At 45.1% G+C, this 52675-nt stretch carries 73 protein-coding genes (1 of these 73 cut by a window edge); 32 read left to right on the top strand and 41 right to left on the bottom strand.

Annotated elements, in window-relative coordinates:
• The 4 genes from QUB52_RS11075 to QUB52_RS11060 form a co-directional block, all read left to right on the top strand.
• A protein-coding gene (locus QUB52_RS11075; protein ID WP_332973156.1) for a sulfate/molybdate ABC transporter ATP-binding protein crosses the window boundary here: on the top strand, window positions 1–272 show its end. Its footprint begins 760 nt before the window's first position; the window shows 272 of its 1032 coding nt (coding positions 761–1032); its start codon lies beyond the left edge, outside the window; it ends in the stop codon at window positions 270–272.
• Between the two features lie 184 nt (window positions 273–456).
• Complete coding sequence (locus tag QUB52_RS11070; protein WP_332973158.1) at window positions 457–2400, top strand: ATP-binding protein; 1944 nt, start codon at window positions 457–459, stop codon at window positions 2398–2400.
• A gap of 155 nt (window positions 2401–2555) precedes the next feature.
• Complete coding sequence (gene cysE, locus QUB52_RS11065; RefSeq protein ID WP_332973211.1) at window positions 2556–3287, top strand: serine O-acetyltransferase; 732 nt, start codon at window positions 2556–2558, stop codon at window positions 3285–3287.
• 97 nt (window positions 3288–3384) lie between these two features.
• Window positions 3385–3969 (top strand): Crp/Fnr family transcriptional regulator, encoded by a 585-nt coding sequence (locus QUB52_RS11060; protein WP_332973159.1) that lies wholly within the window; start codon window positions 3385–3387, stop codon window positions 3967–3969.
• 282 nt (window positions 3970–4251) lie between these two features.
• Here QUB52_RS11060 and QUB52_RS11055 read toward each other — a convergent pair whose 3' ends face one another.
• A complete protein-coding gene (locus tag QUB52_RS11055; RefSeq protein WP_332973161.1) occupies window positions 4252–4488 on the bottom strand; it encodes a hypothetical protein in 237 nt (78 codons plus the stop codon).
• Between the two features lie 101 nt (window positions 4489–4589).
• Between QUB52_RS11055 and QUB52_RS11050 the strand changes: the two genes are divergently transcribed.
• Both QUB52_RS11050 and cysK read left to right on the top strand, forming a co-directional pair.
• The gene (locus QUB52_RS11050) at window positions 4590–5036 is read left to right on the top strand and encodes an RrF2 family transcriptional regulator (protein ID WP_332973162.1); all 447 of its coding nucleotides are present in this window, start codon (window positions 4590–4592) and stop codon (window positions 5034–5036) included.
• A gap of 18 nt (window positions 5037–5054) precedes the next feature.
• Entirely contained in the window at window positions 5055–6026 is a 972-nt protein-coding gene (gene cysK, locus QUB52_RS11045) for a cysteine synthase A (protein WP_332973164.1), read from the top strand.
• A 231-nt stretch (window positions 6027–6257) separates the two neighbouring features.
• Here cysK and QUB52_RS11040 read toward each other — a convergent pair whose 3' ends face one another.
• The 3 genes from QUB52_RS11040 to QUB52_RS11030 form a co-directional block, all read right to left on the bottom strand.
• A complete protein-coding gene (locus QUB52_RS11040; RefSeq protein ID WP_332973165.1) occupies window positions 6258–6659 on the bottom strand; it encodes a YidH family protein in 402 nt (133 codons plus the stop codon).
• 64 nt (window positions 6660–6723) lie between these two features.
• Window positions 6724–7146, bottom strand: a complete 423-nt coding sequence (locus QUB52_RS11035; protein ID WP_332973166.1) for a YidH family protein — start codon at window positions 7144–7146, stop codon at window positions 6724–6726.
• Window positions 7147–8111: 965 nt separating this feature from the next.
• The gene (locus tag QUB52_RS11030; RefSeq protein WP_332973167.1) at window positions 8112–9317 is read right to left on the bottom strand and encodes an EAL domain-containing response regulator; all 1206 of its coding nucleotides are present in this window, start codon (window positions 9315–9317) and stop codon (window positions 8112–8114) included.
• Between the two features lie 458 nt (window positions 9318–9775).
• Here QUB52_RS11030 and QUB52_RS11025 point away from each other — a divergent pair, with 458 nt between their 5' ends.
• Window positions 9776–10291: a heme-binding protein gene (locus tag QUB52_RS11025; protein WP_332973168.1), complete on the top strand. Its 516-nt coding sequence runs from the start codon at window positions 9776–9778 to the stop codon at window positions 10289–10291.
• On the opposite strand, the gene QUB52_RS11020 is transcribed toward QUB52_RS11025, so the two are convergent.
• From QUB52_RS11020 to QUB52_RS11005, 4 genes are all read right to left on the bottom strand, one after another.
• Entirely contained in the window at window positions 10278–10694 is a 417-nt protein-coding gene (locus QUB52_RS11020; RefSeq protein WP_332973171.1) for a secondary thiamine-phosphate synthase enzyme YjbQ, read from the bottom strand. The two genes, QUB52_RS11025 and QUB52_RS11020, sit on opposite strands and share 14 nt — an antisense overlap.
• 173 nt (window positions 10695–10867) lie before the next feature.
• Window positions 10868–11977 carry a glycosyl transferase gene (locus tag QUB52_RS11015; protein ID WP_332973212.1) on the bottom strand — a complete coding sequence of 370 codons (1110 nt, stop codon included), beginning with the start codon at window positions 11975–11977 and terminating at the stop codon, window positions 10868–10870.
• A gap of 133 nt (window positions 11978–12110) precedes the next feature.
• A complete protein-coding gene (locus QUB52_RS11010; protein ID WP_332973172.1) occupies window positions 12111–12626 on the bottom strand; it encodes a CheB methylesterase domain-containing protein in 516 nt (171 codons plus the stop codon).
• A gap of 384 nt (window positions 12627–13010) precedes the next feature.
• The gene (locus QUB52_RS11005) at window positions 13011–14387 is read right to left on the bottom strand and encodes an NACHT domain-containing protein (protein ID WP_332973174.1); all 1377 of its coding nucleotides are present in this window, start codon (window positions 14385–14387) and stop codon (window positions 13011–13013) included.
• Window positions 14388–14927: 540 nt separating this feature from the next.
• Here QUB52_RS11005 and QUB52_RS11000 point away from each other — a divergent pair.
• Together QUB52_RS11000 and QUB52_RS10995 are read left to right on the top strand one after the other, a co-directional pair.
• Complete coding sequence (locus tag QUB52_RS11000) at window positions 14928–15161, top strand: hypothetical protein (protein WP_332970539.1); 234 nt, start codon at window positions 14928–14930, stop codon at window positions 15159–15161.
• Window positions 15162–15435: 274 nt separating this feature from the next.
• Complete coding sequence (locus QUB52_RS10995; RefSeq protein WP_332970540.1) at window positions 15436–16257, top strand: YqaE/Pmp3 family membrane protein; 822 nt, start codon at window positions 15436–15438, stop codon at window positions 16255–16257.
• A gap of 67 nt (window positions 16258–16324) precedes the next feature.
• On the opposite strand, the gene QUB52_RS10990 is transcribed toward QUB52_RS10995, so the two are convergent.
• The 5 genes from QUB52_RS10990 to QUB52_RS10970 all read right to left on the bottom strand — a co-directional run bounded on the left by QUB52_RS10990 (window position 16325) and on the right by QUB52_RS10970 (window position 17892).
• On the bottom strand, window positions 16325–16768 hold the full coding sequence (locus QUB52_RS10990; protein ID WP_265236865.1) for a type II toxin-antitoxin system VapC family toxin: 444 nt from the start codon (window positions 16766–16768) through the stop codon (window positions 16325–16327).
• Window positions 16756–16971: a hypothetical protein gene (locus QUB52_RS10985; RefSeq protein WP_332970542.1), complete on the bottom strand. Its 216-nt coding sequence runs from the start codon at window positions 16969–16971 to the stop codon at window positions 16756–16758. The genes QUB52_RS10990 and QUB52_RS10985 overlap by 13 nt, the downstream gene beginning before the upstream one ends.
• A 136-nt stretch (window positions 16972–17107) precedes the next feature.
• Window positions 17108–17458 carry a type II toxin-antitoxin system PemK/MazF family toxin gene (locus QUB52_RS10980; protein WP_332970543.1) on the bottom strand — a complete coding sequence of 117 codons (351 nt, stop codon included), beginning with the start codon at window positions 17456–17458 and terminating at the stop codon, window positions 17108–17110.
• Window positions 17455–17709: a hypothetical protein gene (locus QUB52_RS10975; protein ID WP_332970544.1), complete on the bottom strand. Its 255-nt coding sequence runs from the start codon at window positions 17707–17709 to the stop codon at window positions 17455–17457. Before QUB52_RS10975 ends, QUB52_RS10980 begins: the two co-directional genes overlap by 4 nt.
• Window positions 17710–17760: 51 nt before the next feature.
• Window positions 17761–17892 (bottom strand): hypothetical protein, encoded by a 132-nt coding sequence (locus QUB52_RS10970; RefSeq protein ID WP_332970545.1) that lies wholly within the window; start codon window positions 17890–17892, stop codon window positions 17761–17763.
• A gap of 39 nt (window positions 17893–17931) precedes the next feature.
• Here QUB52_RS10970 and QUB52_RS10965 point away from each other — a divergent pair, with 39 nt between their 5' ends.
• Window positions 17932–18507 carry a Uma2 family endonuclease gene (locus tag QUB52_RS10965; protein ID WP_265236859.1) on the top strand — a complete coding sequence of 192 codons (576 nt, stop codon included), beginning with the start codon at window positions 17932–17934 and terminating at the stop codon, window positions 18505–18507.
• Window positions 18508–18540: 33 nt separating this feature from the next.
• On the opposite strand, the gene QUB52_RS10960 is transcribed toward QUB52_RS10965, so the two are convergent.
• The 4 genes from QUB52_RS10960 to QUB52_RS10945 all read right to left on the bottom strand — a co-directional run bounded on the left by QUB52_RS10960 (window position 18541) and on the right by QUB52_RS10945 (window position 19649).
• Window positions 18541–18837: a type II toxin-antitoxin system RelE family toxin gene (locus tag QUB52_RS10960; protein ID WP_332973177.1), complete on the bottom strand. Its 297-nt coding sequence runs from the start codon at window positions 18835–18837 to the stop codon at window positions 18541–18543.
• Window positions 18812–19042 carry a hypothetical protein gene (locus QUB52_RS10955; protein WP_332973178.1) on the bottom strand — a complete coding sequence of 77 codons (231 nt, stop codon included), beginning with the start codon at window positions 19040–19042 and terminating at the stop codon, window positions 18812–18814. Before QUB52_RS10955 ends, QUB52_RS10960 begins: the two co-directional genes overlap by 26 nt.
• Before the next feature lie 131 nt (window positions 19043–19173).
• On the bottom strand, window positions 19174–19434 hold the full coding sequence (locus tag QUB52_RS10950) for a type II toxin-antitoxin system RelE family toxin (protein WP_332973180.1): 261 nt from the start codon (window positions 19432–19434) through the stop codon (window positions 19174–19176).
• Window positions 19434–19649, bottom strand: a complete 216-nt coding sequence (locus QUB52_RS10945; RefSeq protein ID WP_332970548.1) for a hypothetical protein — start codon at window positions 19647–19649, stop codon at window positions 19434–19436. The genes QUB52_RS10950 and QUB52_RS10945 overlap by 1 nt, the downstream gene beginning before the upstream one ends.
• Window positions 19650–19786: 137 nt before the next feature.
• Here QUB52_RS10945 and QUB52_RS10940 point away from each other — a divergent pair, with 137 nt between their 5' ends.
• Entirely contained in the window at window positions 19787–20050 is a 264-nt protein-coding gene (locus QUB52_RS10940) for a BrnT family toxin (RefSeq protein WP_265236848.1), read from the top strand.
• On the top strand, window positions 20047–20304 hold the full coding sequence (locus tag QUB52_RS10935) for a BrnA antitoxin family protein (protein ID WP_265236846.1): 258 nt from the start codon (window positions 20047–20049) through the stop codon (window positions 20302–20304). Before QUB52_RS10940 ends, QUB52_RS10935 begins: the two co-directional genes overlap by 4 nt.
• Before the next feature lie 74 nt (window positions 20305–20378).
• Here the strand turns inward: QUB52_RS10935 and QUB52_RS10930 are convergent, their stop codons facing one another.
• The 4 genes from QUB52_RS10930 to QUB52_RS10915 all read right to left on the bottom strand — a co-directional run bounded on the left by QUB52_RS10930 (window position 20379) and on the right by QUB52_RS10915 (window position 21563).
• The gene (locus QUB52_RS10930; RefSeq protein WP_265236844.1) at window positions 20379–20600 is read right to left on the bottom strand and encodes a hypothetical protein; all 222 of its coding nucleotides are present in this window, start codon (window positions 20598–20600) and stop codon (window positions 20379–20381) included.
• A 94-nt stretch (window positions 20601–20694) separates the two neighbouring features.
• Window positions 20695–21075: a type II toxin-antitoxin system VapC family toxin gene (locus tag QUB52_RS10925; RefSeq protein WP_265236842.1), complete on the bottom strand. Its 381-nt coding sequence runs from the start codon at window positions 21073–21075 to the stop codon at window positions 20695–20697.
• Entirely contained in the window at window positions 21072–21335 is a 264-nt protein-coding gene (locus tag QUB52_RS10920) for a hypothetical protein (protein ID WP_332970550.1), read from the bottom strand. Before QUB52_RS10920 ends, QUB52_RS10925 begins: the two co-directional genes overlap by 4 nt.
• Window positions 21336–21398: 63 nt before the next feature.
• Complete coding sequence (locus QUB52_RS10915) at window positions 21399–21563, bottom strand: hypothetical protein (protein WP_265236838.1); 165 nt, start codon at window positions 21561–21563, stop codon at window positions 21399–21401.
• A gap of 111 nt (window positions 21564–21674) precedes the next feature.
• On the opposite strand from QUB52_RS10915, the gene QUB52_RS10910 reads away from it, so the two are divergent.
• The 3 genes from QUB52_RS10910 to QUB52_RS10900 all read left to right on the top strand — a co-directional run bounded on the left by QUB52_RS10910 (window position 21675) and on the right by QUB52_RS10900 (window position 23910).
• Window positions 21675–22274, top strand: coding sequence for a sulfite oxidase-like oxidoreductase (locus tag QUB52_RS10910; protein ID WP_265236836.1), 600 nt, complete (start codon window positions 21675–21677; stop codon window positions 22272–22274).
• A gap of 628 nt (window positions 22275–22902) precedes the next feature.
• On the top strand, window positions 22903–23604 hold the full coding sequence (locus QUB52_RS10905; RefSeq protein WP_265236834.1) for a PEP-CTERM sorting domain-containing protein: 702 nt from the start codon (window positions 22903–22905) through the stop codon (window positions 23602–23604).
• Window positions 23605–23637: 33 nt separating this feature from the next.
• Complete coding sequence (locus QUB52_RS10900) at window positions 23638–23910, top strand: hypothetical protein (protein ID WP_265236832.1); 273 nt, start codon at window positions 23638–23640, stop codon at window positions 23908–23910.
• On the opposite strand, the gene QUB52_RS10895 is transcribed toward QUB52_RS10900, so the two are convergent.
• Entirely contained in the window at window positions 23897–24064 is a 168-nt protein-coding gene (locus tag QUB52_RS10895) for a hypothetical protein (protein ID WP_265236830.1), read from the bottom strand. The genes QUB52_RS10900 and QUB52_RS10895 overlap by 14 nt on opposite strands.
• Before the next feature lie 196 nt (window positions 24065–24260).
• Between QUB52_RS10895 and QUB52_RS10890 the strand changes: the two genes are divergently transcribed.
• A complete protein-coding gene (locus QUB52_RS10890) occupies window positions 24261–24863 on the top strand; it encodes a DedA family protein (RefSeq protein ID WP_332970553.1) in 603 nt (200 codons plus the stop codon).
• Window positions 24864–24972: 109 nt separating this feature from the next.
• Here the strand turns inward: QUB52_RS10890 and QUB52_RS10885 are convergent, their stop codons facing one another.
• Complete coding sequence (locus QUB52_RS10885; protein WP_332973182.1) at window positions 24973–25272, bottom strand: hypothetical protein; 300 nt, start codon at window positions 25270–25272, stop codon at window positions 24973–24975.
• Between QUB52_RS10885 and ahcY the strand changes: the two genes are divergently transcribed.
• Window positions 25271–26548 carry an adenosylhomocysteinase gene (gene ahcY / locus QUB52_RS10880; RefSeq protein ID WP_332973183.1) on the top strand — a complete coding sequence of 426 codons (1278 nt, stop codon included), beginning with the start codon at window positions 25271–25273 and terminating at the stop codon, window positions 26546–26548. The genes QUB52_RS10885 and ahcY overlap by 2 nt on opposite strands.
• 24 nt (window positions 26549–26572) lie before the next feature.
• On the opposite strand, the gene QUB52_RS10875 is transcribed toward ahcY, so the two are convergent.
• Window positions 26573–26734 (bottom strand): hypothetical protein, encoded by a 162-nt coding sequence (locus QUB52_RS10875; protein WP_332973185.1) that lies wholly within the window; start codon window positions 26732–26734, stop codon window positions 26573–26575.
• Between the two features lie 13 nt (window positions 26735–26747).
• Here QUB52_RS10875 and QUB52_RS10870 point away from each other — a divergent pair, with 13 nt between their 5' ends.
• Window positions 26748–27362, top strand: coding sequence for a DedA family protein (locus tag QUB52_RS10870; protein ID WP_332973187.1), 615 nt, complete (start codon window positions 26748–26750; stop codon window positions 27360–27362).
• 34 nt (window positions 27363–27396) lie between these two features.
• Here the strand turns inward: QUB52_RS10870 and QUB52_RS10865 are convergent, their stop codons facing one another.
• On the bottom strand, window positions 27397–27711 hold the full coding sequence (locus QUB52_RS10865; RefSeq protein WP_332976175.1) for a hypothetical protein: 315 nt from the start codon (window positions 27709–27711) through the stop codon (window positions 27397–27399).
• A gap of 21 nt (window positions 27712–27732) precedes the next feature.
• On the opposite strand from QUB52_RS10865, the gene QUB52_RS10860 reads away from it, so the two are divergent.
• Window positions 27733–29157 (top strand): NADP-dependent isocitrate dehydrogenase, encoded by a 1425-nt coding sequence (locus QUB52_RS10860; RefSeq protein WP_265236815.1) that lies wholly within the window; start codon window positions 27733–27735, stop codon window positions 29155–29157.
• A 135-nt stretch (window positions 29158–29292) separates the two neighbouring features.
• Here QUB52_RS10860 and QUB52_RS10855 read toward each other — a convergent pair whose 3' ends face one another.
• The gene (locus QUB52_RS10855; RefSeq protein WP_265236814.1) at window positions 29293–29907 is read right to left on the bottom strand and encodes a glutathione S-transferase N-terminal domain-containing protein; all 615 of its coding nucleotides are present in this window, start codon (window positions 29905–29907) and stop codon (window positions 29293–29295) included.
• A 165-nt stretch (window positions 29908–30072) separates the two neighbouring features.
• Between QUB52_RS10855 and QUB52_RS10850 the strand changes: the two genes are divergently transcribed.
• The 4 genes from QUB52_RS10850 to QUB52_RS10835 all read left to right on the top strand — a co-directional run bounded on the left by QUB52_RS10850 (window position 30073) and on the right by QUB52_RS10835 (window position 32517).
• A complete protein-coding gene (locus QUB52_RS10850) occupies window positions 30073–30459 on the top strand; it encodes a DUF2358 domain-containing protein (protein ID WP_332973189.1) in 387 nt (128 codons plus the stop codon).
• A 274-nt stretch (window positions 30460–30733) separates the two neighbouring features.
• Entirely contained in the window at window positions 30734–31915 is a 1182-nt protein-coding gene (locus QUB52_RS10845; protein ID WP_332973190.1) for an RtcB family protein, read from the top strand.
• Window positions 31916–32026: 111 nt separating this feature from the next.
• Window positions 32027–32242: a hypothetical protein gene (locus tag QUB52_RS10840; RefSeq protein WP_332973191.1), complete on the top strand. Its 216-nt coding sequence runs from the start codon at window positions 32027–32029 to the stop codon at window positions 32240–32242.
• Between the two features lie 5 nt (window positions 32243–32247).
• Complete coding sequence (locus QUB52_RS10835; protein ID WP_265236806.1) at window positions 32248–32517, top strand: type II toxin-antitoxin system RelE family toxin; 270 nt, start codon at window positions 32248–32250, stop codon at window positions 32515–32517.
• 18 nt (window positions 32518–32535) lie between these two features.
• Here QUB52_RS10835 and QUB52_RS10830 read toward each other — a convergent pair whose 3' ends face one another.
• From QUB52_RS10830 to QUB52_RS10810, 6 genes are all read right to left on the bottom strand, one after another.
• Window positions 32536–32745: a hypothetical protein gene (locus QUB52_RS10830; protein WP_332973192.1), complete on the bottom strand. Its 210-nt coding sequence runs from the start codon at window positions 32743–32745 to the stop codon at window positions 32536–32538.
• A gap of 46 nt (window positions 32746–32791) precedes the next feature.
• Window positions 32792–32953: an NACHT C-terminal alpha/beta 1 domain-containing protein gene (locus QUB52_RS29250; protein ID WP_442923370.1), complete on the bottom strand. Its 162-nt coding sequence runs from the start codon at window positions 32951–32953 to the stop codon at window positions 32792–32794.
• A 45-nt stretch (window positions 32954–32998) separates the two neighbouring features.
• Window positions 32999–33190 carry a hypothetical protein gene (locus QUB52_RS10825; protein ID WP_332973193.1) on the bottom strand — a complete coding sequence of 64 codons (192 nt, stop codon included), beginning with the start codon at window positions 33188–33190 and terminating at the stop codon, window positions 32999–33001.
• A 148-nt stretch (window positions 33191–33338) separates the two neighbouring features.
• Window positions 33339–33656, bottom strand: a complete 318-nt coding sequence (locus QUB52_RS10820) for a DUF433 domain-containing protein (RefSeq protein ID WP_332973194.1) — start codon at window positions 33654–33656, stop codon at window positions 33339–33341.
• A gap of 265 nt (window positions 33657–33921) precedes the next feature.
• Window positions 33922–34293, bottom strand: a complete 372-nt coding sequence (locus tag QUB52_RS10815; RefSeq protein ID WP_332970175.1) for a DUF4278 domain-containing protein — start codon at window positions 34291–34293, stop codon at window positions 33922–33924.
• Between the two features lie 235 nt (window positions 34294–34528).
• Window positions 34529–34873, bottom strand: a complete 345-nt coding sequence (locus QUB52_RS10810; protein ID WP_265236791.1) for a BON domain-containing protein — start codon at window positions 34871–34873, stop codon at window positions 34529–34531.
• Between the two features lie 139 nt (window positions 34874–35012).
• Between QUB52_RS10810 and QUB52_RS10805 the strand changes: the two genes are divergently transcribed.
• A complete protein-coding gene (locus QUB52_RS10805) occupies window positions 35013–35183 on the top strand; it encodes a chemotaxis protein CheW (protein WP_332973195.1) in 171 nt (56 codons plus the stop codon).
• Between the two features lie 53 nt (window positions 35184–35236).
• Here QUB52_RS10805 and QUB52_RS10800 read toward each other — a convergent pair whose 3' ends face one another.
• The 5 genes from QUB52_RS10800 to fabZ form a co-directional block, all read right to left on the bottom strand.
• Entirely contained in the window at window positions 35237–36502 is a 1266-nt protein-coding gene (locus QUB52_RS10800) for a DNA cytosine methyltransferase (protein WP_332973196.1), read from the bottom strand.
• Window positions 36503–36525: 23 nt separating this feature from the next.
• Window positions 36526–37698: a lipid-A-disaccharide synthase gene (lpxB, locus tag QUB52_RS10795; RefSeq protein WP_332973198.1), complete on the bottom strand. Its 1173-nt coding sequence runs from the start codon at window positions 37696–37698 to the stop codon at window positions 36526–36528.
• A 22-nt stretch (window positions 37699–37720) separates the two neighbouring features.
• Entirely contained in the window at window positions 37721–38323 is a 603-nt protein-coding gene (locus QUB52_RS10790; protein ID WP_265236784.1) for a Uma2 family endonuclease, read from the bottom strand.
• Window positions 38324–38542: 219 nt separating this feature from the next.
• Window positions 38543–39337, bottom strand: coding sequence for an acyl-ACP--UDP-N-acetylglucosamine O-acyltransferase (gene lpxA / locus QUB52_RS10785; protein WP_265236782.1), 795 nt, complete (start codon window positions 39335–39337; stop codon window positions 38543–38545).
• Between the two features lie 333 nt (window positions 39338–39670).
• Entirely contained in the window at window positions 39671–40192 is a 522-nt protein-coding gene (gene fabZ / locus QUB52_RS10780) for a 3-hydroxyacyl-ACP dehydratase FabZ (protein WP_332973200.1), read from the bottom strand.
• 17 nt (window positions 40193–40209) lie between these two features.
• On the opposite strand from fabZ, the gene QUB52_RS10775 reads away from it, so the two are divergent.
• Window positions 40210–40359 carry a hypothetical protein gene (locus tag QUB52_RS10775; protein WP_332973201.1) on the top strand — a complete coding sequence of 50 codons (150 nt, stop codon included), beginning with the start codon at window positions 40210–40212 and terminating at the stop codon, window positions 40357–40359.
• Window positions 40360–40465: 106 nt separating this feature from the next.
• On the opposite strand, the gene lpxC is transcribed toward QUB52_RS10775, so the two are convergent.
• Window positions 40466–41323, bottom strand: coding sequence for a UDP-3-O-acyl-N-acetylglucosamine deacetylase (gene lpxC, locus QUB52_RS10770; protein ID WP_265236775.1), 858 nt, complete (start codon window positions 41321–41323; stop codon window positions 40466–40468).
• On the opposite strand from lpxC, the gene QUB52_RS10765 reads away from it, so the two are divergent.
• Window positions 41322–41474, top strand: coding sequence for a hypothetical protein (locus tag QUB52_RS10765; protein ID WP_332976173.1), 153 nt, complete (start codon window positions 41322–41324; stop codon window positions 41472–41474). The two genes, lpxC and QUB52_RS10765, sit on opposite strands and share 2 nt — an antisense overlap.
• Window positions 41475–41616: 142 nt before the next feature.
• Here the strand turns inward: QUB52_RS10765 and QUB52_RS10760 are convergent, their stop codons facing one another.
• From QUB52_RS10760 to QUB52_RS10750, 3 genes are all read right to left on the bottom strand, one after another.
• Window positions 41617–44052, bottom strand: coding sequence for a BamA/TamA family outer membrane protein (locus QUB52_RS10760; protein ID WP_332973203.1), 2436 nt, complete (start codon window positions 44050–44052; stop codon window positions 41617–41619).
• Window positions 44053–44246: 194 nt separating this feature from the next.
• On the bottom strand, window positions 44247–44975 hold the full coding sequence (purC, locus tag QUB52_RS10755) for a phosphoribosylaminoimidazolesuccinocarboxamide synthase (RefSeq protein ID WP_265236768.1): 729 nt from the start codon (window positions 44973–44975) through the stop codon (window positions 44247–44249).
• A 31-nt stretch (window positions 44976–45006) separates the two neighbouring features.
• Window positions 45007–45213, bottom strand: coding sequence for a hypothetical protein (locus QUB52_RS10750; RefSeq protein ID WP_265236766.1), 207 nt, complete (start codon window positions 45211–45213; stop codon window positions 45007–45009).
• An 18-nt stretch (window positions 45214–45231) separates the two neighbouring features.
• Between QUB52_RS10750 and QUB52_RS10745 the strand changes: the two genes are divergently transcribed.
• The 6 genes from QUB52_RS10745 to QUB52_RS10720 all read left to right on the top strand — a co-directional run bounded on the left by QUB52_RS10745 (window position 45232) and on the right by QUB52_RS10720 (window position 52606).
• Window positions 45232–45663, top strand: a complete 432-nt coding sequence (locus QUB52_RS10745) for a response regulator (protein WP_265236764.1) — start codon at window positions 45232–45234, stop codon at window positions 45661–45663.
• 233 nt (window positions 45664–45896) lie between these two features.
• A complete protein-coding gene (locus tag QUB52_RS10740) occupies window positions 45897–49310 on the top strand; it encodes a response regulator (RefSeq protein ID WP_265236762.1) in 3414 nt (1137 codons plus the stop codon).
• A 141-nt stretch (window positions 49311–49451) separates the two neighbouring features.
• Window positions 49452–51785 (top strand): DNA phosphorothioation-associated putative methyltransferase, encoded by a 2334-nt coding sequence (locus QUB52_RS10735; protein WP_332973204.1) that lies wholly within the window; start codon window positions 49452–49454, stop codon window positions 51783–51785.
• 122 nt (window positions 51786–51907) lie between these two features.
• Window positions 51908–52195, top strand: coding sequence for a BrnT family toxin (locus QUB52_RS10730; protein WP_332973205.1), 288 nt, complete (start codon window positions 51908–51910; stop codon window positions 52193–52195).
• On the top strand, window positions 52149–52442 hold the full coding sequence (locus QUB52_RS10725; RefSeq protein WP_332973206.1) for a BrnA antitoxin family protein: 294 nt from the start codon (window positions 52149–52151) through the stop codon (window positions 52440–52442). The genes QUB52_RS10730 and QUB52_RS10725 overlap by 47 nt, the downstream gene beginning before the upstream one ends.
• 26 nt (window positions 52443–52468) lie before the next feature.
• Complete coding sequence (locus QUB52_RS10720) at window positions 52469–52606, top strand: hypothetical protein (protein ID WP_332973208.1); 138 nt, start codon at window positions 52469–52471, stop codon at window positions 52604–52606.
• Window positions 52607–52675: the final 69 nt, after the last annotated feature.

Here is a 52675-nt window from a genome sequence, read left to right as displayed (position 1 = left end):
AAAATAATGGAGCGGCTCATTCTGAAGTAGTGTTTTTGCGCCCCCACGACGTGGAAATTCAAACTAAGCCGGGGTCGGGTTTTGCATTAGCAAAAGTCAGCCGCATCATTCATTTAGGGCGGGAGATTCAAACTGAGTTAGTGTTAGAGTCGGAGCAGGTAGTAACAGCTTACGTGAGTCGCGAGCGCTTCGATTCTCTACAGTTAACGCGAGATCAGCAGGTTTACGTCAAGCCCAAACACGCGATGACTTTCCCTGCTTATTCTATTTAAATCAGCGGCTGCATCTTACTCAAAATATTATCGGGAAGCTTCTACAAAACACTGCTACCACATCGTTACCAGGCTCGTGCCTGGTAATGCTGTCTCGTGGCTCCAAATCCGAGGCAGATCCTCCTGAAATTCGTTCGCAGGCAGAGCTTGGGAACGAGAACTAGAAAAAAGATAGGTGAAGAATATGACTGCTAACAAATTGTTAGATTTAGCCGCTAGCACTTTACTTGGTTATCGCCGCCACATCCAAGTAGGATTAACATTTTTTGCAGGATTGGGGATGTCTGCGATCGCCTGTTCAGTCGCGTACAATTTGGAATACAAATCCATGCAAGTAGAACTGCAAGAGCGACTGGATAAAATAGCTGCCGATATCCAGAAAGATGTTAGTGGCAATCTAGAAATAATTCGGGCTGCCGGAGCATTTTACAGCACATCTGACGATCCGAAACAACCAGAGTTTAAAAGATTTGTTGATTCTGCTTTGTACCGCCATCCGAGCCTGAAGGCTATCGCTTGGCTGCCCAGCGTTTCAAAATCTCCGCAATTCCTGACAGATGAAATAGATTTAGGTTTAGATTTGACTCCCAATCAGCCCGTTTTAGAACAAGCAGCAAAAAGACAAGAAATTACCGCGACTGACCGCCAAATATTACCCGTACCAAATCAACCTAGCTTCTTAGTTTTTGAACCAGTTTTTAGCAAAGGTTATGTCGATAATTCCGTCCCATATTCTCCAAAAATACCCGCTATAAAACAAGAGAACTTAAAAGGCTTTACTATGGGTGTTTTGCTGGTTGATGCTCTAATTAAATCTGCTTTGCAGGAAACAAAACTCAATTTTGTTAACGTGTATCTTCAAGATGCTATGGCTCCTGAATCAAAAAAATTTCTCGCCTTTTACGAAGCCAATACAAAAAGGATAATCACGGACGAAAATATTAAAAATAAACTCGATGTTGGGCAAAAAGCTTACTGCCCGGATGGCAGCAGTTGCACTCGCATTCTCAATATTGAAAATCGCCGATGGTTGCTGCAACTACTGCTAACGCCAGAGTACATTAATCCTTTAAACTATTGGCGTTCTTTGACTATTTTGATGTTGGGAATTATCTTAACTATGGCAGCAACGCTTTATTTAATTAGCTTGTTGAATTATACCGATCGCCTTGAAAAAGTAGCAGCAGAACGCACAGCTAAATCTCAACGGCTAGAGCAAACTTTGCAAGAGTTGCAGCAAACTCAATCTCAATTGATCCAGCAGGAAAAAATGTCTACTTTGGGTTTATTAGTTGCTGGTGTCGCCCACGAAGTTAACAATCCTATTAATTTTATTTACGGCAACATCCACCACGCTAGCGAATATGCTAAGGATTTGTTGGAGTTGGTAGAACTCTACCAAAAACACTATTTATACCCTCCCTTGGAAATTTCGGAGCATTTAGAAAATATTGACTTTGACTTTCTTAGTGAAGATTTGCCGCAACTGCTGTCCTCGATGAAAATAGGGGCAGATCGCATTGTTCAAATTGTCCAATCTTTGCGGAATTTTTCTCGCTTGGACGAAAGCGAAATGAAACCTGTTAACATCCATGAAGGCATCGACAGCACTTTGCTAATTCTGCAAAGTCGCCTGAAAGCTACAGCCGATCGCCCGCCGATCGAGATTGTCAAAAACTACAGCAATTTACCAATGGTTGAGTGCTATGCCGGACAATTAAATCAGGTGTTTATGAATATTCTTGCCAATGCGATCGACGCCCTTGAAACTTACAACCTCGATCGCGGGCCCAAAGCAGCGAAAGCCAATCCGATCGCGATCGCCATCACCACAGAATATTCAAGTCCTGACAAAATAATTGTGCGGATATCTGACAACGGCCCCGGTATGGCAGAAAATGTCAAAAAACGGCTGTTTGACCCGTTCTTTACGACGAAACCGGTCGGAAAAGGGACAGGATTGGGACTGTCCATCAGCTATAAAATTGTCGTAGAAAAGCACAAGGGTGTGCTGCGCTGCGATTCGACACCGGGATTGGGGACGGAATTCTCGATCGAGATTCCGCTGCGGCAAGAAGTCAGACAAGCAGTACCGTTTGTTTCGCTGAAAATATCGGAGGCAGCTTAGAAAAAGCCGCGGAAGGATTTTTTTTTCTCATATACTACTGTAAATTGGTCGAGTTATAGTATTATGTGTAATAATGCCACAACCAATACTGCTTTATGCAGCTTAAACCGTCGGCACTGCCGATACTTGATAACCGAAACACGGCGAGACTAAATATGTTCACTGACTTGCAAATTATTTACGAACGCGACCCCGCGGCGCGCAACTGGCTGGAAGTATTATTTTGCTATCCCGGACTGCAAGCACTTTCTTTGCACCGGACAGCACACTGGCTTTATTCCGCTGGCCTGCCGTTTGTACCGCGCTTGATTTCCCAAATGAGCCGCTTTTTGACGGGGATTGAAATTCATCCAGGAGCGAAAATTGGTAGGGGCGTGTTTATCGACCACGGCATGGGGGTAGTAATTGGCGAAACTGCGATCGTTGGAGATTATGCTGTAATTTATCAAGGAGCAACCCTTGGTGGCACGGGCAAAGACACAGGAAAACGGCATCCGACACTGGGAGAAAACGTAGTAGTGGGAGCCGGTGCTCAGGTTTTGGGCAATATTCAAATTGGCAACAATGTTCGGATTGGTGCGGGTTCAGTCGTGCTGCGGGAAGTCCCTAGCGATTGCACGGTTGTGGGAATTCCCGGCCGCATCATCTCTCGGAAAAATCAGGTGGGAAACGATCGAAATTCTCAATATTTACCAGATTTGGAAGCTCAAGCGATTCGAGCTTTGTTCGATAGAATTAAGGATTTAGAAGACCAGGTTAATATTTTAAAATCTCAATCCTGTCTGCTCCAAACAACTGAATCTCAGCAAGCAGAGTTACAAATACATGAATTATCTCTGTCTTCCAATTTATTCATTACAGAATTTTTAGACGGTGCTGGAATATAGTAAAAATGGGTATTTACCTAATGTTTTTACTATATTTATGCCATCATCAATATTCTGCGACCATTGTACAAACTAACTTTGATTTATTCAGTAGACTATGACTATTGCTTCTTTTTCCACTAAAACTTTTGATGAAACGAGCAGACATATATTTTCTCGCCGATCGCACTTGCCCAACAGAATCAATTCTCTGTGGCAAATAGAAACTGGAGTAGTGCGAACTGTAACGTGGCTTGAAGATGGCACAATTATCACCTTGGGATTGTGGGGGCCTGGTGATACGATCGGCAAACCGATATCAAAATGCGATCCTTTTCAAATTGAATGCCTCACTAAAGTCGAGGCAGTTTTATTATCGGTCGAGCGCTGGCTAAATAGAGATATTTTGCTCAATCACATTCAGCAAGCTGAAGATTTTATGATAATGCGAGGTTACAAAAGGGTTGACTTTATGCTCTATAAACTATTAACTTGGCTGGCTAAGAGATTTGGTTCTGAGGTAGATCGAGGACATCAGATCGATATGATTTTAACACATCAGGACATTGCAGAAATCATCGGTACAAGTCGCGTAACTGTCACTCGCACCCTCGGTATTTTTCAACAGCAAGGTTTGATTGAGCGTCTGCCGCTCCACCGGATTATTCTGCAACCTTCAGATGTGTGGCACTACGAAATATAAAAGGTTATTCGCTGACAATGGGATATTCGAGCAAATTCAGAGTTTTCTATACCACAGATCATTTGTATCAAATGTGCGTTAATTAAATTTTCTCATCGACTCGTCAAAAAGTTCAAAAGCAAGTGCGTATCGTCGCCCTTGCTTTTTTGTTTCTCCTGATTTCTTTCTTCTGGCTGCCAAAAGATGCAATATCTCACCCCTGTTGATTGTCGCCAAGTAACTCAGTTTGAATAAACTTAACGATGACACAGCATATATCCGCCTACCGACTTAGCAGTTACTTCAAGGGGGCGGTATTGCCTCTAAAATACTCGCTCCCTCCAACATTTGAGACTTTCGGGATCTAGCCACTTCTGGGTGTTCCCAAGACTGTGCAAAGGGCGGAACCAAAAACGGACAAGCTTTCCACCCACCCTGTACCGCCACGCCGAGCATCTGGCAGGTTCCGCCCCTGTGTCCGTGCTGCTCGTAATACCGACAGTGCCGACAGCTAAAATTCCCTACATTTACGTTGCTCACGAGATTTCTCCAACCGTTTTTGTAATAAAAATATAATAACACCTGTACACCTACCGGAATTATGTACTATAATATATTTTACAATTTAAACTCGATCGCCAATGGGGAATCTGGAACTATCTTCTAGAGTAGAATATGCTCTGTTAGCGCTCTTGGAACTGGCGAGTCAGCACCCGAAGGATTCGCCCCTAACAGTGAACGAACTTACTGCTTCTCAAGAAATACCGGAACGCTATCTAGACCAAATTCTTGCCGTGCTGCGGCGTGCGAGTATCGTTCAGAGTCTGCGGGGGGCTAAAGGCGGTTATTTGCTGGCGAAAGAGCCTTGGCAGATTACTTTGCTAGAGGTGTTTTCGACTCTCGAAGGCGACGGCAGCGGCCAGACCCAAAAAGTTTCGGAATCTGCAACAATAGAAAAAACTGCGGTGCTAGAAATCTGGCAGGAAGCGAGACAGGCATCTTGGGCGGTGTTGGGAAAATACACATTACAAGATTTGTGCGAACAGCGGGATGTTCGCAAACAAGCAAATCCCATGTACTACATTTAATTGGAGAAAAATTAAACCATGAAAATTGCTAGAGATGTTACGGAAATAATTGGTAGAACTCCTTTAGTTCAACTCAATAAAATTCCTCAATCTGAGGGAGTGGTTGCTACAATTTTAGTGAAATTGGAAGGGATGAATCCGGCGGCTTCGGTGAAAGATCGGATTGCGGCGAGCATGATTCAGGAGGCAGAAGATGCGGGGTTAATTCAACCGGGGAAAACTATTTTAGTTGAACCGACTTCGGGAAATACTGGTATTGCTTTGGCAATGATTGCGGCGGCGAAGGGCTACAGTTTGATTTTAACGATGCCGGATACGATGAGTTTAGAACGCCGATCGATGTTGAAAGCTTACGGTGCTGAGTTGGAGTTGACGCCTGGACATGAAGGGATGTTAAGTGCGATCGCCCGCGCCCAAGAAATTGCAGAAGAAACCCCCGATGCTTTCATGCTGCAACAGTTTGAGAACCCAGCTAATCCCAAAATTCACCGGGAAACCACAGCGGAGGAAATTTGGGCCGATACTGATGGTCAAGTAGATTTTTTGGTGGCGGGAGTTGGAACCGGCGGCACAATTACGGGAATTGCTGAGGCGATTAAACAGCGGAAACCGAGTTTTAGGGCGATCGCAGTTGAACCCGCCAGCAGCCCGGTGCTTTCTGGAGGTAGGTCTGGTGCTCACAAAATTCAAGGAATTGGTGCAGGATTTATCCCGGAAGTGCTGCGACCTGAGTTAATTGATGAGGTGATTGCAGTTAGCGACGAAGATGCGATCGGCTACAGCCGCCGCCTAGCCAGAGAAGAAGGATTGTTGTCAGGAATTTCTGCCGGTGCAGCATTGTTCGGTGCAATTCAAGTTGGCAAGCGTCCCGAAAATGCAGGTAAATTGATAGTTTTTGTGCAGCCTTCTTTTGGGGAACGCTATCTCAGTACAGTGCTGTTCAAAGACTTGGAATTGCCGATAGATTGGGAAGTCGAAGCATTAGTTTAAAAACCACAATATGGGGTTTACATATAAATAAAAAAGGTTCGTAGTAAGGACTTTAGTCCTAAAAAGCAGAGGACTCGCATTCCTCACTACGAACCTTTTTGAGTCTCGGTAATTGACTATAGATGGTATAACTGCTTTGTGCAATGGGAGCATCTTGGGTTTGGTAAAAAGCATTTCTTTTTGAGGTGCTCGCACACTCATAATGCAAAACTTAGATGCTTCATCATGCAATCAATTGGGTATCACAAAACTGCGCGAATTCACGGAGGCTACAAAAATAAAAAAAATCACTCCTACCCCCAACAAGCCAACAGCCACACTGAAGAATAATATCAGCCAATCTGAAGGTTCGTAGGTATTTTCGTCAATTTGGCGGCGCACGATAAAGTATTTTTTAGTGGAGATTAACACGGTTGTTAAACCCACCATAGAGAAGACTAAACCCAGCTTCCAACCCGTGTCACCAAGGTGCTTTATGGGGATTTGCACGGTGCAAAACCGCACGATGAGGACGGCAAAAGCCATCAGGGCGATCGCACTTCGCATCCACGATAGAAAGGTGCGTTCGTTTGCCGATCGCTCGCCCGCCCTGGATAGATATTGCTGCTTTAGTTTCTGCTCATCTACTGCCATCGGTTAGAACAACAATTGCATATATCAAACTCTGCGATCTGAAGATTTTTACTCAAAACTCCGATTATTCGGGACTCATCAAAGTAGTTGCGATGCTGGGAACTGAGAAGATAAAATAAATTACTCCCGCTCCCAGAAGTACGATCGCCAAACTAAAAAGCAGTACCCACCTGTCGGTAGGCTCGTAAGTATCGTAATCGATATCGTCGCGGACAGCAAAATAGTGCTTAGTAGAAATTAACACCGTCAGCAAACCCACCACCGAAAACAGTAAACCCAACTTCCAGCCGTTTCCGGGAGTCGGCAAAAGAGGAGGGCGGAAGGCGCGGAGGCGGACGATGACGACTGCAAAACCCATCAGGGCGATCGCTGTTCGCATCCACGCTAAATAAGTGCGCTCGTTTGCTAAATGATCACGCACCCGCGAGGGATTGTGTCGCTTGGTTTTTTGTATATCTGCTTTTCCCGATTTAAATCCTAATAGCATAGATGGAACTCTTAATTTGGGCTGCAAACCGGCCTAACAAATTGGTCTTTTTTAGCTTGTATGAGTTGGCGACGTTAAATCAAACTCACCTAAGACTTCCACCCGAAACTTGCCAACCCTGTCATATTTATAGCCTTTCTCAAAAAGGTGAGTAGTTGAGATTTTCCATTTTTCGATTTGAGATTGAGGGATTAAGCGATCGATCCCTGATATTTCGCTCCAACTGCTATAGAACCCATTTGACATCTTTGAGTTTTTGGGTTGGGTGACGAGAAATACCGAGAGAAACCCGGTTTCTGAGATTTACGCAAGGGGTGAGAAACCGGGTTTCTACGAGTTTTTGGGTTGGGTGACGAGAAATACCGAGAGAAACCCGGTTTCTGAGATTTACGCAGAATAGATCTCAAATGGGTTCTATAGATAGTCCTGGACGCACTCCGACCAAGAAACCGAGTTTTTTACCCTTACTGCGGGTGACAACGTGTATTTTCGTAAAAAAACCAGATTTCAGGGCTCCTATGCGTAAGTTCTAATAGATTTTATGTTAGCATTAAAACTTACTTTATCTCAGATAGAACCATAAAAAAATATTAATTAGATCGTAATATTTGTTGCGCAACAGTCGTAAATTATCTATCTTAAAGCAGAGGAAATCCCCTAAAATATTACTAACTTTTATCTAGACTGAAGGAGCGACAGTAGCGATAAGTACCGCTGTCTATAATTGAATAATTCTCGTTCTCAGGCTCAGACTGGGAACGAGAGAATCAATATTTTTGACAATATTCATTGACTATAATAGCACAAATATTGACCGCCCAGAAACTGATATAATGCTTCGGTTCCTGTCCTGGTGGATATCTAAAGCTTTGAGAGCAAAGTTCAAACTGCCGAATTAATCTCTGGAGTCAATTCTTCACTTCTTCAATGCTTCAATGCTTCAATCGACTGACTTCACCGCTCCTCTATTTGCCGGCCTCCAGCAACTTTTTAAAATCCGCAGCAGGCACAGGAGGACTGAACAAATATCCTTGCATCGCATCACATTCGTAGCGCCAAAGAAAATCTTTTTCTGCTTCAGTTTCAACTCCTTCGGCAATTACCTCAAGACAGAGACTGTGTGCCATTTCAATAATAGCTTTGACAATCGCTGCATTTGTGCAACCGTCGGTAATGTTGCTGATAAAACAGCGATCGATCTTTAAAACATCGAAGGGATATTGCGTCAGATAGCTTAAAGAAGAATAGCCGGTGCCGAAATCGTCAATAGAGATCGAAACTCCCAAATTTTTCAATTGTTGCAAAGTCGCGATCGCACTTTCGGCATCCTCCACCATCAAACTTTCGGTTAGCTCTAATTCCAAACTGCTCGGTGCCAAACCAATCTCTGCTAAAATTTCGGCGACTCTGCTGCTGAGTTCTGGTTGGTGAAATTGGCGAGGCGAGAGATTCACCGCTACCTGCTGCAAGGAAAAACCCGCATTTTGCCAAACTTGTATTTGTCTGCAAGCTGTCTGCAAAACCCACTCGCCCAATTGTATAATGAAGCCAGTTTCTTCGGCATCTGGAATAAATTCGGCGGGCGAAATCAGCCCTTTTTCTGGATGCAGCCAGCGCACCAAAGCTTCTGCACTCATGATTTTTCCAGTCTGGACATTGACCTGCGGCTGATAGTAAACTTGGAATTCTTCTCGTTCCAGAGCATCGCACAAACTTGTTTTGATCTGATCTAATTTATCGGCGGCTTCTTGCAGCAATTCGTTGCTTTGCGATCGAAAATTATGCTGCTGTTCGACAAAAGCGGCTTGTTTTTTCAAGCGGCTGGATATCGCGCCCACAAGCTCAGCTTTAGTAAAAGGTTTAGTTAGGTAATCATCTGCTCCCAATTCCATGCCTTGCCGCACTTCAGAGCGATCAGCTTTACCGGTCAGAAAAACAAAAGGTACTGTAGCAGTAACAGGATGCGATCGCAAGGCCACCAGCACCCCGTACCCGTCAAGTTCCGGCATCATCACATCGCAAAGAATCACGTCGGGAAGACTTGACACCGCGGCGTTTAAACCCAGCGCCCCATTTTCTGCACCCGTCACGTCGAAACCTTCGGCTTTGAGGAGTTTGAGAATATTCTCCCGAATTACTCGATCGTCTTCAATCACTAGAATCTTTTTCATGTGTCATTCCCTGAAAGCGATATAATTGAACGGCGTTGCTGAGCGCGATCGCCGTGGCTATAACTGAAAATGCACAGCTCGATCGGCACAGCCGAATATTTTCCGACATAAATAGCAGACACCCCTAAAAAACGCTAATTTTTTAAGGACAACTAGATTGATGTTTCTCTGCTTACTTAGCGCCGTCCGTATTATTACGAGGTTAAGTCAGAAATCTCTCAACTAATTCTAGGCGATCGCCAGTTAGCAGCGCCCTGAATAACTGCTAAAATGGTTGTGCCACTAGAGCGATCGGCTGCAAACAATCTCAGCCTATTTATAGCAGTTGCCCAAACAAACGCAACGGCAAGTAACTAGCAAACCCTTGCAGAGTAAGTATTGCCTCATTATTTAGTGTCAAATCTAAAATCTCAAACTTGTACTGAGCAAAGCCTAAGTATCTAAAATCTAAAATCTAAATGACATTACCTAGTGGATTCCCTGAGCCGGCACAGATTGGCGTCATAGAAGTTAAGCAATATCCTCAGTACCGCGCTGTCACCTACACCCACGCAGGCGATTTGCGACAAGCCACAGGAATCGCCTTCAATCCCTTATTTGAACACATCAGCAACAATCAAATTGCGATGACAACGCCAGTAGAAGCGCGCTACACGCAAACTTCCGAGCAAATCGATAAAGTTCCGGTTGCAGAAGTTTCCTTCCTGTATCCCGCACCAAACATCGCCCCCAGTAGCGTTAACTCTGCTGTGGAAGTCACAGATACTTCACCGATGACAGTTGTCAGTATTGGCGCGCGCGGGGCCTACACTTGGGAAAGTTACGAAAATAACCTCCAGAAACTCAAAGATTGGCTTCAAGAACATCCCGAATACGAAATAGTCGGGCCGCCGCGCCGCTTTTTTTACAACTCCCCGATGACGGCGGAAGCCACTAAAATCAGCGAGGTACAAATTCCGATCAAACGCCGCTGACGTGAACGACTAATTCGCGAATGTTACCGCGCTGGCGGTGTTCCCAGAGATAAATTCCCTGCCAAGTTCCTAACAATAATCTACCGCGCGCGATCGGGATTTGTTCGGAAGTATGAGTTAGCGCAGTGCGAATGTGGGCCGGCATATCGTCGGGGCCTTCCGCATCGTGAATGTAATTCGGGCCCTCCGGTACAAGTTTAGCCAAAAAGTTAGCCAAATCCTTAAGTACATCCGGGTCAGCATTTTCTTGAATCACCAAGCTAGCAGAAGTGTGGCGCAAAAACAAGCTACAAAGTCCCGTTTCAATACCAGAATTCGCCACCGCATCTTCTATCTTAGGAGTGATGTTGCACAGAGATTTTCCTGTAGTTTTAATTTTGAGTATTTGTTGGTGATGAAGCATTCGATTTTAGATTTTAGATTTTAGATTTTAGACAAAATTAGACTTGCATTGCATTCAATCGCTTTCCGATCAGGAAAATATCTGCGTATATCTGCGTATATCTGCCTTGCATCTGCGGTGGAATCAATCAAAGATTTATCCATTGGGATTTTAGATCAGAAATCACCATCATCCTAATCGCCATCTTGAAAATATTCTACAACAGCTTGGGCGATCGCCTCAGTACCATTTTTATCCAACTTATCCGACAAACGCGGCGGATGCAGCGGCTGTCGCAAAAACCCCCAATCCCCCTCAAAAAACTCCGCCGCCGTCACAACTTGATGTTCCGCATAATTTTCAAGCCACTCCAACAACACCGCAGCTTCCGCAAAACCATCTCTCATAATAGAAACAACAGGTATTTCCAAGCGCAAAGCTTCCGAAAAAGTGCTGTATCCCGGTTTAGAAACCAAGCGCCCGCAGACAGGCATCATATCAACCGGCCGCGGTAAAATTGGGAAAGATTCTGCAAACTCCTGACTTTTGACTCTAATCAAATTCGGCAAATCGGGAGCTCCCGCATCAAAAGTAATAAATTGCCAATCGCTAAATAACTGTAAATTTTGATAAGGAATTGCTTCTAAACCCAGCCCGCCAAAAGTCAGCAACACAGTTTTTTCCAGCGGTGATTTAATTCCGAATACTTTCCGAATTTCATCGTTACTGTAGCGAGGATTGCCGCCCGTCAAGCCGACATCTTGAATATTCGGGAAAGCTGGCATCGGTTCGTGCAAAGGCAGGCGAAAAAGCCGATCGCACTTTCCGAAACATTCACCAATCCAATCTGCCATTTCTACAAACTCCCCGCCCCAATCTCGATAGATGAAATCCCAGCCAAAATTGCTCATCATCCAGCAAGGAACCCCAGCCGAGGCCGCCATTAGCGTTGCCAAAGGAGGAATATCTGCCAACACCAAACCCACCCGATTTTGCTTGATAAAATTAACTTCGCCCGCAATTATCGAATTTTGGTTTTTCCGAATTTCGCGCAACTTTTCCAGCGTCGCCTCTTTGTCCATATGCAAACTATCAGCTTGCACGACACCCACATCTAAAGCGCGGGGACGGAGGATAAAGTCGCCAGTAATGTAAGATTCTAGCAGCCAGCGAGGTGCAGTTGTGGTGATAATTAGTAAAATATCTGGATTTAATTCTTGAATTTTTGCAGCTACAGAGGAAGTTCGGACAGCGTGGCCGAATCCGTGATTGGTGATGGCAATATATAATGTTGGTCGAGACATTGTTAATAGGGAATTGGGCATCGGGCATCGGGCATCGGGCATCGGGCATCGGGCATTCATTGCTGGTTGTTTGTTATCAGTTATTGGTAGAACAATAACAAATAACAAATAACAAATAACTCATAACTCATAACTACTGACTACTGACTCGATCGATAATTTCGGCTGCTATGTCTTGTAAGGATACCACTCGATCGGCAAAACCAGAATTAACCACACTTCCCGGCATCCCCCAGACAACGCTGCTAGCCTCATCTTGAACAATAATCTTACCCCCAGCCTCCCGAATATTTTGACAACCGCGCAGCCCGTCTTGCCCCATTCCAGTCAACACCACACCCAAAACCCCAGCACCATAAATCTTAGCAGTCGATCGAAACAGCACATCAACGGCAGGGCGACAAGAATTTTCCCGCGCCTCTTGATGCGTGCAAATTCGCACTCCAAAACCCTGTTTTTCCAGTACCAGATGGTAATCTCCCGGCGCAATCCAAACAACTCCCGGTTCCAGAATACCTCCCGTCACAGCTTCCTCCACTCTAATCTTGCACTTTTCGGTCAGGCGATCGGTCAAACGCTTCGTAAAAACTGGCGGCATAAGCTGCACAATTACGATTGGTAAAGAGAAGTTAGCCAGCAAATCCTGCAAAATACAGCGTATTCCAGATTTATGAGGTACAGTAGCAGCACTTTCTCAAAAAGTTTTTGAAGTGTTTTATATTGACAAAATCAATGGAACCTTCGCCAGCCATGCCAATCAAAAAAAAATGATTTGAACCCATACAAATCAGAGTAATCGAGTACACAATTGAAAGTTTAAACAACCAAATAGCAGAAATTAGATATCGTTTGATTAAAAGTTTATTGGATAGTCAACAATTGCCAGCCAACTTACTAGCTGCCGAATATCATCAACGGTAAGTAAACCGTATTGGGCTATAAACTAGAAATACAAAAGATTTCAAACTTAAGTTTACACCAATGGGCAATGCCGTTTCCCTACGAAGCTCGCGTTTATCAACCTAATTTGATATCAATTAGAAAGATACCGACTTTGCACGTAGTGTCTCAACACGGGATTCAAACTAAACAAAGTTATATTTTCCTCTTCAATTGCATCCAATAAAAACCGACTTCTGAGCGATCGCACTGCATTGACTAACTCAGACGACGACAACGGTATTTTGTTAAAAAAATAGGACACAGCAACAGGTTCAGCTTGACTAGCAAAGTGAGTCACCACTGCCAATTCCGGCGGAGTCAAGCGCTGAAATTGTTGAGATAACTGAGATTGCAACCCTTCATCTAAAATCGGCATCTCGCACTGCAAAAACTGGGCAACGCTACCGCCAAATAATTCTCGAATCAGGGTTGCAGTCAACTCCAACCACAGGGGATTGCCTTGATAAATATCAATCAATGTTTCCCATGTTTCCTCATCGGATAACTTTTCTGACTGCAAAATATCTTTAGCAGCTATTCCTAAACTTCCCAATTCAAAGGAGCGAACGGGATGATATGCTTTTTCTAATCGGACAAATTCTCTAGGTTTTTCGGAACTATTCAACAGCAAACAACTCTGATGACAAACTTCGGCAATAAGTTTAAAAAATAACTGATAATTTTCACAGTCAGATTTGTATTCTCCTGGGGGTTGTCCGCTACAAAAAAGCATTTGCACGTCATCGAGGACAATCAGACAGCGATTGTTGCGTAGGTGGTTGAGGAGTTGGGAAATTTTGGTGTCTGTGTTTTGGGGAGTTTCTGTTGGTTGGGGAAAGATTTGCAGCAGGTTGGTGAGGGTTGCTTCTAGGGTTGGGGAAAAGCGGAGGCTGCGATAGATGATGTAATCGAAGCCGGTTTTGATTTGGTTGATGAGGCCGAGGGAGAGGGTTGTTTTGCCGATGCCGCTGATTCCGAGGAGTGCGATGAGGCGAGTGCGTTGCTGTGTTATCCAGTTTTCGAGGGTGGAGAGTTCGGGAGTGCGATCGAAGAAGGTGAATATTTCGGGTGCGTCGCCTAAGTCGATCTGGGGTTGAGTTGGGGTTTGTGGAGGGTTTTTGGGAGGTGTTGGACTTCTCGCTTTTTCTTGACAAATGTTGACGTTATTAATCCCTACAAAACTTTTGCCAATAGCTGATGAGACATGATAAGAGTTACCTTTTTTCAAGATATAACGAATATTTGCTTTACTAACATTCTCGTCCAAAACATCCGAAAGTATTTTCCATAATTCGCAAGCGACATCCCTGATATGACCCTCGCTCAAATGGGATTTTTCTCCAATTTCGGAATATTTCTGATCTTCTATCGCGCCCCGGAGTATAGCTTCTTGCAAATATTCTAAGTGTTTCCCTGTTTTAGAGAAAACTAGCTCGTCAGCGAGTTTCAGGATTGCTTCAACGTCCATAAGTTACGGATTAGCTTTAGTTTCTAGTATTTTACCCGATCTTTCCGACATTTTCCGATCTTGTCGGCTCAGTAAAGTCCCGATCTTTCCGACTTGACTGACTGACTCAAAAGTTAGAAACTTAAAATTATTGATTAATTCCCGCACTTTTGAAAACTCAATAAGGATTAAAATGGGTAGTAATACAGCAGCGAATAAGCGTTTTGATGACGCAATGAAGGCTTGTGGGATTAGCGATGACAATGATAGGGATCGGAATATCCGAACCCATTTCCATCGTCACCTAGAAAATCACTTTAGTGATACAAAAGACGAAATGGAATACAGAGAACTTTTGAAAGAAGCTAAAACCTTTATTCGGGAGAACTACCCACATGGGTAATATTTAATTATGCGTATTGTGCATTGACTAAGTGTAATGCACCAGCCGAATAGTAAGAATGGGAAGAGGGTGCAAGGGGCGATCGTTATTACGATTGCCGAATAAAAGCCAGTGTCTAAGGATAAAGGATTTGTACATTCACTAATATTAAGCGAAAAATGGGAAAACAAGCAGAAGCACTCATAGAAAAGTTTGGTGGCGACTACACTTATGATCAGTTGCGCCAAATCAAGAAAGATTTTGGACTGTCCAAAATTCAATATGAATATCCAGGCGATGTTAAAGGTAATACTTTTACACAGCTAGAGGAACTTGCTAAAGACGGTGATGCAGAAGCAAAGAAAGCAATTAAGCTTCTCTTGCAAACCAAAAGACTCAATGAAAAATCCTGATGAAGCTTGGCGTAAAGCGAATTTCTACGCAACTACGCTTTAGAACATGAAGGATTGATTGATAAAAGTTGCGATCGCCAACATTTACAGGAAAAGTTAAAGGTTAGGCGATCGCTCTTGAGAATCTACCATGCGCTAGCGCAAAGGATGGGAGAGGGTGCAGGGGGCGATCGCTTCATTCAATCTACATAAAAAATCGTCAAAAAGCGACTTCAATACATAGTTTATTGATTTTTATATTAGTTAATGAGAGTTTAACAAGGAATAAAGCACTATGTATAATGAATTTGGTACTGACTATCCAGCAGCACAAGAGCGTCATAGGGAAATGGCAAGCCAAGCTAATGATTTGCGATATCAAGCATTAGATAATTTCGGTAATAATAATCACTGGGAAGGGCTAAAAAATTGTGAAGAATATTTGGAAGTAATAAGATTACTCCCACAAATATCAGTTGAAAGCTACTGTAACATCGCTTGTGAAATGTACAGTGGAGATTTAGTAATATATACAGCTTCTATTTTCCAAATACTCCATTTAGGCTATATTAACTGTGCTGAAAGAAGAGTGTTAGAATCTTTGATTTGTCTTCAAAAACTCAATTATATTATTACTAGGTATAAGCTGGTGAAGCCAGAAAAAGCTAAAAAATGGTTGGAATATAAACTGCTACTAGAAGAGATTAGAACGATGTATTTTACACTAGAAGATTATTTAAAACAGACTGTACCAGAATATCAAAAAAATAATTTCTTAGATGAGAATTGGGAAATAAATGAAGAAATTGTATTAGCCAAATTTCCAAATGTAGATCGTAAAAATCTTAGTTATTTGAAAAATTACCATCCGTTATTATTCCAAAAAAAGCTAAGCGATTACATTGTAGTTAATGACAGGAGTCTGACTGATAATACGCCAGGCCCCGTTCCAGTGCTGCACGTAGTCGCTGCGATTTTGTTTCCCCCGCTAGGCGTATTTTTGACGGTTGGGCTTGGCATTCATTTTTGGATAAATCTGGTGCTCACACTCGTTTTTACCTGGATTCCCGGCATGATCCACGCTGTTTGGCTGGTTTATAATCACGATCGAAGTTAAGCAGTCGGGAAGCGCGATCGCCCTTATTTTCCCAAAGCGCGCCCTTTTCTACTCCAACAATCATCCCTCAACTTCTCAAATTCTCCAACACTAACACTTGTAACCCCGGCAAAAATGGCAATCGCGCGTCATTTGTCAAGAAAAACGAAGCACCCTCATGGATCGCTGTAGCCATTTGAATAGCGTCTGGCGATCGCAAATTGTAAGTAGCTCGAAGTTGTGCCGCTATTTCAGCAATATCTGGAGTCACTTCAACAACAGTCAAACTTTCTTGATTAAGCAGGACTTCACGATATTCTTGAGCCAGGATTGTGTTTCTCTGTCGCAGCGGATAGACTAGAACTTCTACGAGTGTTACTGTTGATGTCACTATTCTAAACTCACCGCGATCGAAGGCTCTAAAGAAAAACCTCATCATTTCCAAATAGGTAGGATTTTGCTCAATGAAGTAAATCAGCGGCGCAGTATCCAATCCAACAACTTGTCCTTGTAGCTGAGCTATCCATTCCATGAATCTCGTTCCTGATTCACATATTCTTGAGCATCAATCCCATTCCAAATTTCTTTACCCAAACCTTCCAATTCTAAAATACTGCGCTTGGGTGATAGAATCACCCGTTGACGAATATGTGCAAACAATTCAGAGATGAGTCGCAGTTGCTCATCTGGTGCAAGTTTTAGAACCTGAGTTAGTACCGTGCTGTAAGTAGACATAGACTCTGCATTAAGATTTTTTGGCTGATTGTTATTATAGCAATTGAGGAGCTAGGGAAGCGCGATCGCCCTTTTCTTCCCAAAGTACGCCCTTTTCTTCCCAAAGTGCGATCGGCCCTCTCTTCCCAAAGTGCAATTAAACTTGACCAGGCAAATCCAACGCAATTAATAGAGCTTGATTCAGCAGAAGTATTGCTTCATCACTAAGCATTCCTCGTAAACCCAATAAACGAGGTTTAGATAATACCCGTACTTGATCTGCCATAGCGATAGAATCGTTGGTTAATCCGCCGTCGGGAGCTTTAATTAATACCTGAGTGGGATAAACTCGTTTACCAGTTTGATAAGTAGTGCAGGGAATAGCCAAAACTACAGGGCTATATGTATTGATTGTAGCTCGACTAACGATGATAACAGGACGACTTCCTCCTTGTTCAGAACCCTCAACAGGTTCAAGTCGAGCATCATAGACTTCTCCCCGGTTCATACAGGAGATTCTCTCAATTGCAACGCTTCCCAACTCGCTACCGCAAACTCAGCCTCCATCTGTAGCACTTGAGCTTGATACTCTGGATCTTGTGCCATTTCAATCAGTGCTGCATCAATTTCCGATCGTTTACCCTGAGTTTGGGTTCTTACCCGATCGCGCATCAATGCTGACAATACTTCTAAAAGCTGCTGTTGCTCGTCAGGAGTGAGACTTTGAGCCTGACTCAGTACCTCGCTATAAGTAGACATAGGCTTTATGTTGAGATTTTTTGGCTAATTGTTATTATAGCAATTTAGGATCTAGGGAAGTGCGATCGCCCTTATCTTCCCAAAGTACGTCCTTTTCTTCCCAAAGCGCGATCGCCCCAAACCGCTCGCTCTATTTTGATTAGATAGAACATCGCCCTCAAGACTTACTTGATATGCTACCATCCTTAATAAAGGTCGTTTAGCCCGCTATAAAATACCGCTATGAGTACCCTCACCCTCAACCTCAACCCTATCGTTAAGCTGACAGACGAACAGTTTTTTCAACTTTGTCAGGAAAATGAGAATATTAGACTGGAACGAACAGCGAAAGGAGAATTAATTATCATGTCACCAGCAGGAGGAGAGACTAGCAACAGCAATGCAGGATTAACTGCACAGGTTTGGATTTGGAACGAGCAAAATAAACTGGGTAAAGTGTTTGATTCATCGGGTGGTTTTAAACTTCCTAATGGTGCAAATAGAGCGCCTGACGCTGCATGGGTAACATTAGAACGCTGGAATGCTCTTACTTCCGAACAAAAAAAGAAATTTCCCCCCATTTGTCCTGATTTTGTAGTCGAGTTAATGTCTCCGAGCGATAGCTTGAAAGAAACTCAGGATAAGATGAAAGAGTACCGAGACAATGGTGCGCGTTTGGGTTGGTTAATTAACCGCAAGTCTCGACAAGTTGAAATTTATCGTCAGGGCGCAGAAGTTGAAGTGCTGTCGTCGCCTGCTACTTTATCAGGTGAAGATGTTCTTCCCGGATTTGTGCTGAGTCTTGAGTCGATTTGGTAAAGTGCGATCGCCCTTATCTTCCCAAAGTGCCCCCTAATACACTTCACGACGATGAGCGATAATAGTCACAACCACCCGCTTTTGCTCCTCATGAATGTCATAAACAACCCGATAATCTCCAACGCGATAGCGATAATATCCAGCTAATTTGCCTTTGAGTTGCTTAATATTTGGATGACTGCGAGGGTCAGTTTTCAACATTTCAAAACATCGATCTAGCTTGCGTTGTAAAGAAGCTGATGCTTCTTCAAAAAACTCCTGAGCATCAAAGCTAAGAACCACTGAATAAAAATTCAGATTTTCATCAGTATTTTCGTTTGAGTTGCTCAACGGTCGTCACCTTACCTGCTGCTACATCCTTTTGGGTTTTATTAAATGCTTCTAGAAAACCGGGAATTTTCAATAATTCCACCGTAGCTTCATTGCTTTCACGTTCTGCTAAATAAGCTAAAAAATCAGCCACAACGAGCAGCCGTTCAGGAGATAAGCTATCTATCGATTGCTTAAGATTCTGGCGAAGTTCTTGAGTTTTCATAGTTCATAGCTATTGAAAATTATTAGAGCTACTTGCCTGATTATACCAGATAGTCTGAAATTTCGCTCGTGCGATCGCCCTTATCTTCCCAAAGTACGCCCATTTCTTCCCAAAGCGCGATCGCCCTTAACTTAATCATAAATTTCTCTCCGGTGTCCAATCTGGTGAATACTAATAACCCTTAACTCCTCATTAAAAGTATAAATTACGCGATAATCACCCACTCTTAACTTAAAGAAACCTGCCAGATTAGCGGACAAATGCATAGGAGTAATTTGTTCAAAATTTTCAGCCAACCAATTGATTTTATTACCTATACGTTCCCGCACCGCCGGAGTCAATCTTTCTTGGTTAACCTGAGCTTCTGCTGTCAAATCAACCGAATAGCTCATTACGATTTCATGCCAAGTTTTTGATAAACTTCCCCAGGTTCGATGCTACTTTCTCCGGCTTGTTTTACCTTGATTGAATCCAACAATTTCAGCTTGACTTCTTCCTTAACTTCTAAACCAGAATCAGGATCGCCAAAATATTCTTCTAAACACTGTTCAACGGTATGCCGAATTAAGTCCCGCAGTTGCTCAACTGTCATGTCTTTGACTTGCATCTTAATCTCCTAGTATCTGGGAGTTTTAATAAATTATACCGGGCTTGAGTGAATCTTGCTCAGGCGATCGCCCTTTTCTTCCCAAAGCGCGATCTGGTTATGCTATATTATAAGTAGATACGTTTTGTATATACACTATGCAGTTTGAATGGGATGAAAATAAAAACGCCCAAAATCTCAAAAAACATGGCATTAGCTTTGAAGAAGCTCAAGAAATCTTTGACGGAATCGTTTTTAATGCCATTGATGAGCGTTTCGACTACGGAGAAATCCGAGAAATCAGTATTGGTGCCATACAAGGTGTCGTTATCGTCACTGTAGCGCATACTGAAAGAAATGGAGTGTATCCGCATCATCTCTGCAAGAAAAGCCACTCATCAAGAAAAAAATACCTACTATGACTATCTCGCCCAAACGACTTGAAGAATTAGAAAATATTCCAGAATCTGCGATCGATACCTCTGATATTCCTGAGTTAGATGCGAGTTTTTGGGAACAAGCTAAACTGGTAAAACCCCTCACAAAACAAGCTATTTCTTTAAGAGTTGATAGCGATGTATTAGATTGGTTTAAAAGTCAAGGAAAAGGTTATCAATCTCTAATGAATGCCGTGCTGCGCTCTTATGTGGAACATCACGTAAAAAGCAGTCAATAAATATGCGATCGCCCTTTTTTTCCCAAAGTGCGATCGCCCTTATTTATACACATCACCGCGAGAACCAATCTGAGTCACAACTTAAGTTCTTTTGAGGATATGCCCCGATCGCGCCCCGCGAAATAATCTGCCAATGCTGCTTGACTTTCCGCTATTTCTTGGACTGAAACCACCTCATCATCGCCTTCAACTTCAACCTCCTGATGAATGATCTTTCTCAATTCCTCTAATAATCGGAGTTGGTCAGACAGGGCGAGGCGTTGAACTTGAGTTAGTACCTCATTATAAGTCGGCATAGACTTTTTACTGGTATTTTTTAGCTCTAACTCTAATATATACTGATTTTGGCTGGAAGTGCGATGGTTTTTTCTTCCCAAAGTGCGATCGACCTTAACTGCCTAATTCAGCCTCAAACGGGTTAATCAGCGTCAGTTCAGCAATCCATTGAAAATCCTCTATATTTCGCGTCACTAAAGTCAAACCGTACAGCAAAGCGGTTGCTGCAATAATAGCATCGCCAAGTGTCATCCTCCTCATTTGTCGCAGTGTGACAGCGCGATCGAGTACAGCTTGGGAAATAGGTAAAACCTCAACCACCCCAAAAAATTCCTCAAAGTGTAGGCGAGACTCTTCAGTTAGTCTGTGGTAGCCAAGCACTTCAACATAACTAACTGCGGATACTGTTATTTCGATCTCGCTAATAAACTGCCGAATCTGGGCGTGTTCCGGTTGAGAAGCGTAGATAATAATGTTACTATCAAGTAGCATCATTCATCCCTACCAGGAAGCGGACGATCTTGACGCATCTCTCGCTGCCATGCAACCGGATTTGTGACTTCTTCAAAAGCCTGACTCGCCGCCAGCTTTTCCAAGATTTCAACTATTTTTTGACGGCGACATTCTGCACTTATACTAGACTTTTCCTCTAACAAAGTCACGTAAACTTTCAGCGGGCGATCGCTCTGTTGCGGAGCATCGTTCGTCCACTCTAAAAACTTTCCTTTCAGTAGAGCCTCAAATGTGCGTAGCATAATCAATACCAGATTCTCTCTGACTTTTATATCATAGCTCTCAGACGGAATTTTTCGCAAAACTCAGTCTATCGAGTGCGATCGCACTTCTGTTATCCTGCACGATTTACTAAATGCTGCTTTCCTTACCCCAAAGGCGATCGCAAATTCCACTCGCGGCAGCAATTTTTCAATAATTCGCAAATGTTCCTCAGCATTATTTTGGCGACGAAAACGCGCAACAGTCAAGCATTGCAAGTTCGGTAAAAAGCGGTAAATTACCCACGGGTAAAATTGTTGTTTGTAGTTCTCCCTAAGTTATACTGAGGATTGCAGTCATTTACTGTAGAGCTTGAATAAATGCAGGGCAAATTTTTTCGCAAGCCAGAATCAGACAATAGCGATCGCGTCCCCCCCGGTCAATACCTCGCCAACGGCTTTCCCGTTCTGACTTATGGCGATACACCCTCCGTCAGCATTGAGACTTGGGAATTTAAAGTCTGGGGATTGGCAAAACCAAAAACCTTCACTTGGTCAGACTTCCAGGCCATGCCCCAAACTAACTTTACTGCGGATTTTCACTGCGTCACCCACTGGTCAAAACTCGACGTGCAGTGGACGGGAGTCAAAGTCACGGATTTTATGAACTATGTAGAAGTCGATCCCAAAGCCCTGCACATCGTTGAACACTGCTACGGCGACTACACTACTAATATTGCGATCGCCGACTTCCTCCGATCAGAAAACTTTTTCGCCCACACCGTCTTCGGCGAACCGCTATCCCCCGACCACGGCGGCCCGATGCGACTGGTAGTTCCGCACCTGTACGCCTGGAAAAGCGCCAAATGGATTAACGGCCTGGAGTTTACAGAAACCGAACAACTCGGTTTTTGGGAACGCAACGGCTACCACCGGAGGGGCGAACCTTGGGCTGAGGAACGCTACAGCGGTCTTTTTTGATGCGATAGACGATCGATCGCGATTAGGGCTTGCCAAGAGTTTCTGTAATATGGTGATTTCTGATGACAATCTGCTGTTTGGCAATTTTGAAAGCAGAAAGCCACTATCGATCGCATCTTTGGGATCTGTCACGGCCCGGGTTCTCTGTAGTTCAACGGCAAGACCTAAACCCAAAGATCGCAGTTTGTACGTAATTTAACGGAGCGATCGACTAATTTAACTCCCACAGGCAAGTCCCCAAAAACAAATCTTCCCAGTTTTTGGTTAATATAAAATTTTTATAACTGTCAGATTTCGCGGAACTGACAGTGTTTATACGTAAGTGTTTGCTGTGAAAAATTTAGACTTGGAATAAAATCAAAAATTAGGATCAACCAGACCCAAATCAGTTGGGCAGGTTCCTGCTCCAATGACCGCAAAATCAAGCTTTATAGCCACAATCTTGATAATTATTTTCTGTTTGTTTTTAGGGAGCAATCGCCCGCTTGCCGATGCGATCGACAGCATTTATAAAGGATTTGTAAAGGCTTAATAAAGAGTCTGTCAAAATCCACATCAAATGAAAAAACACAAATAAAGTATCAGATAATTAAATTATTAAAAGACCTTCGCACAAAAGAAAAAAATTATGAACGCCAAACTCTTATCCGCCCTAACCGCTACCGCAGCCGCCACCGCTTTATTAGGTGTCTCCGCTCCAGCCCAAGCCTTCTCCTTTGGTACCAACGGTATCACCTTCACCCAAAATACAGATGTCAGGTTTAACTTCAAAGAGTCTCACGGTGCCTACACTTCCTCTTTGGGAATTTACAGCGTGAAGGACTCGGCGACATCTCTAGTTAGCACACTGTTTTCGGAAACTAAATCCTCAGACAACCAGTGGGAAAACGAATGGAAAGGATCTCTGGGCAATACAGTCTTGGGCTCAGGCTCGGCAGTCTTCACATTCCTGGCAAATCAAGTTTATACTTTGGGACTCAACAGCGGCGGCAACGGCACTGTCTACTCGACCTCGGCCCTCAACACTGGCTTCGGCGGCAGCCAGCAAGCCGTGTTTGGTGGGGCTTCGTCACTGTGGAGCGCACTAGGCAAAGAAACAACGAACGTCTTCCAAGCGGCCGGAAGTTACACAGACGGAACAGCTTCTCTGTCTAACGAAGGCACGCTAATCTCTTTTGACGATCGCGGTAACCGTAACGACGCAGACTTCCAAGACTTCACCGTGAGCGCAGAAGCAGTTCCCGAACCGATTACAATGACTGGTTTGGCTCTCGGTTTGGGCGGATTGGTTGCAGCACGCCGCCGCCGCGCTAGCAAGACGGCTTCCTAATTTTTTCAATCAGAACGATCGGCTAAATTACGTTTGACAAAAAAGAATAGGATTTGCAGGCGCGCTGATGGGAAATCGGCTCGCCTTTTGCTTGATTTAAGAAGGAAGAAGGAAGAAGGAAGAAGGAAGAGGGAAGAAGGAAGAGGGAAGAAAGAGGATTTTTCGCATCTCCCACTCTCCTCATCTCCCACTCTCCCACTCTCCCACTCTCCCACTCTTTCTATCTCCCACTCTTTCTATCTCCCACTCTTTCTATCTCCCACTCTCCCCATCTCCCCCTCTCGCAGCTTAACTATGCGTCGCTAGCTGAATTAGATGCAGACTTGTTCGATGAGTGGAAGTCGTATAAATTCACCGGTACGGGTTGAGGAATTTTAATCTCCGCCCGATCGCACTCCGCTTGAATCCCCACCGCCGCCCTAGTTTTTGTCCGGCGCACCGGTGCTTCGAGGGGCTGCAATAGCGGATAACTATATCGAAAGAATCCATTATCTACCGTTTATATAATGTCCGATCGATTGACCGATCGCGCGTCAGGTTCGCCCGTCTTGGAGTCCGCTCTCACGCGGAGGACTTGCATGGGGCGCGCGCGATCGGTTTTTGTTAGGATAATCGAGCGGACATGATATTAGTTAATTTCCCGGAAAAGTAAAAAAATGAATTTTGATTTGCAGCAACTGATTAAAACCTTCGGTTATTTGGGAATTTGGGCTATTGTGTTCGCGGAATCGGGATTGCTGTTCGGTTTTTTTCTGCCGGGAGACAGCTTGCTGTTTGCTGCTGGAATTGTAGCATCTGGGCCCAACTCTCTGAATATTGGGACGCTAATTTTTGGGTGTTTTGTCTGCGCGGTGGCTGGCGATAATGTTGGCTATGCAACCGGACACCGTTGGGGCCGTCGCTTATTTAACAAGGAAGATTCGTGGCTGTTTAAGAAAGAATATTTAGAAAAAACCGAAAACTTCTACGAAAAACACGGTCAAAAAGCAGTTGTATTGGCGAGATTTATGCCAATTGTCCGCACTTTTGCGCCGATAGTGGCGGGAGTGGCGGCAATGAAATACAAAACTTTTATGTTTTACAACCTGATCGGCGGCTTTCTATGGACGGTGGGGCTAACGCTGCTGGGTTATTATCTGGGAAAGATGATTCCTCCCGATCAAGTTGATAAATATTTACTGCCGATTGTTGGCGTAATAATTGTACTTTCTTTTGTGCCTTCGATTATTCATATAATTCAAGAACGCCGCCCTAAATAGAAGGAAGAAGGAAGAAGGAAGAAGGAAGAAGGAAGAAGGAAGAAGGAAGAAGGGAGAAGGAAGAAGACATACACAGCAAGCTTGATCGCGATCCGTATTTGACGTTTAGTTAGGTGGATTTACTTAATAAAAAAGATTCAGTCCGCCCGAAAGTAAGGTTTGAGACCAAAGTTGAAGATTCCAGATTCATCTGTGGAGTTAATCTAAAATCTAAAATCTCAAATCGACTGACTCTGGCTGTGTGGGTTACTCCCCGGTGCTGATATCGCAAATTGGTCGATCGCACACAATCAAAATTTAAGATTAGCACCGCCTTTTCGCGATCGACTAAAATCGCAGCACTTGCCCGCAGATAGGTAAATCTGCTAAAACTAACAAGGCTTGATAATTTCTGGGAAATAACATACATGGTAGCTACATCCGTCAAGATTAAACACGAAGTAAAAGACTTGTCCCTCGCCCCGTTGGGAAAGCAACGCATCGAGTGGGCCGGCCGCGAAATGCCAGTATTGCGCCAAATTCAAGAACGCTTCGCTAAAGAAAAGCCCTTCGCAGGCATCCGTATTTCAGCTTGCTGCCACGTAACCACAGAAACAGCCCATTTGGCGATCGCCCTGAAAATGGGCGGTGCAGACGCTGTACTCATCGCTAGCAACCCCTTGAGCACCCAAGATGACGTAGCAGCTTGCTTAGTTGAAGACTACGGCATTTCCGTCTTCGCCCTCAGAGGAGAAGACGCAGCTACCTACGAACGGCACGTTAACACAGCCCTCGACCACCGCCCCAACATCATCATCGACGACGGCAGCGACGTAGTAGCAGCCCTGATCCAGCACCGCCCGAACCAAATTTCCGACTTGATCGGAACCACCGAAGAAACCACCACGGGCATCGTGCGCCTGCGGGCAATGTTGAAAGACGGCGTGCTGACTTTCCCTGCAATGAACGTCAACGACGCTGACACTAAGCACTTTTTTGACAACCGCTACGGCACCGGTCAATCTACCCTAGATGGCATTATCCGCGCTACCAATATTTTGTTAGCCGGCAAAAATATTGTGGTTGCAGGTTACGGTTGGTGCGGCAAAGGCACGGCACAACGGGCTCGCGGCATGGGCGCTAACGTAATTGTCACCGAAATCGATCCGATTCGGGCGATCGAAGCAGTGATGGACGGTTTCCGCGTCATGCCAATGGACGAAGCCGCAAAAGTAGGCGATATCTTCATCACCGTTACCGGCAACAAACACGTCATTCGTGCCGAACATTTCGACACCATGAAAGACGGCGCAATGGTTTGCAATTCCGGTCACTTTGACATTGAAATCGACCTCAAATCCCTCGGCGCAAAAAGCACCGGCGTAAAAACAGTTCGCTCTTTCACTCAAGAATACCGTCTCAATAATGGCAAGTCGATTATTGTCTTGGGCGAAGGCCGTTTGATCAACTTGGCAGCAGCCGAAGGACACCCCAGCGCTGTCATGGATATGAGCTTCGCCAACCAAGCCTTAGCCGCCGAACACCTTGTCACCAACAAAGGCAAACTAGAGCCAGGTATTCACTCAATCCCTGTGGAAGTTGACAGAGAAATCGCGCGTCTCAAATTGGAAGCAATGGGTATTTTCATTGATACCTTGACTGCCGATCAAATTGAGTACACCAACTCCTGGACTTCGGGAACTTAATCATAGCTTCTCGTCTATTCATTCCTATGCTCTGCCTAGGAATGAATAGACCGAGGCTCTGCCTCCCTGGTTCGCAGTCGAGGCAGAGCCTCTATATATGCGTTTCCAGGCAGAGCCTAGGAACGAGCATTCCTTCCTTCTTCCTTCTTCCTTCTTCCTTCTTCCTTCTGCTGTACCTATTACCAATTATTAAATCAAAATGGTTGAATGGATAACTAACACAATGGAGTCGATGGGCTATCTGGGAATAGGCCTATTGATGTTTTTAGAAAACCTTTTCCCGCCCATACCCTCAGAATTGATTATGCCGCTGGCAGGATTCACAGTGTCGCAAGACAGAATGGATTTTTCACTGGCGATCGCAGCAGGTACGATAGGCACTGTTTTAGGAGCACTGCCCTGGTACTATGCAGGTAAATTATTGAGCGAAGAACGCTTGAGTAATTTAGCAGACAAATACGGCAAGTGGATCGCAGTATCCGGTGCCGACATTGACAAAGCAAATAGATGGTTTAACAGACACGGCAACAAAGCCGTATTTTTGTGTCGCCTAGTACCGGGAGTTCGTACCCTGATTTCCCTACCGGCTGGCATCAACAATATGTCTTTAATCCCATTTTTGCTTTATTCAACAGCCGGCACAATTTTGTGGGTAAGCTTCCTGACTTTTGCCGGATATAAATTGGGTGCAAATTACGACCTTGTAGATGAATATCTGGCCCCGGTTTCTAAAATAGTTGCTGTGACTATTGTCATCGGCTTTATTTTGTGGGTTGTCAAGAAAAATATGCAGAAGGAAAAATATCGCAAATAAAGATATCCTCAAAATTATCTGCGTTTATCTGTGTTCATCTGCTGTCATCTGCGGTTAAAAAACAATCATCATTGTGACTTGCTTCAACGATGTCCCGAACAGTAGCGCTGAAAGATAGATGGGCATACTTGAGAGAAACTTCTGCTATCTTTGCTACTTTTTTTAAATTTAGTTTTAAATTTAGTTTTAAATTTGCGATCGCCAGATTAGCACAGTGACCGGCAGCCGATCGCTTCTTCCCTCTTCCTTCTTCCTTCTTCCTTCTTCCTTCTTCCTTCTTCCCTCTTCCTTCTTCCTTCTTCCCTCTTCCTTCTTCCTTCTGGTATAATCGTGGCAAAATAGGGAACATTGGTATCCGCACTATTAAGATATGTACGAAAAGATTGTAGCCCCGACCACTGGTTCTAAAATTACCTTCAAAGACGGTTTGCCGATCGTCCCCAACGACCCAATTATCCCCTTCATACGCGGCGACGGTACGGGCGTAGACTTGTGGCCAGCATCGCAGAAAGTCATGGATGCCGCAGTAGAACAGGCTTACGGCGGCCAGCGAAAAATTAACTGGTTCAAGATTTATGTAGGTGACGAAGCCTGCGATGTCTACGGTACTTACCAATATTTGCCCCAAGATTCCCTAGACGCCATCAAAGAGTACGGAGTCGCCATCAAAGGGCCTCTGACAACCCCAATCGGTGGCGGAATTCGATCGCTCAACGTAGCATTGCGGCAAATCTTTGACCTCTACGCCTGCGTGCGGCCCTGCAAATATTACGATGGAACCCCATCATTGCACAAAACTCCCGAACTGCTAGACGTAATTATTTACCGGGAAAATACAGAAGATATTTACCTGGGAATTGAATGGAAGGAAGGCAGCGAAATCGGCCTCAAACTAATTGAATATCTCAATAATGAGTTAATTCCGGCCACACCAGAACACGGCAAAAAACAAATTCGCCTCGATTCAGGAATCGGAATTAAACCAATTAGCAAAAGCGGTTCTCAACGCTTAGTGCGGCGGGCAATGACCCACGCTTTGCGGTTGCCGAAAGAAAAGCAGCAAGTAACATTGGTGCACAAAGGCAACATCATGAAATACACCGAAGGAGCCTTCCGAGATTGGGGTTACGAGTTAGCAACCACCGAATATCGCACTGAGTGTGTGACAGAAAGAGAGTCTTGGATTCTCAGCAACAAAGAACGCAATCCCGACATTAGCTTAGAAGACAATGCCCGCCAAATAGATCCGGGCTACGATGCTTTGACTCCCGAAAAACAAGCCGTAATTTGTAAAGAAGTTGCCGATGTTCTGTCGGCAATTTGGGAAAGTCACGGCAGCGGGCAATGGAAGGAAAAAATCATGGTCAATGACCGCATTGCTGACAGTATTTTCCAACAAATTCAAACTCGACCGGGCGAATATTCGATTTTGGCGACGATGAATTTGAACGGCGATTATTTGTCCGATGCTGCTGCTGCCATTGTCGGCGGATTGGGCATGGGCCCCGGCGCGAATATTGGTGATGAATGTGCTGTTTTTGAGGCAACTCACGGCACTGCACCGAAACACGCTGGTTTGGATAAAGTCAATCCCGGTTCCCTGATTTTGTCGGGGGTAATGATGTTAGAATATATGGGATGGCAGGAAGCCGCTGATTTAATTAAAAAAGGTTTGGGCGCGGCCATTTCTAACGGTGAAGTTACCTACGATTTGGCAAGGTTGATGGAGCCGCCGGTGCCTGAGTTGAAGTGTTCTGAGTTTGCGGAGGCGATTATTCAGCACTTTGCTGATTAGGTTTTAAAGATTTTTTGAACGGGCTAGAAGCCCGTTCCACAAAGAGTGAATTTTATGGTTGGGTGGGTTCGCGTGCCCGCCCAAAAGCATAAAATTACTTGTGGGGTGGGCTCGCGTGCCCGCCACAAAAAAGTCCTATTTTTGTATAGATGGAACAGCCATGCCGCGCTCAACGGCGGGACGCTTCTGCAAGGTTTCTACCCAACGTTTGAGGTGCGGGTGGTTGTCGAGAGTTAATCCTTGAAATTCGTAAATAGCTACCCAGGGATAAGTCGCCATATCGGCGATTGAATATTCGCCGCAGATGTATTCGTGTTTTGCTAGTTGAGTGTCTAATACTCCGTAGATCCGCAAGGTTTCTTTTTCGTAGCGTTGAATTGCATAGGGAATTTGTTCGGGTGCATAGCGTTTGAAGTGGTTGAGTTGACCGAACATGGGCCCGACGCTGGCCATTTGAAACATCAGCCACTCCATAACTTGAAAGTATTTTTCTTTGTCGGTGGGTAGAAATTTGCCGCTTTTTTCTGCTAGATAGATCAGGATGGCGCCGGACTCGAAGACAGTGATGCCGTTATCCCGATCGACTATTGCGGGTATTTTACTGTTGGGGTTGATGGCGATGAATTCTGGGCTAAATTGGTCGTTTTTGCTGATGTCTATGACGTGCACGTTGTAGGGTAAACCTATTTCTTCGAGCATGATCGAGACTTTGCGGCCGTTGGGTGTGGTAAAAGTGTAGAGGTCGATCATAGTTGTGCTGTTGAGAGTTGAGAGTTGACAGTTGAGGACAAGGTTTTTAAGACGGGAATTTATACCCTGTTCTAAAAACTTGGGGAATCCTGGGAGGCCCGGATGGGAAACCCTATTTTTTGGTATGATTATATTATAGTAATTTAAGGCCTATAATTAATAATAATGAATATTCTGGAAATTCTCAAAGATGACTACCGCAGATTTCCTGAAAATCAGAGTTACAACATTTACGCAAAAGATGTTTATTTTGAAGACCCAGTGAATCGATTTACTGGAGTCGAGCGCTACCGAAAAATGATCGGGTTTATGGGGACTTTTTTTCAACAGATTAAACTCGATTTGCACGATATTTCTCAGTCTGGAGATACTATCGAAACTCGCTGGACTCTGAGTTGGATTGCGCCGCTACCTTGGAAACCCAAAATGGCGATCGCCGGTAGGAGCGAACTGAAGGTTAACAGCGAGGGTTTAATCGTTTCGCACATCGATTACTGGAACTGTTCGCGGTTGGATGTGCTCAAACAAGTGGTATTTGCGATCGACACATAACCGCCTTTAAGTAGTTTGTAGTGCGCTGTCGGTTGAGCTTGTAGAGTGCGCCGCGCCAGCACCTTAGCGATTACGGCTGATATTTCATGACTGAAGTCCGAACGATCGAACTTTCCGACTCTCAGCAACCGGGTTTCTTAACCCAGATTCAAGGTTTGAACTAAGTTTTTTGGTGAAAAATGCCGTTTCTGGCGATCGGGCTATTGACGTTAGCCGATACTTGTGTTACAAATATACTACATACACGGATAGAGCCAAATAAATTTAAACAAAAATGCCCTACGAAAAATTAGAAATATCAACCCCAAAACCAGTATTATCCTGGGCAAATCACGCTTTGGGTGACAAAGAAACCAAGATGGCCGCCAATGTAGCATCTTTGCCATTTGTATTCAAACACGTCGCCCTAATGCCCGACGTACACTTAGGAAAAGGAGCTTTAGTCGGTTCAGTAATTGCCACAAAAGAAGCAATTATTCCTGCTGCTGTGGGCGTGGACATTGGTTGCGGGATAATGGCTGTAAAAATGCCATTTAATGCCAACAAATTAGAAGGAAAACTCAAACAAATTCGCCTCGAAATCGAAGCAGCAATTCCCGTCGGATTTGCTGAAAACAAAGAGGTCGAAAAAACTGTCACCAACTGGCAAGGATGGCGAAATTTCAAGGAACTGCATCAAGGAGTGCAGCACCAAGATAATAAAGCTTTAAAACAGTTAGGTTCCCTCGGCGGCGGCAATCATTTTATTGAGGTTTGCGTTGACACGGAAAACTCGGTTTGGCTGATGCTGCACTCTGGTTCTCGCGGTATCGGTAATCTGCTAGCCCAACAACACATCGAGACTGCAAAAGATTTAGCTAAACTGGCAGAAATTAGTTTGGCTGACAAAGATTTAGCTTATTTTGTGGCAGGTACGCCGGAGTTTGCGGCTTATTGGCACGATTTGCAGTGGGCGCAGGATTATGCGAGTTTTAACCGCGATATTATGATGAATCGGTTTAAGAAAATTGTGGAAAAGCATCTCGCTGGTGGCAAAGTTACTAAGCCGCTATTACAGGTGAATTGTCACCACAATTATGCGAAAAAAGAGGTGCACTTTGGTGAGGATGTGTATGTTACTCGCAAGGGTGCTGTGCGCGCGCAAGTTGAGGATTACGGCATTATTCCGGGTTCGATGGGGGCGAAGTCTTTTATTGTTAAAGGCAAGGGAAATGTTGAAAGTTACTGTAGTTGCAGTCACGGCGCGGGGCGGTTGATGTCTCGCACTAAAGCGAAGAGTGTATTCACTCTCGATGATTTTGTGCGGCAAACTGAGGGGGTGGAATGTCGGAAAGATGCGGAGTTTTTAGATGAAATTCCGGGGGCTTATAAGTCTATTGAGGAGGTGATGAGTCAGCAGTCGGATTTGGTGGAGGTTGTGGCGACTTTGAAGCAGGTGGTTTGCGTTAAGGGTTGATGGGGAGAGTTTGGCGATCGCCCGTTAGCGAAGCCCTCGCAGAGGATTTAATTTCGGATGATACACTCAGAGGCAAGAGTCGATATAAATTCAGGTTTGAGGAAAATAGGCATGATAAATATTGAATATCTTACCAACAAAGACGGCGAGGCGATCGGAGTAGTGATTCCGATTGATTTATGGCGACAACTGTTACCTACTGGAGAAGCTTCTGAGGAAAATTTGGCTGAAGCGGTAGAAGATTATTGCCTGAACAAAGCGATGAATGAAGCTGTGAATACAACATTGCTAAATAGAGCGGAAGCATTAGCTTATCTTGAGGAGTAATTATCTTGGAAGTTCAATACCGTGAGGCTTTTCTAAAAGACCTGAAGCAATTGAAGAGTTCGACATCATACCAACGCATCTACGAACTTGCCTTTACAACTCTAGAAGCCATGAACACTTTGGAGGAGATTCCTAATATTAAAGCCATGCGAGGTTACAATGGTCGCTATCGCATCCGCATCGGCGATTACCGTATGGGAATAGAGGTCAACGGAGATGTCATAGAGGTGATGCGCGTTCTACATCGCCGGGAATTTTATCGTTATTTTCCGTAAATATTTGCAATTCAACATTCATTCCTTTCGTCCTAGAATCTTGAAAATTGCTGCGCGGCTGACTGGCTCGGTATTTTCACCTTCTTGGATTGCTTTTTCTAAGGCAATATCTTCAATGATTTGTGCTAATAAATCGTAAACAATTTCTTTTCTTTCTTGGCTCAGTTCAACAATTGCACTTTTCAGCAGTTGTTTCAGTTTGATATCGTCTATGGTAATGTCAGACATAAAGCCTCCAGATTGGGAGTTTAGTTTAATCCTAACATACTCTCTATTATTCTATCATCTCGCTAATCCACGTCACAATCTCTGCAATTAAGTTCGGTTGACTGGGTGAAAAAGTTTGTAGCGGAATATCCTCTGTTTCGCATACTATGCAAATCGCGCGATCGCATTTGCTTAAAGTTTTTAGTAATGAAGCGCTGGAGAATGACAGAATACTACTGATTCTGCTGTGGAGTTGTATAAAATGTAAGGCAAGCTACAAAGGCAAATATTGAACTCGATTAACAAATTCTTCCAGTTCGCCAAGTGTAGCAATTATTTCCAAGTCGCGGATACAATCACCAATGGAAACGCGAGACTGACGAGCAAAGATAACACCAGAGAAGTTTATACTTTCAGCTTGACGACGTTTTGCTTCAATTAAAAAATCTTGGTCTTGTGAAAACATAAGTCACCCAAGTTCCATAGATCGAGCGAGTAAAATAGTATCTGATGTACCAGCACGTCCATCTTCTTGAACAGTTAAAACATCTACATCTCGAAGACGTAAACCAACTGTAATAGCTGAATTGGTTCGTCCATATAAAGTGCTAGACTCATTTCAATAGCCCTTGAGCGCGTAGTCTAGCAGCAAAAGGAGATTCGCCAGCTTCACTTTCTGCCTGTTTGACATACTCTTCTCGTCGCTTTATTTCTGCATCGAGTTCTTGTTTGCGATCCCAATAATAAGCTAACGCAGAAAGAATTTGGCTCATAGTCAAGTAGCGATGATTGAGGTGTAATTCTGCGGGACTCCAACCATAAGCTATCTGAGCTTCGACTAATTCAACGACTTTCATCGTAGTTCCGGCTATGATGGGAACATTGTCTTGATTTAGTTCTATATATTTATACTCGGTCTTGGTAAGTGTCATAGTTTTTGCTTTGTCGATCTGCTCTTAAATAGGATGTCTATTTTATAGTATAAAATACCAAATCCAGGCTACAAAAGCAGCGACTAAAGCTAAAACAGTGTTAAGAAGATCGATCGCCCTTCTCAACTTCGCATCACCCCAAATCCCGACAATTAATCTCGCTTCCAGGGTTGAAAAAGATCGCCCAAACAACACCAAAAAGGGGAAATTGAGCTTAACTCAACTTTCCCCTCTTAACAAACGCTGTATTTTCTGAAGCTATTTCCTAACAAGCCATCTGCTGCCACTCTCTTTCTAGCAAGCGCAGCAATCTTTCATCGCCCTTGGCTTTGGCTACTTGTTTCCTACGATCGAGAATATTACAAATATGCACCCGGTGAACTTGCGCCAAGTCCGCAAATGTCGGCGAAGATTCAACCGCCGAGTAAGGTGCGCTAGCTGCTACGACATCCTTCTGGGCTTGAAAATCTTGCTTTGTGCTAGAGTTGACGCCCCCGTATTTTTTGGGGACTGCAAGGTGTCTCGGATACCGATAGTTCCAGTCTTGACCCCGATATTTGCCCGCGACTTCGCCTTCTAGTATATCGACTGTCGGAATATCGTACTCGTAGTTTGCGCCGCGATAAGTCAGTTGCATATTTTTCGATCCTTATATTCAGATAAAAACGGTCGTTAGGTCAGGTTTGCTTTTGCTAGCTACAACTATTTTAGTTTCTGTATTCAATTATACTGTTTTTGGACTAAAATGCGTTTTTTTACAAGAATTAATATTTTGAGGGGGAGAAGGCAGGAAAAAACCCGCCGTAGCGGGTTTAATCGAGCTTTGACTAATTCGATCGTACTCAGAGCGAAACAGATTGAGATCCGAAGAACTACCCGACTGTCACTTGATCGGTTTGTACGTTTGTTGCGCCCTCTTCAGCAGAGGCGATCGCCACTAACTTGTCGAGAATTTCCTGACTGGGAACTTGACCTTTGAGAACAACCGTGCTGCTGAGCTGAGCCACATAAACAGTCTCGATATCAGCAACTGCTGAATCGCCGTCAAAAGCCAAAGCCACCCGCTTCGCCAGGCCACTTTCGTCAAAATTTCCGTCTGGGCCGACTTTAGCAGGAGCGATGGATTGCGCTTGTGCTGCTTGCTGTACTACTTGTGCCATCGGTTCAGCCGGGGCTTCAGGCTTTTCGAGTCCGAACAGTCTTTTAAACCAACCCATAGTAGTCTCCTGAAAATACACTTTTTACACGATAGCTCTAGAATGCCAAAAGACTCCTAATTGTTGCAAAACTAAGCGAAATTTCTCAAAATGTTTTCCCGGCAGACTTTCAGAATCTCAAATCTCCAATGGTATCCCTATGTTGATGTTGCTATTTTATGTAGGGGACGATCGCTATGCCGCAGATAGCAGGCGCGTAGTCGAAGTAGTTCCCACTGTCACGTTGCAAAAACTCCACAACGCGCCCGAATACATTCCCGGTTTGTTTAACCACCGGGGACATCTCGTCCCAGTCATCGATTTGTGCTAAATGATACAGTGTAGGGCCGCCCGCACTTACTTGAGCACGCGCATCGTCTTAGTCTATACTTTCAGATAATGTTGTTCTGCTTCCGACCAATTTAGTTTAAGTAACGAATCATCTCCAACCAGAAACTTGAAACTCGGTTTGGTTACTTTCACGCCCAAAGCGCTAATAATCTGCGCTGCTACAGCTTTCGCCAATAGTGGCGGTACAGAATTTCCGACTTGGCGAAAACCGTGCCATTTTGTGACGTGAAATCTAAACCAGTCAGGATAGGAATGCAATCGCGCTGCTTCTCTGACTGTAATGCACCGAGGCGCGATCGGGTGAATTGGCCTTGGCGAAGTATAAGCGCCCCTCGCCCTGTCGGTTCCCGCCCTGAGAGTGTTGCAAACTCCGTCAGGGTGCAGCTTGTAAAAACGGCTGATCGGCTCTTTTTCGCCGTAGGCTGCGGCTGCAAACCTTTCCATACATTCGGGAGAATGTTTGGTGCGCCGACTGCATGAGAGGATTTGTCGATCGTACTGGCGATCGTAAGCATAATCATTTTCAAAATCATCGAATCCGCGCAACAAACTCGCGTAATCGCTGCTGCACTTTCCGTACTCCGCTATTACCCAATCTCGGTGCAGTAACTCGCTGTACTTTTCTACTTCCGGCAAATCTCCAATCGCATCCCAAACTGTCGGTACAGCAGGTAAATTAACTTTTTTATAGCGTTTAGGAAGTTTCTTTTTAGGCAAAAAAGTAGTTGGCTGAGGATATTTTGGCAGATCGTAGTCTTTTTTGCAACCAATCAGAAACAATCGTTTGCGAGCTTGTGGTACTCCGTAATGAGCGGCGTTGAGAACTTGATATTTTTCTTCTACTTGATAGCCTGCTTCCAGAAAAGAGCTAATTAAAATATTCAGGAGTTCTTTGTGTTCGCCCGCCACAATTCCCGGCACATTTTCCATAACGAAAAACTTGGGTTTTAGCTCCAAAACTAAGCGCTGAAAGTGGAAAATCAGAGAATTTCGCGGATCGTCTACATCGCGCTTGCCCATCAGCGAGAATCCTTGACAGGGCGAACCGCTGATTACTACGTCGATTTCGCGCCTGCCGATCGCAGATTGTTTCCTAATTTCCGATCCTGTCAGCTTTGAGACATCTTTGCACAATACAGAACACATCGGGAAATTGAATTCGTGGGTGGCGCAGTGGATGGGGTCAATATCGACTGATGCAAGTACATCAAAACCTGCTTGTTCAAAGCCCAGCGTCATGCCGCCTGCGCCGGCAAATAAATCAACAGCGATCGGTCGCTTTTTCCGATAGCTAGGCATAACATTTCAATAGTAAAATTGTTTTAAGAAGCTGTATTTATTTTAACATTTTTGATTATTTCGGCAGCCGCGCGATCGCACACACCGACATCTCCGAGACTTTCCCGCATTTCCCGATAATCCGCCAAGGTTTGCTGGCGTTGATCGGCATTTTGCAGCAATTCCAGGGCATGGAAAACTATATTTTCCACAGTAGCCTCGTCTTGCAGCAACTCTGGGACGATCGGCTTCATTTGCACCAAATTGGGCGGAGAGATAAAAGGAATCGACAATTTCAGCACGTGGCGAGCAATAATCGCCGTAATCCGACTGACGCGGTAGGCTACAACTTGCGGAACGTCGAGCAAAGCTAATTCCAAATTAACAGTACCAGATTTGGCGATCGCAAAGTCGGCAGCAGCCAAGATTTCCAGATTTTGATTTTCCAACAAAGTAGCCCGCAAACCATAATTCCCAATAGCTTGTTCGATTTTGCTGCGAAAAGCTGCTTGAGAAACCGGAATCCAGAAATGAACCTCCGGCAATTTATCTTGAATAATTCGAGCAGCCTCAAATATCACCGGCATCAGGTACTTGAGTTCTTGCTTTCTAGAAGCGGGAATTAGAGCGACTGACACCTGTTCCGGCTCAATTCCCAAAGTTTTGCGGGCAACTTCCCGGCTGGGCGCAGATTGCATTCTATCCACCAAAGGATGGCCAACCCAACTGACTTGAGAGCCTTTTGCGCGATAGTAACGAGCTTCTTCGGGGAAAATCGCCAAAATGCGATCGGCAATATTAACAATCAATTCAGTATTGCGAGGAGAAATCGAGCAAACCCATTCTTGAGGCGCGATGTACCAAACCACAGGCAAATCCGGCAAATAGCGGCGAATGTAGCTACCAATACCGAGATTTGGAGTCAAATAATCAATCAATACAACAACATCGGGGGGTGATTTTTTTAGATATTGTTTAGCTATTTGCTGAACTGCGATCGTTGGCCAAATATAGGGTATAGATTCTATAATACCCATAGAACCAATGCCCACAGTATCGCCTAAAATAGTAGCCCCAGCTTCCGCCATTTGCGGCCCGCCCAATGCAGTTATTTCCAACTCCAAACCAGCGGCGACAGCATGACGTTTTAAGGCAGCAACTAACAAAGCTCCTTGCAAATCGCCCGAAACCTCACCAGTGCTGATAAAAATTTTCATATTTGTTAATTTAACTCTGGCTTTAAACAGGTGAGATTTGTTCTAGCAATTCAGTCACAGCATCATATTGATCTGGCATATTAGCACAGCGCAGCAGTAATTCTAAATCGAGTTCAGGGGAAAATTTACTGCGGGTAATTTTCTCGTAATTTTCACATCTCAAGTAGTAGATAGATAACTGGTGGTTTTGCCTAAACCAAACTTCCCGAACTCCCAATCGTTTGTAAAATTCTAGAGTGTCTATTCCACTGCTAGTAATTACCATTTCAATAGCAATATCTGGGACTATTTTTGGGGTTCCTATGTCATAGGAATCGTCCGGCTCTTTTCTACCTCCCAAATCTCTGTTACCCAGAGTCGGCCCGCCCTTGCCATAAAATCGAATCCCGCTTGCTCTCATGTATGCCTCTAACAGCATACAGAGAGTTTTTTTGATGATTTCGTGTTCCGGCGAGACAGTCATAAGTTGCAGGATGCGATCGAGATAGAAAAATTTTACATTGCCAATATCTTTAAACGCTGATTCTATCGCTTCAAATTGCTCCCAGCTAACATCTGAAAATCTGATGCAGGCATCTTGTTCTGTTTCAGGAGATGTATATTTGACTGAAGTATATACATTCATAACTTAACAATCGTTTAGTTAATAGCTTCATTCTACCTCATAACCAATTTGGCTTTAATACCTCTTAATTCTTGAGTCCCCCTCTGCTGCGGACTTTGTTTGTATAGTCGCGGTTTCAACCGCCGAGTCTTAATTCTTGAGTCCCCCTCTGCTGCGGACTTTGTTTGTATAGTCGCGGTTTCAACCGCCGAGTCTTATTTAACCCAGATTTAGGATGATTCACTTCTTGCTAGGAATCAAACCGCGCCGCCCTTTGCTGATAGACTGCTGTATAAATCTCCGCAGGTGCAGCAAGTGGGGGTTTTCCGGTAACAAATCAAACTGTTCTAAAGCTTGATTGAGAGTGTAGCCAGAATGGTATAAAATCCGAAAAGTTTTCTTTAAAACTAGCAAATCTTCTGGGGTTAAACCGGCGCGTTCGAGGCCTATTTTGTTGATAGCTCGCACTCTCGAAGGATTCCCCTCGACTAGCATATAAGGGGGCACGTCTCGATCGATCCTGCTCAAGCCACCGATCATGGATAAGCGGCCGATGTGGACAAACTGGTGCACGCCCAAAACCCCGCTGAGTCGGGCTTGGGACTCAATTTTAACGTGTCCGGCGAGGGCTACGGCGTTGGCGATGATTACTCGATCGGCAATATCGCAATTATGACCAACATGAACATAGGCCATCAATAGATTATGATTGCCAATTGTGGTGCTTTCCCCCGCTCCAGTAGCGCGGTTAATTGTCACATATTCCCGAATCACATTGTTGTCGCCAATTGTCACCCTAGTCAGAGAACCCTCATATTTCAAATCTTGAGGTTCCAAACCAATCGCCGCACCAGGGAAAATTTGATTATGAGCACCTATTTCTGTTAGTCCGTCGATAATTGCATGGGCACCAATCTTAGTCTCCGGCCCGATTTTCACTCTTTCCCCAATTACAGCATAAGCGCCCACTTCTACAGTCGGGTGCAGGTCGGCGCGGGGATGAATCACAGCAGTTGGGTGAATCAAAGTAAGCATTTGTCAGTTTTTAAGTAGAAGGAAGAAGGAAGAAGGAAGAAGGAAGAAGGAAGAAGGAAGAAGAAGGAAGAAGGAAGAAGGAAGAAGGAAGAAGGAAGAAGGAAGAAGGAAGAAGATATACACAGCAAGCTTTTTAGCGACCAGTATTTTACGTTATTTAATTAGGTGGATTTACTTAGATGGTAATTAGTAATTAGTAATTGATAATTGATAATTTGCATTTTTGCTTAGCCAAACCGTTATTAGTTGTTAGCTATTACCCATTACCCATTCCCCATTACCCATTACCAATTTCCATTACCAATTTCCATTGCCAATTCCTCATTAGCAAATTTAATCTACCATCGAAAACGTCAATTCTCCTTCACAGACTTTTTGTCCATCCACTTCAGCAATCGCCTGCATTTTTCCGAAGCGGCGGCGTTTTACCCACAGCAATTCTAGAGTCATCAGCAACTGATCGCCCGGTACTACTTGACGGCGGAACTTGACTTTATCAATCCCGGTAAACATCCACAATCCTTGCTCGATGTCCGGTAACTGAGCGAGAACAATACCGCCAACTTGAGCCATCGCTTCGACAATCAAGACCCCAGGCATAATCGGTCTTCCGGGGAAATGCCCTTGAAAATGTGGTTCGTTGAAAGTCACATTTTTAATTCCTACAGCCCGCACTCCCGGCACATAATCAACAATCTTGTCTACCAGTGCAAAGGGATAGCGGTGAGGTAATATTTTCTGAATTTCTTCGAGAGTAAAAGTAGATTTAGCCGCTGGAGAATCTTCGCCGTTTTCGGTGGGAACGGATTCAGAATTGGCAGTATTGAGGGTGTTAACTTCAGTCAGCGTGGACATTGCTTGAAGACTTTTGAGTGTGGTATGGAAGAAAGAAGAAGGAAGAAGGAAGGAAGAAGGAAGAAGGAAGGAAGAAGGAAGGAAGAAGGAAGAAGGAAGAAGGAAGAAGGAAGGCTTTAGTTGTCGTCGCCAGAGAAGAAATTCACTGCAATGGTTTCAGCAATTAAGAACGTCCTAAGCGCCTTCGCCGTTGCTATATAAAGGCAAGGGATCGCGTCTTGGGTTGTGAATTGTAACTGCAAACTATAACTGTAAAGAAAGCTCGAACCTGTTCTAACTTGGTTGTAGCACGGCTGAAGCTTGGGAGTTCAGGGCTTTGGCGAGTTGGACGTGGAGGTTGTGACTGGCTTTGTAAGCCAAGTAATGAGCTTTTGGCAAAGTTCCCAGCAGACTGAGGTCGCCTACTAAGTCTAAGATTTTATGGCGCACCGGTTCGTTGGGAAATCTCAAGGGCGGGTTGAGCCAGCCGGATCGATCGCAAACAAGGGCGTTATCTAGGGTACCACCTTTGATCAAACCTGCTTGTCGCAATTGTTCAACTTGCCGAGCAAGTCCAAAAGTGCGGGCTGGGGCGATCGCCGTCGCAAAACTTTCTACCTCTGGCGACCAACTGTACCATTGATTGCCGATCGCCTGTTCCTCAAAATCAATTCCGTAGCTAAACCGAGTTTGATCCGACGGTAGGGCTGCAACAAAAGCATCCCCGTGACGCACCCAAATCGGCTCAGTCAGGACGAATGAGGAAATTTGATCTTCCTGGGATGCTTGAGCAATTAGGCCGGTATGGGCGATCGCCTCTACCCAAACCTGAGCCGAACCGTCCAGCAGAGGCACTTCCGGCCCATCCACCTCAATTCGAGCATTATCCGCTCCCATCCCCGCCAAAGCGCCTAATAGATGCTCTACAGTGCGAATTTGAGCACCTGCGGCACCTACCAGTTCAGTAGAAAGCGCAGTCTGACCAACCGCCTCAATTTTTGCCAGAATTATCGGAGCACCGGGCAAGTCAATTCTGACAAAATAGCGGCCTTCTCCAGCCGCAGCGGGCAAGACTCGGACGCGAGTTTGTGCGCCGCTGTGCAAACCAATTCCTGACAATTCAAATTCAGATTTTAAGGTACTTTGAGTCATGGAAGAAGGAAGAAGGAAGAAGGAAGAAGGAAGAGGGAAGAGGGAAGAGGGAAGAGGGAAGAAGGAAGAGGGAAGAGGGGAAGAATTAGTAATTACCAATCACCCATTACCAATTACTTATTACTTATTACTCGTAACTAATAACAACTGACCACTGCCAACTGCCAACTGACCACTGCCAACTGCCAACTGCCAACTGCCAACTGCCAACTGCCAACTGCCAACTGCCAACTGCCAACTGACCACTGTCAACTGTCAACTGTCAACTGTCAACTGTCAACTGTCAACTGTAATTAGAATCTTTCACCAATCCCAAAGTGAATTTGATTGTCGCCGCTGTCGTTGATACCGTAATCGATCCGGATCGGCCCTAACGGAGATTGAATCCGCACGCCGACGCCGTAACCGTAACCGCTACCGGGCTTTCTGCGGACACCTGCCGGGTCGCCGGGGACATCTTTGCCCGTGCCCAAGTCTGTGCCAGCATCCAAAAATAGCGCTCCGCCGATAAACGAAATAATCGGGAAACGGTACTCCACGCTGCCTTCTAGGAAGCTGCGGCCTGCTCCCATGTCGCCTTCGTTGTATCCGCGTACCGAGTTGGCGCCACCCAAGGCAAAGGCTTCGTAGGGAGGCAAATCTCCGAATACGGTGCCGGCTTTTAAACTAAATGCCAGGGTTTGGGGGCCTGCGGTAAAGTTAGTGTACTTGACTGGTAGGTAAAAGCTGTAACTGGCGCGCAGACGGTTAAGCAGGATGCTGCCGGAACCTATAGGAATCGATTGTTCCATGCCAAATCTGAGCAGGGAACCGCTGGTGGGGCGGAGGGGATCGTTACGCCGATCGCGCACAGCACCTGCTTGGATTGTTGTCAAGTCGTCGGAACCGGAATTGCTAAAACTTAGCTGGTTGCCGAGTTCGTCTTTGGATTCTCGTCTGCCTTTACGATCGGTAATTGAGACTCGCTGGTACTGCAAACCGAGTGAAGCTATCCACTCAGAATCTGCAAAAGGATCGCGCGAGAGGGGACGGGTAAAATTGATGCCGCCGCCGGTGCGGACGATGCGGGGTCGATCGTCATTTGCCAATCTGACTTCTCTCTCGCCACCGTCAAAAATCACGCTGATCGATCGTCTTCTAAAAACATTAGCCGTGAACGAAGTCCGGTAAGGATCGCCCGCAATCCAGGGGTCAGTAAAACTCAAGTCAAACAGGGTTTGGCGTTCCCCGATTTGTACTTCAGCCCCCAATTTTTGGTTCCTACCGTTCAAGTTTTGCTGCTGGTAACTCACCGTACCGAACAAACCCGTCGCGGAACTTAAACCCGCACCCGCAGCCAGAGAACCAGTATTTTTCTCAATGACGTTGACAATTACCCTTGCCTTGCGGGGGTCAGTAGTTCCCGGTTCCAAGGCCAGCCGCACGTCTTCAAAAATCCCCAAACCAAACACTCGCCTCAAATCCCTTTCCGCCTTGGTGCGGTTAAAAATGTCTCCGGGCTTGAGTTGTACTTCGCGGGTAATGACATAACGGCGGGTGTTACCTCCGATCGGCTGACCGGTCGCATCCGTTGCCTCTCCCTCCTTGCTCAGGAAGCGGACATCAACGGATTCGATCTGGCCTTCTGCCACTACCAGGGTGACAGTACCGTCATCTGCGACTTGCGGCGCATCAGTGATTTGGCCCAAAACATAGCCGTTTTCTTGATACCAAGCATTAATTTTTTTCACTCCCTCCTCAAAGCGGCGGAGGTTGAGAATTTTGCCGTACTGATCGCGGAAGCTGTCGTCAATTATGGTTTGGGGCAGCACTTGCTGACCGGTGATTTTGACTCCCCGCAGCACCGGATTTGGCTGCACGATAAAAGTCACCCGCACGCCCAATGGGGTGTCTTGGGGTTCTGCCCGCACGTTTCTGAAAAAGCCTGTGGCAAAAATGGCGTTGATGTCTTGTTGCAGTTGGCTGCGGTTGGTCGTGCGTCCCGGTTGGGTGCTGATGACTCGGTAAATCTCGCTTTGCAGGTCTCCCGTTGCCCCGGTAATGGTAACTTCGGCAACTAGCACTTGCGGTTCTGCTGCCCCGGCTGGTGCGGGGGCTGGTCTGGGCTGCGGTGCTGCTGGGCCCGATGGCAATGTCGGAACGGTGTTAGCTGGTGGCCTGGTCGGGGCTGGTATGGGGGGAATTTGGGCGTTTTGAGCGATCGCCCCTGATACTTCTGGGACCTGTCTGGGAGAAACTTGGATGTCTTGAGCGATCGCCCTTGATTCATCCTGTTTCCGAGGCTCTACCGCAACCCAGGCGGGCAAAACTGCGGTCTCCGAGGGGGGGAGCGGGCTAGCCATTTGTGCCTCTGGCAGAGCGTTTTGGCTGCTAGAGGCGAGGGGATTGGATGCTATCTCAGGTTTGAGTTGCAGGTCAACGGGCGAAACCGGGGTTGCCGGGTCTGTGACTCGGTTTGGGGGTTCGCGATCGTTCTCTCCTCTACCAGGGGCCGCCACTATTTTTAGGGCTTCCGCTTTGCTGCTTTTAGCTGCTTTGCGGTTTTGAGGAAGATTTTGGGTTAATTCTGGAACGGGGCGATCGGATAATTCGATCGACGGGGCGGGGGTAACGGCAGTCAAAGCTTCCTCTGTTGATTCAGAGTAGGATGTTTGACCGCTTGCCGAATTTGATAGTCCGAATGTTGCTGAGACAGTAAGAACTGCCACCAATACAGCAGATAAGCGCATTTTTGTTCACTCTTTTGGGCAATCGACACACACCACATTATTCGTCATTAGTCATTAGTCATTAGCCATTAGTCATTAGTGATTAAGTCGGTTGAATTTCGCGCTGACCGCTAATTGATGACTGTTGACCGCTGATTGCTGACATCGAAGGTATAACGGTTACAAACTGCGCAATTGTAGCGCATTTCAAGCCTCTAGACTTTCTGAGCTAGAACCCGCTGGAGAACTTGCTGGTAAGCGGTTTCTACCGATCCCAAGTCGCGGCGGAATCGGTCTTTGTCCATCACACGGGCGTCGGGGTCGGTTTCTGCGTTGTCCCACAGGCGGCAGGTGTCGGGACTGATTTCGTCGGCGAGAATCAAATTTTGATGTTGGTCGATACCAAATTCCAGTTTGAAGTCTACCAGGGTAATGCCGCACTGGGTGAAAAATTCTTTGAGTATTTCGTTAATTTCGCGGGCGGCGATTTCTAGTTGGTCTACTTGTTCCGGGGTGGCTAGCTGCATTAACTGCAATCGGCCGCGGGTCAACAGCGGGTCTCCCAAATCGTCGTTTTTGTAATAAAACTCGACCAGCGACGGATTGACAATTGTACCGAGGGCGATTCCGGTTTGTTTGCACAGACTACCGGCGGCAATGTTTCTGACGACGACTTCTAAGGGCAAGATGCGGACGCGGCAGACTCGCATTTGATTGGGGGCGGGCGTGTCGATGAAGTGGGTGGGTATGCCTTTGGCTTCTAGCATCCGAAACAGGTGGGCGGATATGGCATTGTTGATTTCGCCTTTGCCGGTGATGCTGCCCCGTTTCTGGGCGTTAAAGGCGGTGGCGTCGTCTTTGAAGTGGGTCAGCAAAATTTCGCTGTCTTCGGTGGAGTAGAGGATTTTGGCTTTGCCTTCGTAGAGTTTGCGTCCGGCTGACATGGCGATTAATAATGTAGTTGAGTTTTAGATTTTACCGTAGCTCGATCGGGCATAATTGGCGAGTTTTTGCCGATCGACCAAAACTCATGCCCCCAGCAGTGGCGACTACGCCTGCGGATAGATACTGCGATCGGTTGAGGCATAATGATTCTTGACAAAGCACAATAGAGATTAGACCTGCTGGGTTCGCGATCGTGCTGACTGAACCCCGCCAAGGATACTGTCGCTTAAAAAACATCTATAAAATGGCTAATTTATGGAAGGAAAAAAAATTCATATCCTCTTAGTGGAAGATGATGAGGTAGATGTGATGAACGTCCGGCGAGCGTTCAAAAAAAATAACATCGTCAACCCCCTGTACATGGCGGAAAACGGATTAGAAGCTCTGGCTATATTGCGCCAAGAAAGCAAAATAGAGCCGGCAATGCCTCAAGCGCGCCGACTGATTTTGCTCGACTTGAATATGCCGAGAATGAACGGCATTGAATTTTTGCGAGAATTGCGGCTGGATGAAACTTTGAGGTCGATTCCCGTGATCGTCCTCACCACTTCTAATGAAGATAGAGATAAGGTAGAAGCTTATAATTTGAATGTAGCTGGCTATATTCTTAAGCCTGTCACTTTTTCTAACTTTGTGGAAGTTATGGCTACTCTCAACAAATACTGGATGCTGAGTGAAATTCCCTAAATTTTCTAAAATTTAACCAAAATTTTTCCAGGTGGCTGTTGTGACTTTTTTGGGCGGTACATTTGTATTAATTAGTTGGGATAATCACAGTTTTCTTGTATTAGTGCAAGCGTCCCCGATTGCTAGATATAAGCTCGCACTTCCAATAAACGCTTTTAAATCTCCGCACAGATGCTTCACATTCATCTTTGCTATGCCGGAGCTTTTTCAGCTCAATCCACAATTCGGTTGTTATGGACAAACTTCTTAAAATTCTGATAGTTGATGACGATGAAGTCGATCGGATGACGGTCAAACGCTCGCTCAAGTCTGCTGGGGTTTCGGTAGAAGTTACTGAAGCAGAAGACTGCGCCGATGCTCTGGCAAAACTATCGGTCAGCAAAAGTTCTAGTAGAGCAGCGGCGAAACTCTCGCATCCAGATAAATCTCAACAGTTAAGCGAGGTTGAGGAAACAGAAAATTCGCTATTAAATCAGATATTTGACTGCAAATTTGACTGCGTATTCCTCGACTACCGCTTGCCGGACGGAGACGGACTGAGTTTGGTAAAAAATGTACGGGAATCTGGGCTGAAAGTTCCCTTAATTGTGCTCACCGGGCAAGGTGATGAACAAATTGCTGTGGAATTGATGAAGGCTGGAGCTTCTGATTATATCGCTAAAGGCAAGATGTCTGCTGATAGTTTGTCCCGCAGTTTGCAGAATGCCATTCGCGTTTACCGCGCCGAATCAGAGGCGTTTTATACCAGTCAAAAATTTAAGGAAAGCGAGGAACGATACAGGTTAGTTTTAGAGGGAGTGAACGACGGAATTTGGGATTGGGATTTAAGTAAAAATGAGGTTTATTGGAACGATCGCCTTTTGGAAATTATCGGTTTGGCGCGATCGCAATTTGGCAGCACTATGGATGCTCTCTACCACCGCCTGCACCCAGAGGACAAGGACGGCATCATCCGGGCGATCGGCGCTCACTTAGAACAACAAATAGACTACAATGTAGAATTCCGACTGCTGCACTCCTCTGGTGCTTACCGCTACTGCACTTCTCAGGGAAAAGCTCAGCGAAATTCCCAAGGAAAAGCGCTGCGGATGGCAGGCATGATTAGCGACATTAGCGATCGCAAACAAGCCGAATACGCTCTAGAAAGAGAACGGCAGCAACTGAAACAAATTATTGCCTGCGTGCCCGTAGCAATGGCGATGTTCGACACAGAAATGCGCTATTTAGCTAACTCTCACCAATGGCTGACTCAATTTAATTTCGAGTGGCAGTCCCTGACTAATCTCAATCATTACGAATTGTTTCCAGATACGCCAAATCGGTGGAAAATGATGTATCAACAAGTGTTAAAGGGTGAGGTAGTTTCTGTGAGCGAAGATGCTTGGGAACGAGCAGACGGCTCTGTGATGTACCTGCGCTGGGCAGCTCACCCTTGGTACAATCCCGACGGGAAAGTGGGGGGAATGGTGATGGTAGCCGACAAGATTAATGAGTTGGTGGAAGCGCGGGAAACAGCCCTGAAAGCGAGCCGGGTTAAGTCGCAATTTTTGGCGAATATGAGTCACGAAATTCGCACTCCGATGAATGGGGTTTTGGGCATGGCTCAATTGCTGCTGCGCGCTCCTCTGGAACCGAAACCACGGGAGTGCGCTCAGACTATTTACCACAGTGCTGAACATTTGCTGAGCGTAATTAATGATATCCTCGATTTCTCTAAGATAGAAGCTGGAGAATTCCGGCTAGAAAAGGCTGATTTTGATTTGGATATCTGCCTGGAATCGGTGATAGAAATGGTAGCGCCTTTGGCAGAAAAAAAAGGTATTGAATTAAATATTTTAGTTGACAGTTCGGTGCCGAAAAAGTTAGTTGGCGACTCTGGTAGGTTGAAGCAAATCTTGCTAAATTTGACGGGAAATGCGATAAAATTTACCGATAGCGGTCAAGTTTTTGTTCACATAAATGTCAAGCGGGATCGGCAACTGGCAGACTGCAAACAAGGGGGGAAATTGCTATTTTCGGTGCGGGATACAGGGATGGGAATTTCGCCGGAAGGCCAGACAAAACTGTTCCAATCTTTTTCTCAGGTAGACGCTTCTCCAACTAGGCTGTACGGCGGCACGGGTTTGGGTTTGGCGATTTGCAAGCAGTTAGTAGAGATGATGGAAGGTTCGATTGGGGTGCGCAGTTTTCTCGGCAACGGTTCGACTTTTTGGTTCGCTGTACCTTTGGAAAAACAGTTGCAAGTTGAGCCTCAGACTCCCAAACTTGCGGGCAAGAAGCTATTAGTAGTCTCTGCAAGCGCTTTGAGGCGGGCGGCGGTGCGATCGCTCGCTCAAAGTTGGGGTGCTCGCTGCGACGAGGCAGAAACTGCTGCTGCTGCTTTGACTTGGTTGCAAAATTCTCAGGGCGGGATCGATCGGCATTCGGCGACAGGGGAAAAATGCTGCGATGCGGTGCTGGTGGATTTGCAATTGCCGGATTTGGATGCTGAGGAATTTGGTTTGAAAGTGCGATCGCTCTCAACAGTTGGCTCGTTAATCGCCATGACTGCTTTGCGGGAACAGGCGAAAGCTGAAGCACTTTGTAGTGTGGGGTTTAGCGGCTATTTAATCGAACCAGTGCGGCCTTCTCGCCTGCTTGAAGCTTTGCTGGCGTCGGTTAAGGAAAGGGGAGAGTTTGGGAGCTTAGAGGCTGCTAATACTTGCAATTTCCCAGCAGTTGATTCTCAATATATAACTCCTAATTCGCCGTCATCGCTGAGAATTTTGCTCGCAGAAGACCACCCGATCAATCAACAAGTTATTGTCGAACAATTGGCAGCTTTAGGCTATCAGGCTGACTGCGCCGCTAACGGTCAAGCAGCGCTGGATTTGCTGGCAGAAAAAGCCTATAATTTGGTGTTAATGGATTGTCAAATGCCAATACTTGACGGTTATGCAACGACAAAAAAGTTGAGGGAACGAGAAAAAGGCGATCGGCATACTTTTGTGATTGCTTTAACTGCTCACGCAATGCCGGGGGAACGAGAAAAGTGTCTGGCGGCTGGGATGGACGATTATCTCAGCAAACCTGTAGATTTAGATGCTTTGGCGACGGCGCTGAAAAAATATGAATCCCAAAATGTTGAGTTTAAAAATAAGTATGGAGTTAAAAGTATTAATTTGGCAGAAAATCCTCAATTAGTAATAAAGCATACAGAAATTTTGGAAGAAACGGAAGTTGTGGCTGTGCCGGCACCAAGGGCGATCGCACCTCAAGCTTGGGAACACGCAGACTGCGACGGACTGTTCGACAGGAACCGATTGCAGCAACTCGGACGGGTTAATGTTAAATTGCCCGATCGACTTTTGCAAGCATTTGTCGGCAACGCACAGGCTGATATAGCTGCTGCCAAAATTGCCGTAGAAGCTAGAGATTGGCAAGCTGTGGAATATCAAGCACACCGTCTAAAGGGAACTGCTGCTAATGTGGGAGTTGCTCTAATGTCGGATTTAGCGGCACAATTGGAGCATCAAGCGCGAGGCTTTCAATCTGAACCGCTAGCTTCGGGATTGTTAACTATTGAGGGCGTTGAAAACATATTAGTGAGTTTGTCGAGTCATTTAGCACGGGTTAAAAAATTTGTAGAAACTCGAATGTTTGGTTGATATTTAAGTCTGTTTTTTAGTTATTGTAGGGTGCGTCAGGGCGGATTTTTTGACAAAAAACGAAGAATGTTCTCCCTGACGCACCGGCTCAGTTTCCTCTGTGTTATCTGCGGTTAATGTAAAAAATCGATGAGTTTATCTATGACTTACGATACCGATACAAACCCTATTTTATATACCGATTCATTAGAAAACAATGGAGAAATTCTAACGCCTTTGAGGGCTTTTGCTCAGGAAGTTTTATTGTATGAAAACAATGCTATTTCTGGGGAAACTTCTGTAAATGCTGTGCCGTGTCCGTCCGACGAAATTGATATTTTTTATGTTGAAAATCTGGTAGCAAAAGTAGCTCGCTGCTGTCGAGAAAGCAAAATCGGTAAAAAATTACCAACAGCTTTTTATATTCACATTTCCGCTTTATCCGCACTCAACCCTGTACTTAGAATTTACGAAAATTGCGCCAGACAGCATCTCGAAAATATTGATGAAGCAAATTTAGTTAAATTCTCACTCCAGCAACCTAAAATCTCTTATCTTTTTTACCCCGATTTCGATACAGATGCTCACCCTGCTTTGCAAGCCAGCATCCAAATTAATCTGGAAACTGGGGAAGTTAAATATTTCGATTACAGCAACAGCGAAAATCCCCCGGTTTTGCACCGAAAGGAAACTTTTGTAACTGCGGATTATCCCAATTACGAAAAATTTGCTCGACTGACTCGCAGCGAGCAAAAGTGGGGACTCTTGGACAATACTAGCGTGATCGGCACTCGCGATGGTTGGCTCAAATATTTGGGATATTGCGGTGTAGAAATTCAAGATCATGCTGTTGTCGAATGTTTGAAACAGGAAAATAGCGAGTTATCAAATCCTAAAATTGAGCGGCACAAAGCTGCGATGGTGCGAAACTCTATTTCTAAACCTGTGCGCCTGGTTTTGGAATCTGATTTGTTTTTTGATGGGATGACTTTCTTTGATTACGGTTGTGGTTACGGTGGCGATATTAAATGTATTGCGGAAGAGGGTTATGCTGCTACGGGTTGGGACCCATATTATCAGCCGGATACTCCGCGAATTTCTGCGGATATTGTGAATATTGGTTATATAATTAATGTGATTGAATCTTTGGCGGAACGCCGAGAAGCTTTGCTGAATGCTTGGGAATTAACTAAGAGTTTATTGGTGGTGGCGGCTCAGGTTTTGATTGACGATCCGGCTCGCGGTCAAATTGCTTACGGCGATGGGGTGATTACTTCTCGCAATACTTTTCAGAAGTATTACGAACAGGAAGAGTTGAAGGTTTATATAGACCAAGTGTTGGGTGTTGATGCGATTCCTGTGGCTTTGGGGATTTATTTTGTGTTTCGGGATGCGACGGCGGGTGAGGGTTTTCGGGCTTCTCGGTTTCGATCGCGCTTATCGACTCCCAGAGTGCGATCGCAAGTCAAGCGCTTTGAGGATTATGCGGAAATACTGGCTCCTTTGATGGCTTTTGTGAGCGATCGGGGCCGCCTGCCGGTGAAAGGCGAATTAGCGGAAGAATCGCCAATTAAGCAGGAATTTCACAGTTTTAACCGCGCTTGGAGGGTGATTTTGCAAGCTACCGACGCGGATGATTGGGAGACAATCGCCGACAAGCGCCGCCAGGATTTGCTAGTATATCTCGCTCTCAACCGTTTGGGCTATTCCCTACAGGATGACGACGCGGTGCGTCCTTCGATGCGCCGGCTTCCGGCTCAAATCCGCAATGATATTAAGGGTTTGTTTGACAGTTATCAAAAAGCTTGCACTTTGGCAGATTTAATGCTATACAGTTTGGGCAAAGCTGATATTGTGGCGGATTGTTGCGAGGATAGCGCGATCGGCTATAAACAACCCGGTTCCCTTTCAGTTCACGTCTCATGTTTAGAAGAACTCGACCCTTTGCTGCGACTCTACGAAGGCTGCGCTAACCGCACAATTGGCAGGCTTGACGGCGCTACAATTATCAAATTTCACACTCGGAAACCGCAGATATCCTATTTATTTTATCCCGATTTTGACACTAACCCGCATCCAGTCCTCCACAGGGCTATGCACATACATTTGCGCGACCTTTCTGTCAGCTACGAAGACTATTCAGATGCGTACAATCCGCCAATTTTAGTTAAAAAAGAAGCTTTTGTTAATCCTAATTATCCGCATTACGAAAAGTTCGCGAAACTCACCCGCCAAGAGGCAAAGTTAGGGATTTTTGATGGTTCTGTGGTTAAGAAATATCGGGAATGGGTGAAGTGTTTGGAGGACAATTGCGTTAAAATTAAGGGTCATAGGTTGTTTTGGCGATCGGATGCTGACCCGGAACGGTTGAAAATGTTGCAAAAATCTGCTTCGGAACGCCAGCATAAAAAGATTGAGATTAATATAGGAAAGATTGAAGGAACCGCAGAGGGCGCAGAGGGCACAGAGGAAGAGAAAGAAGAGGGAGAGGAATAGTCATGGAAGCAGAATATGATTTTAGTCAGGGTAAGCAAAGGGCGATCGAATTTTAATTCTGCTTGGTGGTCAAATCTTGGTACTTTTGCTCTAAACTTGGCTCATGTGCTAGACTTAAGTTCATGAAGTTTGAGTGGGACGATCGCAAAAACAAAAGCAACCTTGCAAAGCATGGGTTTGACTTCGCTGATGCTTTTCGTATCTTCAACCGACCGATGGTTGTCGAATTAGATGAGCGGGATGATTATGGTGAAGATCGATGTATCGGTATTGGTTTACTTGATGGACGAGTTGTAGTTGTTGTCTACACGGAACCTGATGAGGAAACAGTTCGCATTATCTCATTACGAAAATCACTGTCTTATGAACGCAGATGCTATGAACAATACCTCAAAAACCGACTGGGCTAGAATCGACGCAATGAGCGATGAAGATATCGATACTTCCGATATTCCACCACTATCGGAGGAGTTCTTTACTAGAGGGCAATTACGAATGCCTCAGTCGGCTATTACTATGCCAGTTCAAGTCGATGCTGAAACATTTGCTTGGTTTCAGGCACAAGGAGAAAGTGCCCAACAGCAAATGTCTGTAGCACTTAGGATTTATGCAGATGCACACAAAACCTATCCGGCATTCGTAGCAAAGCCAACATAGCGAGAGCAGTACGAGGAGGAATAGTTATGGAAACAAAGTATGATTTTAGTCGGGGTAAGCGAGGGGCGATCGATCCAACACTACCTGGGAAAACTCGGATCGCAATCTGGTTAGATGATGAGGTTTTAGCGTGGTTTCGCGAACAAGTTCATTTAGCAGGGTAAGCTCATCTAATTTGGTATAAATTGTACTTGACAAATAGAAATTATAGAGTTAAAGCACAGCCGTTTGGG

The sequence above is a fragment of the Microcoleus sp. A6-C6 genome (assembly GCF_036705955.1).
Lineage (GTDB): Bacteria > Cyanobacteriota > Cyanobacteriia > Cyanobacteriales > Microcoleaceae > Microcoleus.
The sequence above is the reverse complement of the archived record's forward strand: the minus strand, read 5'-3'. Positions and strand labels throughout refer to the sequence as shown.

Excerpts from the sequence above, each read along its gene's own strand:
- QUB52_RS11070 (WP_332973158.1), top strand. The coding sequence starts at position 457 with ATGACTGCTAACAAATTGTTAGATTTAGCCGCTAGCACTTTACTTGGT.
- cysE (WP_332973211.1), top strand. The coding sequence starts at position 2,556 with ATGTTCACTGACTTGCAAATTATTTACGAACGCGACCCCGCGGCGCGC.
- QUB52_RS11060 (WP_332973159.1), top strand. The coding sequence starts at position 3,385 with ATGACTATTGCTTCTTTTTCCACTAAAACTTTTGATGAAACGAGCAGA.
- QUB52_RS11050 (WP_332973162.1), top strand. The coding sequence starts at position 4,590 with ATGGGGAATCTGGAACTATCTTCTAGAGTAGAATATGCTCTGTTAGCG.
- cysK (WP_332973164.1), top strand. The coding sequence starts at position 5,055 with ATGAAAATTGCTAGAGATGTTACGGAAATAATTGGTAGAACTCCTTTA.
- QUB52_RS11040 (WP_332973165.1), bottom strand. The coding sequence starts at position 6,659 with ATGGCAGTAGATGAGCAGAAACTAAAGCAGCAATATCTATCCAGGGCG.
- QUB52_RS11035 (WP_332973166.1), bottom strand. The coding sequence starts at position 7,146 with ATGCTATTAGGATTTAAATCGGGAAAAGCAGATATACAAAAAACCAAG.
- QUB52_RS11030 (WP_332973167.1), bottom strand. The coding sequence starts at position 9,317 with ATGAAAAAGATTCTAGTGATTGAAGACGATCGAGTAATTCGGGAGAAT.
- QUB52_RS11025 (WP_332973168.1), top strand. The coding sequence starts at position 9,776 with ATGACATTACCTAGTGGATTCCCTGAGCCGGCACAGATTGGCGTCATA.
- QUB52_RS11020 (WP_332973171.1), bottom strand. The coding sequence starts at position 10,694 with ATGCTTCATCACCAACAAATACTCAAAATTAAAACTACAGGAAAATCT.
- QUB52_RS11015 (WP_332973212.1), bottom strand. The coding sequence starts at position 11,977 with ATGTCTCGACCAACATTATATATTGCCATCACCAATCACGGATTCGGC.
- QUB52_RS11005 (WP_332973174.1), bottom strand. The coding sequence starts at position 14,387 with ATGGACGTTGAAGCAATCCTGAAACTCGCTGACGAGCTAGTTTTCTCT.
- QUB52_RS11000 (WP_332970539.1), top strand. The coding sequence starts at position 14,928 with ATGGGAAAACAAGCAGAAGCACTCATAGAAAAGTTTGGTGGCGACTAC.
- QUB52_RS10995 (WP_332970540.1), top strand. The coding sequence starts at position 15,436 with ATGTATAATGAATTTGGTACTGACTATCCAGCAGCACAAGAGCGTCAT.
- QUB52_RS10990 (WP_265236865.1), bottom strand. The coding sequence starts at position 16,768 with ATGGAATGGATAGCTCAGCTACAAGGACAAGTTGTTGGATTGGATACT.
- QUB52_RS10985 (WP_332970542.1), bottom strand. The coding sequence starts at position 16,971 with ATGTCTACTTACAGCACGGTACTAACTCAGGTTCTAAAACTTGCACCA.
- QUB52_RS10980 (WP_332970543.1), bottom strand. The coding sequence starts at position 17,458 with ATGAACCGGGGAGAAGTCTATGATGCTCGACTTGAACCTGTTGAGGGT.
- QUB52_RS10975 (WP_332970544.1), bottom strand. The coding sequence starts at position 17,709 with ATGTCTACTTATAGCGAGGTACTGAGTCAGGCTCAAAGTCTCACTCCT.
- QUB52_RS10970 (WP_332970545.1), bottom strand. The coding sequence starts at position 17,892 with ATGGTAGCATATCAAGTAAGTCTTGAGGGCGATGTTCTATCTAATCAA.
- QUB52_RS10965 (WP_265236859.1), top strand. The coding sequence starts at position 17,932 with ATGAGTACCCTCACCCTCAACCTCAACCCTATCGTTAAGCTGACAGAC.
- QUB52_RS10955 (WP_332973178.1), bottom strand. The coding sequence starts at position 19,042 with ATGAAAACTCAAGAACTTCGCCAGAATCTTAAGCAATCGATAGATAGC.
- QUB52_RS10950 (WP_332973180.1), bottom strand. The coding sequence starts at position 19,434 with ATGAGCTATTCGGTTGATTTGACAGCAGAAGCTCAGGTTAACCAAGAA.
- QUB52_RS10945 (WP_332970548.1), bottom strand. The coding sequence starts at position 19,649 with ATGCAAGTCAAAGACATGACAGTTGAGCAACTGCGGGACTTAATTCGG.
- QUB52_RS10940 (WP_265236848.1), top strand. The coding sequence starts at position 19,787 with ATGCAGTTTGAATGGGATGAAAATAAAAACGCCCAAAATCTCAAAAAA.
- QUB52_RS10935 (WP_265236846.1), top strand. The coding sequence starts at position 20,047 with ATGACTATCTCGCCCAAACGACTTGAAGAATTAGAAAATATTCCAGAA.
- QUB52_RS10930 (WP_265236844.1), bottom strand. The coding sequence starts at position 20,600 with ATGCCGACTTATAATGAGGTACTAACTCAAGTTCAACGCCTCGCCCTG.
- QUB52_RS10925 (WP_265236842.1), bottom strand. The coding sequence starts at position 21,075 with ATGATGCTACTTGATAGTAACATTATTATCTACGCTTCTCAACCGGAA.
- QUB52_RS10920 (WP_332970550.1), bottom strand. The coding sequence starts at position 21,335 with ATGCTACGCACATTTGAGGCTCTACTGAAAGGAAAGTTTTTAGAGTGG.
- QUB52_RS10910 (WP_265236836.1), top strand. The coding sequence starts at position 21,675 with ATGCAGGGCAAATTTTTTCGCAAGCCAGAATCAGACAATAGCGATCGC.
- QUB52_RS10905 (WP_265236834.1), top strand. The coding sequence starts at position 22,903 with ATGAACGCCAAACTCTTATCCGCCCTAACCGCTACCGCAGCCGCCACC.
- QUB52_RS10890 (WP_332970553.1), top strand. The coding sequence starts at position 24,261 with ATGAATTTTGATTTGCAGCAACTGATTAAAACCTTCGGTTATTTGGGA.
- ahcY (WP_332973183.1), top strand. The coding sequence starts at position 25,271 with ATGGTAGCTACATCCGTCAAGATTAAACACGAAGTAAAAGACTTGTCC.
- QUB52_RS10885 (WP_332973182.1), bottom strand. The coding sequence starts at position 25,272 with ATGTATGTTATTTCCCAGAAATTATCAAGCCTTGTTAGTTTTAGCAGA.
- QUB52_RS10870 (WP_332973187.1), top strand. The coding sequence starts at position 26,748 with ATGGTTGAATGGATAACTAACACAATGGAGTCGATGGGCTATCTGGGA.
- QUB52_RS10865 (WP_332976175.1), bottom strand. The coding sequence starts at position 27,711 with ATGTTCCCTATTTTGCCACGATTATACCAGAAGGAAGAAGGAAGAGGG.
- QUB52_RS10860 (WP_265236815.1), top strand. The coding sequence starts at position 27,733 with ATGTACGAAAAGATTGTAGCCCCGACCACTGGTTCTAAAATTACCTTC.
- QUB52_RS10855 (WP_265236814.1), bottom strand. The coding sequence starts at position 29,907 with ATGATCGACCTCTACACTTTTACCACACCCAACGGCCGCAAAGTCTCG.
- QUB52_RS10850 (WP_332973189.1), top strand. The coding sequence starts at position 30,073 with ATGAATATTCTGGAAATTCTCAAAGATGACTACCGCAGATTTCCTGAA.
- QUB52_RS10845 (WP_332973190.1), top strand. The coding sequence starts at position 30,734 with ATGCCCTACGAAAAATTAGAAATATCAACCCCAAAACCAGTATTATCC.
- QUB52_RS10840 (WP_332973191.1), top strand. The coding sequence starts at position 32,027 with ATGATAAATATTGAATATCTTACCAACAAAGACGGCGAGGCGATCGGA.
- QUB52_RS10830 (WP_332973192.1), bottom strand. The coding sequence starts at position 32,745 with ATGTCTGACATTACCATAGACGATATCAAACTGAAACAACTGCTGAAA.
- QUB52_RS10825 (WP_332973193.1), bottom strand. The coding sequence starts at position 33,190 with ATGTTTTCACAAGACCAAGATTTTTTAATTGAAGCAAAACGTCGTCAA.
- QUB52_RS10820 (WP_332973194.1), bottom strand. The coding sequence starts at position 33,656 with ATGACACTTACCAAGACCGAGTATAAATATATAGAACTAAATCAAGAC.
- QUB52_RS10815 (WP_332970175.1), bottom strand. The coding sequence starts at position 34,293 with ATGCAACTGACTTATCGCGGCGCAAACTACGAGTACGATATTCCGACA.
- QUB52_RS10810 (WP_265236791.1), bottom strand. The coding sequence starts at position 34,873 with ATGGGTTGGTTTAAAAGACTGTTCGGACTCGAAAAGCCTGAAGCCCCG.
- QUB52_RS10805 (WP_332973195.1), top strand. The coding sequence starts at position 35,013 with ATGTTGATGTTGCTATTTTATGTAGGGGACGATCGCTATGCCGCAGAT.
- QUB52_RS10800 (WP_332973196.1), bottom strand. The coding sequence starts at position 36,502 with ATGCCTAGCTATCGGAAAAAGCGACCGATCGCTGTTGATTTATTTGCC.
- lpxB (WP_332973198.1), bottom strand. The coding sequence starts at position 37,698 with ATGAAAATTTTTATCAGCACTGGTGAGGTTTCGGGCGATTTGCAAGGA.
- QUB52_RS10790 (WP_265236784.1), bottom strand. The coding sequence starts at position 38,323 with ATGAATGTATATACTTCAGTCAAATATACATCTCCTGAAACAGAACAA.
- lpxA (WP_265236782.1), bottom strand. The coding sequence starts at position 39,337 with ATGCTTACTTTGATTCACCCAACTGCTGTGATTCATCCCCGCGCCGAC.
- fabZ (WP_332973200.1), bottom strand. The coding sequence starts at position 40,192 with ATGTCCACGCTGACTGAAGTTAACACCCTCAATACTGCCAATTCTGAA.
- QUB52_RS10765 (WP_332976173.1), top strand. The coding sequence starts at position 41,322 with ATGGAAGAAGGAAGAAGGAAGAAGGAAGAAGGAAGAGGGAAGAGGGAA.
- lpxC (WP_265236775.1), bottom strand. The coding sequence starts at position 41,323 with ATGACTCAAAGTACCTTAAAATCTGAATTTGAATTGTCAGGAATTGGT.
- QUB52_RS10760 (WP_332973203.1), bottom strand. The coding sequence starts at position 44,052 with ATGCGCTTATCTGCTGTATTGGTGGCAGTTCTTACTGTCTCAGCAACA.
- purC (WP_265236768.1), bottom strand. The coding sequence starts at position 44,975 with ATGTCAGCCGGACGCAAACTCTACGAAGGCAAAGCCAAAATCCTCTAC.
- QUB52_RS10750 (WP_265236766.1), bottom strand. The coding sequence starts at position 45,213 with ATGTTTTTTAAGCGACAGTATCCTTGGCGGGGTTCAGTCAGCACGATC.
- QUB52_RS10745 (WP_265236764.1), top strand. The coding sequence starts at position 45,232 with ATGGAAGGAAAAAAAATTCATATCCTCTTAGTGGAAGATGATGAGGTA.
- QUB52_RS10740 (WP_265236762.1), top strand. The coding sequence starts at position 45,897 with ATGGACAAACTTCTTAAAATTCTGATAGTTGATGACGATGAAGTCGAT.
- QUB52_RS10735 (WP_332973204.1), top strand. The coding sequence starts at position 49,452 with ATGACTTACGATACCGATACAAACCCTATTTTATATACCGATTCATTA.
- QUB52_RS10730 (WP_332973205.1), top strand. The coding sequence starts at position 51,908 with ATGAAGTTTGAGTGGGACGATCGCAAAAACAAAAGCAACCTTGCAAAG.
- QUB52_RS10725 (WP_332973206.1), top strand. The coding sequence starts at position 52,149 with ATGAACGCAGATGCTATGAACAATACCTCAAAAACCGACTGGGCTAGA.
- QUB52_RS10720 (WP_332973208.1), top strand. The coding sequence starts at position 52,469 with ATGGAAACAAAGTATGATTTTAGTCGGGGTAAGCGAGGGGCGATCGAT.